The sequence below is a fragment of the Rhodoferax sp. genome, assembly GCF_013297935.1.
Classification (GTDB): domain Bacteria; phylum Pseudomonadota; class Gammaproteobacteria; order Burkholderiales; family Burkholderiaceae_C; genus Allorhodoferax.
This window is the reverse complement of sequence record NZ_JAAFIX010000001.1, coordinates 111,716-168,205: the sequence shown is the minus strand read 5'-3', so window position 1 is coordinate 168,205 and position 56,490 is coordinate 111,716. Positions and strand designations below refer to the sequence as shown.

The 56,490-nt window shown below is 58.6% G+C and carries 54 protein-coding genes and 1 tRNA gene (2 of these 55 only partly in view); 36 read left to right on the top strand and 19 right to left on the bottom strand.

The features are described from left to right. Positions 1-498: the 5' end (the start) of an ABC transporter permease gene (locus QZW03_RS00825; RefSeq protein WP_296507450.1), read on the bottom strand. The gene continues 693 nt to the left of window position 1, outside the view; the window shows 498 of its 1,191 coding nt (coding positions 1-498); its start codon is at positions 496-498; its stop codon lies beyond the left edge, outside the window. Between the two features lie 7 nt (positions 499-505). Continuing rightward, entirely contained in the window at positions 506-1,435 is a 930-nt protein-coding gene (locus tag QZW03_RS00820; RefSeq protein WP_296507448.1) for an ABC transporter substrate-binding protein, read from the bottom strand. 116 nt (positions 1,436-1,551) lie between these two features. Between QZW03_RS00820 and QZW03_RS00815 the strand changes: the two genes are divergently transcribed. Next, positions 1,552-1,833 carry a DUF427 domain-containing protein gene (locus QZW03_RS00815; protein WP_296507446.1) on the top strand — a complete coding sequence of 94 codons (282 nt, stop codon included), beginning with the start codon at positions 1,552-1,554 and terminating at the stop codon, positions 1,831-1,833. 28 nt (positions 1,834-1,861) lie between these two features. Here QZW03_RS00815 and QZW03_RS00810 read toward each other — a convergent pair whose 3' ends face one another. Both QZW03_RS00810 and QZW03_RS00805 read right to left on the bottom strand, forming a co-directional pair. Then, positions 1,862-2,206, bottom strand: a complete 345-nt coding sequence (locus QZW03_RS00810) for a DUF86 domain-containing protein (RefSeq protein WP_296507444.1) — start codon at positions 2,204-2,206, stop codon at positions 1,862-1,864. Continuing rightward, positions 2,196-2,498, bottom strand: a complete 303-nt coding sequence (locus QZW03_RS00805) for a nucleotidyltransferase family protein (RefSeq protein ID WP_296507442.1) — start codon at positions 2,496-2,498, stop codon at positions 2,196-2,198. Before QZW03_RS00805 ends, QZW03_RS00810 begins: the two co-directional genes overlap by 11 nt. 260 nt (positions 2,499-2,758) lie before the next feature. On the opposite strand from QZW03_RS00805, the gene QZW03_RS00800 reads away from it, so the two are divergent. After that, positions 2,759-3,031, top strand: a complete 273-nt coding sequence (locus QZW03_RS00800; protein WP_296507441.1) for a BrnA antitoxin family protein — start codon at positions 2,759-2,761, stop codon at positions 3,029-3,031. A 51-nt stretch (positions 3,032-3,082) separates the two neighbouring features. On the opposite strand, the gene QZW03_RS00795 is transcribed toward QZW03_RS00800, so the two are convergent. Beyond that, positions 3,083-4,045, bottom strand: a complete 963-nt coding sequence (locus QZW03_RS00795) for a DUF2971 domain-containing protein (protein WP_296507439.1) — start codon at positions 4,043-4,045, stop codon at positions 3,083-3,085. Positions 4,046-4,287: 242 nt separating this feature from the next. After that, positions 4,288-5,109, bottom strand: coding sequence for a helix-turn-helix transcriptional regulator (locus QZW03_RS00790; RefSeq protein WP_296507437.1), 822 nt, complete (start codon positions 5,107-5,109; stop codon positions 4,288-4,290). Between the two features lie 95 nt (positions 5,110-5,204). On the opposite strand from QZW03_RS00790, the gene QZW03_RS00785 reads away from it, so the two are divergent. Further along, entirely contained in the window at positions 5,205-6,443 is a 1,239-nt protein-coding gene (locus QZW03_RS00785) for an MFS transporter (RefSeq protein WP_296507436.1), read from the top strand. Positions 6,444-6,480: 37 nt separating this feature from the next. On the opposite strand, the gene QZW03_RS00780 is transcribed toward QZW03_RS00785, so the two are convergent. After that, positions 6,481-6,978 (bottom strand): Lrp/AsnC family transcriptional regulator, encoded by a 498-nt coding sequence (locus QZW03_RS00780; RefSeq protein WP_296507435.1) that lies wholly within the window; start codon positions 6,976-6,978, stop codon positions 6,481-6,483. A 107-nt stretch (positions 6,979-7,085) separates the two neighbouring features. Between QZW03_RS00780 and hppD the strand changes: the two genes are divergently transcribed. From hppD to QZW03_RS00750, 7 genes are all read left to right on the top strand, one after another. Continuing rightward, the gene (gene hppD, locus QZW03_RS00775) at positions 7,086-8,183 is read left to right on the top strand and encodes a 4-hydroxyphenylpyruvate dioxygenase (RefSeq protein ID WP_296507434.1); all 1,098 of its coding nucleotides are present in this window, start codon (positions 7,086-7,088) and stop codon (positions 8,181-8,183) included. 37 nt (positions 8,184-8,220) lie between these two features. Then, complete coding sequence (locus tag QZW03_RS00770; RefSeq protein ID WP_296507432.1) at positions 8,221-8,766, top strand: VOC family protein; 546 nt, start codon at positions 8,221-8,223, stop codon at positions 8,764-8,766. Beyond that, a complete protein-coding gene (gene fahA, locus QZW03_RS00765) occupies positions 8,763-10,049 on the top strand; it encodes a fumarylacetoacetase (RefSeq protein ID WP_296507430.1) in 1,287 nt (428 codons plus the stop codon). The genes QZW03_RS00770 and fahA overlap by 4 nt, the downstream gene beginning before the upstream one ends. A 13-nt stretch (positions 10,050-10,062) precedes the next feature. Further along, entirely contained in the window at positions 10,063-10,920 is an 858-nt protein-coding gene (gene phhA / locus QZW03_RS00760) for a phenylalanine 4-monooxygenase (protein WP_296507428.1), read from the top strand. Between the two features lie 434 nt (positions 10,921-11,354). Continuing rightward, on the top strand, positions 11,355-11,801 hold the full coding sequence (locus QZW03_RS17405; RefSeq protein ID WP_366481297.1) for an HIT domain-containing protein: 447 nt from the start codon (positions 11,355-11,357) through the stop codon (positions 11,799-11,801). 1,120 nt (positions 11,802-12,921) lie between these two features. Next, entirely contained in the window at positions 12,922-13,230 is a 309-nt protein-coding gene (locus QZW03_RS00755) for a helix-turn-helix transcriptional regulator (RefSeq protein WP_296507426.1), read from the top strand. Beyond that, the gene (locus tag QZW03_RS00750; RefSeq protein WP_296507424.1) at positions 13,227-14,657 is read left to right on the top strand and encodes a HipA domain-containing protein; all 1,431 of its coding nucleotides are present in this window, start codon (positions 13,227-13,229) and stop codon (positions 14,655-14,657) included. The genes QZW03_RS00755 and QZW03_RS00750 overlap by 4 nt, the downstream gene beginning before the upstream one ends. Positions 14,658-14,705: 48 nt before the next feature. Here the strand turns inward: QZW03_RS00750 and QZW03_RS00745 are convergent, their stop codons facing one another. Then, positions 14,706-16,178, bottom strand: coding sequence for a PLP-dependent aminotransferase family protein (locus QZW03_RS00745; protein ID WP_296507422.1), 1,473 nt, complete (start codon positions 16,176-16,178; stop codon positions 14,706-14,708). Between the two features lie 73 nt (positions 16,179-16,251). On the opposite strand from QZW03_RS00745, the gene QZW03_RS00740 reads away from it, so the two are divergent. Beyond that, positions 16,252-16,893, top strand: coding sequence for an FMN-binding negative transcriptional regulator (locus tag QZW03_RS00740; RefSeq protein WP_296507420.1), 642 nt, complete (start codon positions 16,252-16,254; stop codon positions 16,891-16,893). A gap of 122 nt (positions 16,894-17,015) precedes the next feature. Here QZW03_RS00740 and QZW03_RS00735 read toward each other — a convergent pair whose 3' ends face one another. Next, a complete protein-coding gene (locus QZW03_RS00735) occupies positions 17,016-17,480 on the bottom strand; it encodes an Lrp/AsnC family transcriptional regulator (protein WP_296507419.1) in 465 nt (154 codons plus the stop codon). A gap of 130 nt (positions 17,481-17,610) precedes the next feature. Here QZW03_RS00735 and QZW03_RS00730 point away from each other — a divergent pair, with 130 nt between their 5' ends. The 3 genes from QZW03_RS00730 to QZW03_RS00720 are packed head-to-tail and all read left to right on the top strand — an operon-like array spanning position 17,611 to position 21,439. After that, a complete protein-coding gene (locus QZW03_RS00730) occupies positions 17,611-19,224 on the top strand; it encodes an aminotransferase class V-fold PLP-dependent enzyme (RefSeq protein ID WP_296507418.1) in 1,614 nt (537 codons plus the stop codon). Positions 19,225-19,268: 44 nt separating this feature from the next. Next, a complete protein-coding gene (locus QZW03_RS00725; RefSeq protein ID WP_296507417.1) occupies positions 19,269-21,044 on the top strand; it encodes a thiamine pyrophosphate-binding protein in 1,776 nt (591 codons plus the stop codon). Beyond that, the gene (locus QZW03_RS00720; protein ID WP_296507415.1) at positions 21,041-21,439 is read left to right on the top strand and encodes a VOC family protein; all 399 of its coding nucleotides are present in this window, start codon (positions 21,041-21,043) and stop codon (positions 21,437-21,439) included. Before QZW03_RS00725 ends, QZW03_RS00720 begins: the two co-directional genes overlap by 4 nt. 17 nt (positions 21,440-21,456) lie before the next feature. Here the strand turns inward: QZW03_RS00720 and QZW03_RS00715 are convergent, their stop codons facing one another. Then, positions 21,457-22,065, bottom strand: coding sequence for a hypothetical protein (locus QZW03_RS00715; protein WP_296507413.1), 609 nt, complete (start codon positions 22,063-22,065; stop codon positions 21,457-21,459). Positions 22,066-22,199: 134 nt separating this feature from the next. On the opposite strand from QZW03_RS00715, the gene QZW03_RS00710 reads away from it, so the two are divergent. Further along, positions 22,200-23,780 (top strand): winged helix-turn-helix domain-containing protein, encoded by a 1,581-nt coding sequence (locus QZW03_RS00710; RefSeq protein ID WP_296507411.1) that lies wholly within the window; start codon positions 22,200-22,202, stop codon positions 23,778-23,780. A 52-nt stretch (positions 23,781-23,832) separates the two neighbouring features. Beyond that, a complete protein-coding gene (locus QZW03_RS00705) occupies positions 23,833-25,980 on the top strand; it encodes an NAD(P)-binding protein (RefSeq protein ID WP_296507409.1) in 2,148 nt (715 codons plus the stop codon). A 100-nt stretch (positions 25,981-26,080) separates the two neighbouring features. On the opposite strand, the gene QZW03_RS00700 is transcribed toward QZW03_RS00705, so the two are convergent. From QZW03_RS00700 to QZW03_RS00675, 6 genes are all read right to left on the bottom strand, one after another. Continuing rightward, complete coding sequence (locus tag QZW03_RS00700; RefSeq protein WP_296507408.1) at positions 26,081-27,085, bottom strand: oligopeptide/dipeptide ABC transporter ATP-binding protein; 1,005 nt, start codon at positions 27,083-27,085, stop codon at positions 26,081-26,083. Continuing rightward, complete coding sequence (locus tag QZW03_RS00695) at positions 27,082-28,053, bottom strand: ABC transporter ATP-binding protein (RefSeq protein WP_296507407.1); 972 nt, start codon at positions 28,051-28,053, stop codon at positions 27,082-27,084. The genes QZW03_RS00700 and QZW03_RS00695 overlap by 4 nt, the downstream gene beginning before the upstream one ends. 6 nt (positions 28,054-28,059) lie before the next feature. Further along, entirely contained in the window at positions 28,060-28,971 is a 912-nt protein-coding gene (locus tag QZW03_RS00690) for an ABC transporter permease (RefSeq protein WP_296507405.1), read from the bottom strand. Positions 28,972-29,013: 42 nt separating this feature from the next. Next, positions 29,014-29,994 (bottom strand): ABC transporter permease, encoded by a 981-nt coding sequence (locus QZW03_RS00685; RefSeq protein WP_296507403.1) that lies wholly within the window; start codon positions 29,992-29,994, stop codon positions 29,014-29,016. A gap of 65 nt (positions 29,995-30,059) precedes the next feature. After that, on the bottom strand, positions 30,060-31,631 hold the full coding sequence (locus QZW03_RS00680) for an ABC transporter substrate-binding protein (RefSeq protein ID WP_296507400.1): 1,572 nt from the start codon (positions 31,629-31,631) through the stop codon (positions 30,060-30,062). Positions 31,632-31,797: 166 nt separating this feature from the next. Beyond that, complete coding sequence (locus tag QZW03_RS00675) at positions 31,798-32,229, bottom strand: SWIB/MDM2 domain-containing protein (RefSeq protein ID WP_296507399.1); 432 nt, start codon at positions 32,227-32,229, stop codon at positions 31,798-31,800. Positions 32,230-32,406: 177 nt separating this feature from the next. Here QZW03_RS00675 and rraA point away from each other — a divergent pair, with 177 nt between their 5' ends. Continuing rightward, on the top strand, positions 32,407-32,940 hold the full coding sequence (gene rraA, locus QZW03_RS00670) for a ribonuclease E activity regulator RraA (RefSeq protein WP_296507397.1): 534 nt from the start codon (positions 32,407-32,409) through the stop codon (positions 32,938-32,940). On the opposite strand, the gene QZW03_RS00665 is transcribed toward rraA, so the two are convergent. Then, positions 32,932-33,879: a DMT family transporter gene (locus QZW03_RS00665; RefSeq protein ID WP_296507395.1), complete on the bottom strand. Its 948-nt coding sequence runs from the start codon at positions 33,877-33,879 to the stop codon at positions 32,932-32,934. The genes rraA and QZW03_RS00665 overlap by 9 nt on opposite strands. Positions 33,880-34,016: 137 nt before the next feature. Here QZW03_RS00665 and speB point away from each other — a divergent pair, with 137 nt between their 5' ends. Both speB and QZW03_RS00655 read left to right on the top strand, forming a co-directional pair. After that, a complete protein-coding gene (speB, locus tag QZW03_RS00660) occupies positions 34,017-34,940 on the top strand; it encodes an agmatinase (protein ID WP_296507393.1) in 924 nt (307 codons plus the stop codon). Between the two features lie 8 nt (positions 34,941-34,948). Then, positions 34,949-36,253: an FAD-binding oxidoreductase gene (locus tag QZW03_RS00655; protein ID WP_296507391.1), complete on the top strand. Its 1,305-nt coding sequence runs from the start codon at positions 34,949-34,951 to the stop codon at positions 36,251-36,253. Here QZW03_RS00655 and QZW03_RS00650 read toward each other — a convergent pair. Continuing rightward, positions 36,237-37,700 (bottom strand): PLP-dependent aminotransferase family protein, encoded by a 1,464-nt coding sequence (locus QZW03_RS00650; RefSeq protein ID WP_296507388.1) that lies wholly within the window; start codon positions 37,698-37,700, stop codon positions 36,237-36,239. The genes QZW03_RS00655 and QZW03_RS00650 overlap by 17 nt on opposite strands. Before the next feature lie 140 nt (positions 37,701-37,840). Between QZW03_RS00650 and QZW03_RS00645 the strand changes: the two genes are divergently transcribed. The 17 genes from QZW03_RS00645 to QZW03_RS00565 all read left to right on the top strand — a co-directional run bounded on the left by QZW03_RS00645 (position 37,841) and on the right by QZW03_RS00565 (position 56,165). Then, entirely contained in the window at positions 37,841-39,208 is a 1,368-nt protein-coding gene (locus QZW03_RS00645; RefSeq protein ID WP_296507386.1) for a glutamine synthetase family protein, read from the top strand. 37 nt (positions 39,209-39,245) lie between these two features. Then, complete coding sequence (locus QZW03_RS00640) at positions 39,246-40,640, top strand: aspartate aminotransferase family protein (protein WP_296507385.1); 1,395 nt, start codon at positions 39,246-39,248, stop codon at positions 40,638-40,640. A 92-nt stretch (positions 40,641-40,732) separates the two neighbouring features. After that, positions 40,733-41,893, top strand: coding sequence for an extracellular solute-binding protein (locus tag QZW03_RS00635; protein WP_296507383.1), 1,161 nt, complete (start codon positions 40,733-40,735; stop codon positions 41,891-41,893). Positions 41,894-41,980: 87 nt separating this feature from the next. Next, positions 41,981-43,081: a polyamine ABC transporter ATP-binding protein gene (gene potA / locus QZW03_RS00630; protein ID WP_296507381.1), complete on the top strand. Its 1,101-nt coding sequence runs from the start codon at positions 41,981-41,983 to the stop codon at positions 43,079-43,081. Positions 43,082-43,089: 8 nt separating this feature from the next. Further along, on the top strand, positions 43,090-44,007 hold the full coding sequence (locus QZW03_RS00625) for an ABC transporter permease (RefSeq protein ID WP_296507379.1): 918 nt from the start codon (positions 43,090-43,092) through the stop codon (positions 44,005-44,007). Positions 44,008-44,015: 8 nt separating this feature from the next. Further along, complete coding sequence (locus tag QZW03_RS00620; protein ID WP_296507377.1) at positions 44,016-44,888, top strand: ABC transporter permease; 873 nt, start codon at positions 44,016-44,018, stop codon at positions 44,886-44,888. A 59-nt stretch (positions 44,889-44,947) separates the two neighbouring features. Further along, positions 44,948-46,276, top strand: coding sequence for a type III glutamate--ammonia ligase (glnT, locus tag QZW03_RS00615; RefSeq protein ID WP_296507376.1), 1,329 nt, complete (start codon positions 44,948-44,950; stop codon positions 46,274-46,276). Positions 46,277-46,539: 263 nt separating this feature from the next. Then, positions 46,540-47,871 carry an isocitrate lyase gene (gene aceA, locus QZW03_RS00610; RefSeq protein WP_296507374.1) on the top strand — a complete coding sequence of 444 codons (1,332 nt, stop codon included), beginning with the start codon at positions 46,540-46,542 and terminating at the stop codon, positions 47,869-47,871. Between the two features lie 270 nt (positions 47,872-48,141). After that, positions 48,142-50,052, top strand: a complete 1,911-nt coding sequence (thrS, locus tag QZW03_RS00605; protein ID WP_296507372.1) for a threonine--tRNA ligase — start codon at positions 48,142-48,144, stop codon at positions 50,050-50,052. A gap of 90 nt (positions 50,053-50,142) precedes the next feature. Then, the gene (gene infC / locus QZW03_RS00600; protein WP_296508292.1) at positions 50,143-50,730 is read left to right on the top strand and encodes a translation initiation factor IF-3; all 588 of its coding nucleotides are present in this window, start codon (positions 50,143-50,145) and stop codon (positions 50,728-50,730) included. A gap of 161 nt (positions 50,731-50,891) precedes the next feature. Continuing rightward, complete coding sequence (gene rpmI, locus QZW03_RS00595; RefSeq protein ID WP_142814204.1) at positions 50,892-51,095, top strand: 50S ribosomal protein L35; 204 nt, start codon at positions 50,892-50,894, stop codon at positions 51,093-51,095. Positions 51,096-51,120: 25 nt separating this feature from the next. Then, positions 51,121-51,480 carry a 50S ribosomal protein L20 gene (gene rplT / locus QZW03_RS00590; RefSeq protein WP_296494992.1) on the top strand — a complete coding sequence of 120 codons (360 nt, stop codon included), beginning with the start codon at positions 51,121-51,123 and terminating at the stop codon, positions 51,478-51,480. Positions 51,481-51,593: 113 nt separating this feature from the next. Continuing rightward, entirely contained in the window at positions 51,594-52,664 is a 1,071-nt protein-coding gene (pheS, locus tag QZW03_RS00585) for a phenylalanine--tRNA ligase subunit alpha (RefSeq protein ID WP_296507370.1), read from the top strand. A gap of 33 nt (positions 52,665-52,697) precedes the next feature. After that, positions 52,698-55,133: a phenylalanine--tRNA ligase subunit beta gene (gene pheT / locus QZW03_RS00580; protein WP_296507368.1), complete on the top strand. Its 2,436-nt coding sequence runs from the start codon at positions 52,698-52,700 to the stop codon at positions 55,131-55,133. A 26-nt stretch (positions 55,134-55,159) separates the two neighbouring features. Beyond that, positions 55,160-55,489: an integration host factor subunit alpha gene (locus QZW03_RS00575; RefSeq protein WP_296507365.1), complete on the top strand. Its 330-nt coding sequence runs from the start codon at positions 55,160-55,162 to the stop codon at positions 55,487-55,489. Positions 55,490-55,598: 109 nt separating this feature from the next. Further along, positions 55,599-56,051, top strand: a complete 453-nt coding sequence (locus tag QZW03_RS00570; protein ID WP_296507364.1) for a MerR family transcriptional regulator — start codon at positions 55,599-55,601, stop codon at positions 56,049-56,051. A gap of 37 nt (positions 56,052-56,088) precedes the next feature. Next, positions 56,089-56,165, top strand: a tRNA-Pro gene (locus QZW03_RS00565). Positions 56,166-56,266: 101 nt separating this feature from the next. Here the strand turns inward: QZW03_RS00565 and QZW03_RS00560 are convergent. Beyond that, positions 56,267-56,490: the 3' portion of a thymidine kinase gene (locus QZW03_RS00560; RefSeq protein WP_296507362.1), read on the bottom strand. It continues 346 nt past the right edge of the window; the window shows 224 of its 570 coding nt (coding positions 347-570); the start codon falls outside the window, past its right edge; the stop codon is at positions 56,267-56,269.

Sequence of the window (56,490 nt, the reverse complement as noted above, 5' to 3'; positions counted from 1 at the left end):
GAGTGCCAGCAGCAGGGGCACAAGCAGTGCCGCTTGCAGCAGCAAGCGCGGCAGGGTGGCGAGCTGCAAGCGGGTGACCGCGTCCAGCGCGGCCATCCAGGCCAGCGCGGCCAGCGTCCAAAAGCCCGCACCCAGCGCGGTGCGGGTCAGCGGGTTGTCGCCTTGGCTGGCCGTGCTGGCATGGTGGCCGGCCAGCAGCCACAGGCCGGCCAGGGCGACCGCCATCACCAGCGCCACGCTGGCTTGGGTGAAGCGCTTGTGAGACTGCGTAATGGCTATGCACAGCCAGGCCACCAACAGCGCCGCACCCCAGCCGCCTTGGGCCTGCAGCACCTGCGTTAAAAAAACCGGCTCGCCAGACAGCAGCCGGTTCGGCGCGACCCGCACGAAGGGCAGGGCCCACGCGGCCCCCAGCGCCAGCACTGCACACAGCGCCAGCACCGGGTTGAAAGCGGGGGGTGTCTGTGCAGGGAGGCTGTGCGGCAAAGGGGCGCTCACCCGGCGCTTATTTCAAAAAGCCTTTGCTGCGCAAATAGGCAGACGCGACTTGCTTGGCATCCACGCCTTCGAGCTGAATGCGGGCATTCAGCTCCTGGAGGGTGGGGCCATCGAGGGTTTTGAAAATGGGCGCCAACACCGTGGCAATGGCGGGGTTGCGCTTGAGCACTTCTTCCCGCACCACGGGGGCGGGGGCATAGACGGGTTGCACGCCCTTGGGGTCTTCCATCACCACCAGGCCGAGTGCGGCCACGGGGCCGTCGGTGCCGTAGGCCATGGCGGCGTTAACGCCCGAGGTTTTTTCGGCTGCCGCTTTGATGGTGGCTGCCGTGTCGCCCCCGGCCAGCACCAGCGCCTGGTCCGCTTTCAGCTTGAAGCCGTAAGCGGCCTGGAAGGCGGGCATGGCGTCGGCGCGCTCCATAAACTCTGCCGAGGCGGCCAGCTTGAACGCACCGCCTTTGGCGATGTATTGGCCCATGTCGTCCAGGGTGCGCAGCTTGTTGGCGGTGGCCACATCTTTGCGCACCGCAATCGCCCAGGTGTTGTTGGCCGGTGCGGGCTCCAGCCAGACGAGGCGGCTTTTCTCCAGATCCATTTTCTTGGCCAGCTCGTAGCCCGCGCGCAGGTCTTTCCAGGCCTTGTTGCTCTCGTCGCCCAGCATGAAAGCGCCGTTGCCGGTGTACTCGGGGTAGAGGTCAATCTCGCCCGCCACCAGTGCTGTGCGCACCACCTTGGTGTTGCCCAGTGCTACTTTGTTTTCGGTTTTGATGCCGTTGGCCTCCAGGGCCAGCACCACGATGTTGCCCAGCAGTTTGCCTTCGGTGTCGATTTTGGAGGCCACGCGCACCGCGGTCTGGGCGTGTGCGCCCCAGCAAGCCAACAGGCCGGCGGCCAAAACCAAGAGATGACGGCGCATGAATCGGGGGGAGTGCAGCATGGTGAAGCCCTTTTAAATGAGGCCACAGGATAAGCCAATCCCCAATGACCCGAAAGCGCAGCCCGCCGGGCGGCTTGTGTTGCAATAGCAAAACCCTATTTGCCCCTGGAGCACCCATGAAAGCTATTTGGAACGGAACCACCATCGCCGAGAGCACCGACACCGTGCTCGTGGAAGGCAACCACTACTTTCCCGCCAGCAGCCTGAACCGCGATTACGTGCAGTTCAGCAACCACAAAACCAGCTGCGCCTGGAAAGGCCAAGCCAGCTACTACTCGCTCATGGTGAACGGTGAGATGAACATCGACGCTGTCTGGTACTACGCCGACCCCAAGCCTGAAGCCGAGATGGTGCGCGACCGGGTGGCGTTTTGGAAGGGTGTGCAGGTAACTGCTTGATGAAATTGTTGGACGTGAATCCGAGTTTCTACGCCTGATCCTTGAGGAGCAGCGCTTGCAGAGCGCCTAGCAGTCCCGGGATTTCGTTCTGAAGCGTCTTCCAGACCATTTCAGTGTCTATGTCAAAGTAGGCATGTACCAAGCGATTGCGCATGCCCACAATAGCGCGCCACGGAATGGAATTGTTGCCAGACTGCAAGTCTTCAGACACCTTGTTTGCGGCTTCGCCCAGGATTTCAATGGCTCGCACCACCGCGAAAAGCAGCATCTGGTCTGATTGAAGGTCTGCCTGCTTTTTGCCGCCGACAAACTTCAATGCGGCCTGGGCCGCCTCCACCATGTGGAGCAAGCGAATGCGATCTTCAGCGTGCATATTGCACTTGGGCGGTGTGCACCACTTCATCCCGGAAGTGCCGGGACAAATCGCTTGGCGTGCGCAAATCGACCTTACGTCCTCCCATGAGCGCTGACAGCTCATCTTCCAGCACGGCCATGCCAAGTAGGCCCGGTACTGCGTCAGGCTCAAAGTCCACCAACAAGTCAATATCGCTATCCGGCCGCGCAGTTCCTTTGGCCTGCGAGCCAAACAGGGCCAAGCTACGAATGTGGTGCGCTTCGCAAAACTGTTGTAGGGCTTGCTGGTTCAGAACGGTTGGTGGAGGCATAGATAAACCTGTTCGTAGATGGTTGCCGCATTGTGCCCTGATCGACGGTGTTTTCAATGGTTCGCGTTCCGCCTTGGTTTGCGAGCAGCTGGCATTTTGGAAGAGTGTGCCGGTGATTTAATGGGGGCACAATAAATAACTGTGCAAATAGAATTTGACAGCCAAAAACTGAAGCAGACGCTGACCGAAAAAGGCTTGGACTTCGCCCGCGCGGCGGAAGTATTCGAGGTAGCGCCGCATTATCAGTATGAGGAAAGCCAATGACCGCGAAAAAACCTACTACGCTCGCCACCTGGACTGACCCTGACGCCGCGCCTGAGCTGCCCGAGGCTTTCTTTCAAACGGCCGACCGCTACGAAGGCGCTGTGCTCAAGCCGCGTGGCAGGCCCCGTGCGGCCAGTACCAAAGAGGCCGTAAAAATTCGCTTGGACCCGGATGTGCCTGCCGCGCTGCGCGCCAGTGGCGATGGCTGGCAGACGCGCATTAACGATGCGCTACGGGCTTCGTTGCAGCTGGCAGGCAAGTTGGGTTGATTTTTTGATTCTGCCCCTCTCTAGCCCGCAACTAGCAATCGCAAGTTGCTACTATTTTGATAGTGCTTCGTTGTCGACACCTTGGTAAGGCTGGTAGCACAGTGCAAAGGTATCAGTCGACACAAAGGACTGGTAGACCTGAATATGGCCTGCGTCTTTGTTTTGTGAAAGTATCTGCACTATCTGTTGGGTAAAGCTGGCTTCAGCTTTACAACCGAAAGTAAGGCTCTTTACTGCCAGTGCTGGTACTTCCAGTAGATAGATGGTTTCCTCTCCAATACTTTTGGAGCAATCTGCAAGGCTCAACGGCCAAATCATCCGATGTTCTTGTTCATACGCCCAGTCAAGTCCTTTGACAAATGCGAGTTGTATGAATGTGTCGTTTCCATCAATTTTCGAAATGCTGGGCCGGGTGTCTGCGTATGAGACTCTGCGTAGGTACCCGAACTCGTCAACGCTACTCCGACGGCGGTGAAATGTCGGGTGATTCTCGTCAAACTCCACGACGACTCCTTCGTGGCTTTTGGCATAGTGCGCCCACATCAAAGGATTATTTGAGCTCCCACTTAGGCACAACATGCCCAACGACTCTGCTGCACTCTGGCGCAATGCATTTTCAGTATCTGAGTTCCAAGTAGGTAGCTGGTCGTAGATAGCCTTTTGAGCTTGAACTCTTATTGCATGAAGTTCTGCGCTTGATGTGATTTGCAAGAGTGTTGCCAAGTCTTCCTCTGTTTCGCAATCAAAAAGGTACCGTGCTAACGCACTCAACGCCGGATTGTTCGTACCTTCACTTTTATGTGGAAGTTTGGCAGCTATCTTCATAGCTACTTCCTTTGATAAATCTTGCGCTCTTGTACTTAGAAATTTTTGAACTGCAGCTTCTGAAAATGCGTCAAAACTTGGGCGCATTTCGAATGGATCATTGACACGGTTCGGTGGTGTGAGACGCATCGCCCAGGTAGTCAAATAACGCTCAGCGTTTTCCGGAGAAAAGTATTTATAAACACTCATGTATCTGGCCTCGGCTTATGCGTTTAGTCGGGAATTTGTAGTTTGTTGAAGCGGTGATCGGCCGCTTAAGAATGTCGTCCGGCTGATGCGTGGACGGCGCCAGACCGAATAATGAAGGCTTGCGCTGCGGCGTGTTTGGTGTTGTGTTCTCCCAAGCGGAAGATGATAGCTAGGCCGCGACACACTCCTTATTTTTAAGCCAAAAGTGCCTCTAGCCCACACAAAACATGCGCAAGCAGCTCCTATTTTGATAGCGTTTTGGCCTGAAAGTGGCTCGGCGCTTTGCCCATGCTGTGCTTGAACATGGCGGAGAACGCGCTGTCGCTGGCGTAGCCCGCAGCAGCCGCCACTTGGGCGATGGGCACGCCGCGGGCCAGCTGGGGCAGGGCGTGGGCCAACACGGCTTGGGTGCGCCACTGCTGGTAGCTGGTGCCCAGCTCGTCGCGGAAGAGGCGGGCCATGGTGCGCTCGCTGGCGCCCACATCGGCCACCCATTCACGCAGCTGGCCTTTTTCGGCCGGGTCGCGCAACACGGCTTCGCACAGGGCGCGCAGGCGCTTGTCGCCATGCTCGGGGTGGGGCATAGGCACGCCCAGGGCCTGGGTGTCGGAGCGGGTCACCTCGTCGGCGGTCAGGGCCATGAGGGCGGTGTCGCGCGGGCCGGGCTCACTGCCTTCGAGCGCGTGCACCAGCTCGCGCAGCAGCCGGCTCACCACTAGCACGCGGCATTCGGTCCAGTTGGCGGGCAGCACGCTGGGGGCAATGTCTACAGTGCGCAGCTCGGCAGTCTCCAGCACCACCACGTTGTGCTGCACGTGGGGCGGAATCCACACCGCGCGGCTGGGCGGCACGATAAAGGTGGTTTGCCGCTCGCCCTGCGTCACGGTGACTTGCATGAGCCCGCTGGCGCAGTAGGTGAACTGCGACCAAGGGTGCTGGTGGGGCTCGATGTGTGCGTCCATAGCCAGCGAGCGGGCCCGGCTGCGCACAGGGCGCTCGGTAGTGGGCGGGCGCTTGGCGGAGGTGTCAAACGACACGGGGGTGAGCGGGGCCTTGCGTTTCATGGGCGTTGATCGTCGGGTCAGGTTTGGCGGGTTTTCGACAATTATTGTCTTTTTGTCGTAATCAAGAAAGCACCTGCGCCCGTACGATGCGTTGCATGACCACTGCCACCCTCTCTTCGCCCGCCGCCGCTGCGGCACCCGCCGTTCCCTTGAAGCAAGACGCCACCGTGATCGGCCTGATCGGGCTGGCCCACGCCAGCTCCCACTTTGGCCACTTGATATTGCCGCTGCTGTTTCCGGTGTTCATGAAAGAGTTTGGCCTGAACTACTCGCAGCTCGGCTTGCTGATGACGGCGTTTTTTGTGGTGTCGGGCGTGGGCCAGGCCTGCGCGGGTTTTGTGGTGGACCGCTTTGGTGCGCGCCCGCTCATGTTCATGGCGCTGAGTTTGTTTGTGGTGGCCTGTGTGACGGCCTCGTTTGTCACGGGCTACGCCGGCCTGATGCTGGTGGCGGTGCTGGCCGGTTTGGGCAACTCGACCTTTCACCCTGTGGACTTCACCATCCTGAACCAACGCGTGTCCACCCCGCGCCTGGGCTATGCGTTTAGCGCGCACGGCCTGAGCGGCAACCTGGGCTGGGCGCTGGCGCCGGTGTTTTTTGCGGGCTTGGGCGCCATCATCGGTTGGCGGCAGACCTATCTGGCCGCTGCGGGCTTGTTTGTGGTGGTGATGGGCGTGCTCTTGACCCAGCGCCAGTACCTGCACACCACGGTGGCCCGCAAAGTGGCGCCCGTGGCAGGCGGCCCGCAGGCCGAGCACGACATGGCCTTTATGAAGCTGCCGGTAGTGTGGTGGTGCTTCGGCTTCTTTTTGCTTTCGACCATGACGCTGGCGGTGGTGCAGAGCTACGCGGTGTCGATTTTGAAAGCCATGCACGGCGTGAGCTTTGAGGCGGCTACCTACACCATTTCTTCTTACATGCTGTGTGGCGCGGTGGGCATGTTCATTGGTGGTTTTGTGGCGGCCAAGTCGCAACACTCCGACCGCGTGGTGGCCTGGGCCATGGCGGTGGGTGCGGCGCTGTTGGCGCTCTGCGGCACCGGCTGGCTGGGTGCAACCGGCACTATGGTGGTGTTGGCGATTACGGGTTTTGCGGTGGGCATTGGCGGGCCGTCGCGCGACATGATGATTAAAAAGGCCACGCCCAAGGGCGCTACCGGCCGGGTCTACGGGCTGGTGTACTCGGGGCTGGATACCGGCTTTGCCATTTCGCCCTTGGTGTTTGGCGTGTTCATGGACCGGGGCTGGTACGGCGCCACGCTGGTGGGCGCAGGTTTTGTGCTGCTGCTCAGCGTGGGCGCGGCACTGGGAGTGGGGCGGCGCACCGTCAAGTAAGCCCCGCTGCGCGGCGCACGAGTTAGCGCCCCACAGCTCAGCGCCGCAAATGCCCCAGCGGCAGCTCGGTGCTGCTCTTGATGCAGCCCAGCACAATATTGGAGCGAATGCTGCCCACACCCTGAATGCGGGTGATGCGGCGCAGCACCTGCTCCGACAGCACGGCCAGGTCCGCACACACGATGTGCAGCATGTAGTCGGACTCACCGGCTACCGAGTAGCACTCCAGCACTTCGGGGATGCTGCCAATCTCGCGCTCAAAGGCTGTGCCCTCGTCGCCGCCATGGCGGGTCAGGGTCACATAGCTCATGGCGCGCACGCCCAGGCCCAGGGCCTGCGGCTCCAGCAGCGCCACATAGCGGCGAATCAGGCCCGCGGCCTGCAGGCGCTGCACCCGCCGGCTCACCTGTGAGGCAGACAAATGAATTTGCTCGCCAATTTGCTGGTGGGTGGCATAGGCATCGCGCTGCAATGCGGCGAGAAGGCTTACATCAAACCCGTCGAGCAGCGAATCTTCGTTAGAGGTGCTTTTCATGCACAAATTATGCGGCATTGAGGGTTTTCCTGTGAAGTTATGCAAACCCATTGCACGCACTTCTGCCCACAATTCACTATCTTTTGCATCACCTAGAGGAGCCCGCTATGACCACCCCCCACACCGATTTGTTTGAGAACCCCATGGGCCTGATGGGCTTTGAGTTTGTGGAGTTTGCGTCGCCTTTGGCGGGCATTATTGAACCCGTGTTTGAGCGCATGGGCTTCACGCTGGTGGCCAAGCACCGCTCTAAAGACGTGGTGCTGTACCGCCAGGGCGGCATCAACTTCATCGTGAACCGCGAGCCCAAAAGCGTGGCCGGCTACTTTGCTGCCGAGCACGGGCCGAGCGCCTGCGGCATGGCGTTTCGGGTGAAAGATTCACACATTGCGTATAAGCGCGCCCTCGAATTGGGTGCCCAGCCGGTAGAGCTGCGCCCCGGCCCCATGGAGCTGAATCTGCCCGCCATCAAGGGCATTGGCGGCGCGCCGCTGTACCTGATTGACCGCTATGAAGATGGCAAGTCCATTTACGACATCGACTTTGAATTCCTGCCCGGCGTGGACCGCCACCCCGTGGGCCACGGCTTCAGCGTGGTCGACCACCTCACGCACAACGTGTACCGGGGCCGCATGGCGTATTGGGCCGACTTCTACAGCAAGCTGTTTAACTTTCAGGAAATCCGCTACTTCGACATTCAGGGCGAGTACACCGGCCTGACCTCCAAGGCCATGACCGCGCCGGACGGCTTGGTGCGCATTCCGCTCAACGAAGAAGCGCGCCAGGGCGGCGGGCAGATTGAAGAGTTTTTGATGCAGTTCAACGGCGAGGGTATTCAACACATCGCCCTGCTGTGCGAAGACCTGCCGGTCGCGATCGACAAGTTGCAAATGGCCGGCATTCCGCTGCTGACTGCGCCCAGCGATCTGTATTACGAGAACCTGGCCAAGCGCCTGCCCGGCCACGGCCAGCCGGTGAGCGATTTGCAAGCGCGCGGTATTCTGCTGGACGGCACCACCGAGGGGGGCCAGCCGCGCCTGCTGCTGCAGATCTTCTCGCAACCATTGTTGGGCCCGGTGTTCTTCGAATTCATCGAGCGCAAAGGCAACTACCGCGAGGGCTTTGGCGAAGGCAATTTCAAAGCGCTGTTTGAATCGCTGGAGCGCGACCAGATCAACCGTGGCGTGCTCGAAGCTGCCAAGTGAACCCAGGCGAATCCAGACGGACCGAGGAGACAACACTATGAAAATCGACCGCATTCACCACGTGGCCTACCGCTGCAAAGACGCCAAAGAAACTGTGCTCTGGTACCAGAAGATGCTGCACATGGACTTTGTGCTGGCCATTGCCGAAGACCTGGTGCCCTCTACCCGCGCGCCAGACCCTTATATGCACATCTTCATGGACGCAGGGCAGGGCAATGTGCTGGCGTTCTTTGAGCTGCCCACGCAGCCGCCCATGGGCCGCGACCCGAACACCCCCGAGTGGGTGCAGCACATCGCCTTTCGCGTGAAAGACCGCGCCGAGCTGCTGGCGTTCAAGGCGCACCTGGAGGCGCAGGGCGTGGACGTGTTGGGCGTGACCGACCACGGCATGTTCCACAGCATCTACTTCTTTGACCCCAACGGCCACCGCCTGGAACTGGCCTGCCCGGACCCGGAAGAGGCCGCAAAAATTGCGATGGCCGACGCTGTGAAATGGCAGATGCTCGAAGAGTGGAGCGTGACCAAGCGCGCACCCAAACACGCCGCCTTTTTGCACGCCAAAGAACTGGGAGCCCAAGCATGAGCGCAGCGCTGACCACTCTGGACGCCACCCACGCGCCCGACACCCAGAGCTGGGTGGAGAGCGCCAACGCGCCCGACACCGACTTCCCCATCCAAAACCTGCCCTTTGGCCGCTTCCGCCACAACGCGATGGAGCCTTGGCAAATTGGCGTGGCCATTGGCGACCGCGTGCTGGACCTGCACGCCGTGGGCCTGGTGGACCACAACGACATGCACCGCCTCATGGCCCTGCCGGTGGCCGAGCGCCGCGCGCTACGCCTAGCCCTCTGGGAGGGCTTGCGCGCAGGCTCGGCTCTGCAAAAAGTGTGGGCCGACGCACTCTTGCGCCAAACCGAAGTGGAGCTGGGTCTGCCTTGCGAGGTGGGCGACTACACCGACTTCTACACCGGCATCCACCACGCCACTACGGTGGGCAAGCTCTTCCGGCCCGACAACCCGCTCTTGCCCAACTACCAGTGGGTGCCCATTGGCTACCACGGGCGCGCCAGCAGCATTGGCGCCAGTGGCCAGCAATTTCACCGCCCTCGCGGCCAGACGCTCAAGCCCGGCGCCAGCGTGCCCGACTTCGGCCCCACTGCGCGGCTGGACTACGAGCTTGAAATGGCCGCCTGGAGCGGCATGGGCAATGTGCTGGGCGCTCCTGTTTCTATAGCGGATGCCGAAGAACACATCTTCGGCCTGACCCTGCTCAATGACTGGAGCGCGCGCGATGTGCAGGCCTGGGAGTACCAGCCGCTGGGCCCGTTTCTCGCCAAAAACTTTGCGAGCACCGTGTCGCCCTGGTTGGTGACGCTGGAGGCGCTGGCCCCGTTTCGCGCGGCGTTTGAGCGGCCAGCGGCCGACCCGCAGCCGCTGCCGTATCTGGACAGCGCGCACAACCGCAGCGCAGGCGCCATCGGCGTGCAGCTCGAAGTCTGGCTGCAAACCCCCGCCATGCGGGCCGCAGGCAGCGCAGGCGTGCGCCTCTCGCAATCCAACCTGCGCGACGCGTATTGGACGCTGGCGCAGTTGGTGGCCCACCACACGGTGAACGGCTGCAACCTGCGCAGCGGCGATGTGCTGGGCACCGGCACCTTGTCCGGCCCACAGCCGGAGCAGGGCGGCTCGCTCTTGGAGCTGACTCTTGGCGGCAAGCAGGCGCTCACGCTGGCCAATGGCGAGACGCGCACCTTTTTGCAAGACGGCGACACCATCATCTTGCGGGGCAGCTGCCAACGCGAAGGTGCGCGCCGTATCGGCTTTGGCGACTGCCGGGGCACGGTGCTGGCGGCACACGCGGCCTGAGGCGAGGGCGGACATGGCACACGACCACACCATCCCCCAGCGCTGGGAGCACTACAGCGCCCAAGACCACGCGGTGTGGAAGACGCTGTTTGAGCGCCAGACCGCGCTGCTGCCGCACCTGGCTTGCCGCGAGTTTGTGGAGGGCATGCAAGCGCTGCCCCTGAGCGCGGAGGCAATCCCCAACTTTGCGGCGCTCAACGAAGTGCTGCAGCCGCGCACCGGCTGGCAGGTGGTGGCCGTGCCGGGCCTCGTGCCTGACGAGGTGTTTTTTGAGCACCTGGCCCACCGCCGCTTCCCCAGCGGCAACTTCATCCGCAGTGCAAACCAGCTGGACTACCTGCAAGAGCCCGATGTGTTTCACGACGTGTTCGGCCACGTGCCCATGCTCATGCACCCGGTCATGGCGGACTTCATCCAGCTCTATGGCGAGGCGGGGCTGCGCGCGCAGCGCATCGGCAAGCTCACCGAGTTGGCGCGCGTGTATTGGTACACGGTGGAGTTTGGGCTGGTGAAAGAGCAGGTGCAGGGCGAGGGCGGTGCGCAAGAGGCGCTGCGCATCTATGGCGCAGGCATTGCGTCCAGCTTTACCGAGAGCGCGTTCTCGGTGCAAAGCGCTTCGCCCCACCGCATCGGTTTTGACCTAGAGCGCGTCATGCGCACCCACTACCGCATCGACGATTTTCAGGAGTGCTACTTTGTGCTCGACAGCTTGGACGACCTGCTGGCCCTTGCTCGCATTGACTTTGACCCGATCTACGAGCGGCTGAACAGCGGCCCTAGCTACGTGCCGGGGGATGTTTTGTTGGATGACAAGGTGTTCCAGCGCGGGGATGGGCGTTACGCGCAGGGGCGGGTGACGGTTGAGGCCTGAGTTTTAAGAGAAATAAGCCTCTAGCCCTCGTAGATATTGCGCAAGAAGCTATCTATTTGGTAGCAATTTGCCCAGCGCGGCGCTATTGCTGACGCTTGGATTGTCCGCCGCATGAGCAATGGTCGCCAAAATCACGATCACAATGAGGAGACCTATTGCGGAGCACTTTGTGCTACCGGAGGGGGGCATTTGTGAGGCTCAACGGGGAATCTGCCTGGCACGCTGGGGGATGTTTGGCAGCGGGCAACGCAATGACACTGAAAGCCAACTGCTGCCGGGTTTGGCAGTTTTTAATCACGATTGAAGGCAATGAAACATGCCGACAATCCAGTGCCCATGGGGCTTTCAAGGGAGATCAGATGTCCAGTTTATGGACCAGTGACCAACTTATAGAGCAGGGTTTGCTCTATGCATTACGTTAGACGCCACGACCCATGCGCCGCGCCATATCAATCGCCATCACGTTTGCTGTCGGAATCGCTCTTGGTGGTTGGCTCTTCTCAAGAACGATCCCGAGGTCATTCCTTGCCGCATCTACATGCGAAAGTAGCTGCTACAAGCCAAATGACCTCGTTGGGTTGCTCGCGTCGGCAGTTATTCAGCAAACGTCGAACCTTATTCCTTCCGTCGGTGAGTCGAACGAGTGCGTCGCGGTCAAGCACCCGAGGCCAGAAGGGCGGGTGCATCTTGTCTTTTTTCCAAAGCGAGACGTTCGAAACATTCTTGAACTGCAACCAGAAGACTCGCCGTACGTACTGGGATGTTTCGCGCTTGCGAGAGAACTTGCCAAACGTGAGGGTGTGCTCAACTACCGCCTCTACACGAATGGCCCGGCCCTGCAGCATGTAACGTATCTGCACTTCCACTTTGTCGCGAAGTAAGGTGTCGTTTAACCCTTCCATCGCGCAGCAAGCGCCGCGAAGCGGTTTTCTGCTGCTGCGTGTCCTAGCCGAGCGAAATGTTAGGCACTTGATCTAGAACCATAATTTGTACCTGCGCTTGTTCTCTTTGTGTAGCTTAATGTCATCTCGAAGCGCAGATCGATCGTTGCCCTGACCAACGAAACCAATGTAGATAAAGAGAACTCCAAGCAAAACGCCAAATAGTCTCACCAGCCAAGATGGTGCATCGCCTGCGACTTCTGAAGGTAGCAGACTGTAGACGCTTCGGTACACTAAAAGGCCACCTATGGGCCAACAAACTGCGCGCCTGAGCCAAACCCAAAGGTGTGCGAGAGTGCGTTCGGAAGTGGATGGCGGCTTACGCTGGTCTCTAGTGCCGAAGTAGTCCGCAATTGCCACCAACACGGCGATGAAACCGATCATGACGAAGGCGCCACGGGTTACTCCGTACACTAGAAAAATTACAGCCGCCCAGAAGGCAAGGGCAATTAGAGAGTCTTTTTTCATTCGTCTAACGCAATGTCCAGAGCAAACCCTGCTCTATAAGTTGATCACTGCTCCATAAATTGGACATCTGATCTCCATTGAACGCCCCATGGGCACTGGATTTTCGGCATGTTCCATTGCCGTCAATCGTGATTTAAAAAACTGCCAAACCCGGCAGCAGTTGGGTTTCAGTGTAATTGCGTTGCCAAGTACCAAACATCCCCCAAGCGGGTGATTCGCGCTCTTTGTTTCTGCAACCGGGGATTTGACGCCACCCGATGCAATCAAGCCGTTTAAGAGACAAATCAGCCTCTGGCGCTTATGGAATATGCGCGAGACGCTATCACAATGGTAGCGCCGTGGTGTTCTTGACCAGGCGTTTGTGCACGTGGTTGTCGCCCGCACAGTCGGTGGCCGCGACTTTGAGCAGGTCACCCACATCACCGCTGATGCGCGGCAGGACTCCATCACTTCGGGCGTGAAGGCCTGTTAAAAATTGTTTCGTCCATCCAAAACAATCGATCCATTCGTCGTGTGAGAATAATTATTTTGATATTCCGTAATTAATTCTCTATCATCGCCATTTCGTTAATTATTCCTGTAAGGCGAAACAATGGCCCGCAAACTCCACGCGCTCGCTGCCGACCCGACTCCACACATTCTCGATCTGGCGGGGCTGGGCATCCATGTGCGTAACCAGCGGGTGCGGCACGGGCTGCGCATTGACGATGCGGCGGCGCTGTGCGGCGTGTCGGCCGACGTGCTCTCTCGGTTAGAAAACGGCAAGGCCATTACCGTGGACCGCTTGTTGCTGGTGCTGCAAGGCCTGGGCTTGCATTTGTTTGCTGTGCCGGCCAGTCTGGCCCATGCCACCGAAGCGTCGATTGCCGCGCTGGCTGCACCTGCGGAGCCCTTGCCATGAACGACGACCTGTTTGCCTTGCCCAACCTGAACTACGCCTTGGACATTTTTTCGGGCAACGAAGCCGTGGCCCGTGTGGCCCTGGACCCGCAGGCGGACCGGTTTGCGCTGCAGTACACCGCCGGGTGGCAGTCTTCGGTGGTGGGTTATGCCTTGTCCCCGCACTTGCCTTTGGGGCGGGCGGCGGATTCGCATTCCATACGCCGCTTTCTAGAAAACCTGTTGCCCGAGGGGCGGGCGCTGGACGTGGCGTCCACGCACACCAGCATCCAAAAGAACAACATCTTCGGCCTGATTCGCTACTTGGGCCAAGAGACGACCGGGGGGCTTAGCTTTTTGCCCGCAGGCCAGCGGCCCGCAGCCTTGCCCGCTGTGGCGCGGGAGTTATCGCCCGACGAGTTGGCGCAGCGCATTGCCGCTCGTGCCCAGGTGCCGTTCAGCGTGTGGGACGGCAAGGTGCGCATGTCAATTGCCGGTTACCAAGACAAGCTGTTGGCCCATTGGCACGACGGGCGCTGGTGGTTGGCGGATGGGGCGGTGCCGTCGACCCACATCCTCAAGCCCGAGCCGCTGAGCGCAAGCCTGCCATGCATGGTGGCCAACGAGCACTTTTGCATGCAGCTGGCAGGGCGCATCAGCCAGCAGCGCTACGGGCAGCGGCATGTGGCCGAAGTGTCTATCGTGCGAGTTCCATCGCCCGTGCTGGTGGTGAAGCGCTTTGACCGCGCACCCACCGGCCAGGTGCAGCACGCGCAGGTGGTAGACGCGAGTGGCCAACCTACGGGGGAAACCTTGGCCTTGGCCGCGCAGCAGCGGCTGCACATCATTGACGGCTGCCAGGTGGCAGATTTGCCGCCAGCCGCTAAATACGAGCGCAACCTGGGGAGCGGGGCAGACGTAGCGCACATCCGCGATGGCGCCAGTTTTGAGAAGATTTTTGCGGCCAGAGCGCATCTGGAAACTCCTGCCCTTGGCATGCAGCGGCTGGTGCTGTGGGCCGCCACCACGCTACTCCTTGGCAATAGCGATGCGCATGGCAAAAACATCTCCTTTCATGTGAGTCGGGCGGGCTTGAATGTGGCGGAGCTGTATGACCTCGTCAGTGTGATGCAGTACCCCGCGAACGCTATTGACCACGAGCTGGCCATGGCGTTTGGCGATGTGTTCGCGCTGGACGGGGTGAAGTCGTTTGCATTGGCCGACCTGTGCGAGCGCTGCGGCATACCCCGAGCCTTTTTTGCCCGTGAGCTGGATAGCCTGTGCAGTGCGGCCCTCGTGCAAGCCCCGCTGCAAGCCGAAGACACCGTCTACACCGAGACCGAGCGCGCGCTGGTCCAGCAGATTGCAAGCGCCGTGGTGCAAAGGGCCACCGCGCTCAAGGCGTGGGTGAAAGAAGTGCCTAAGTTCAAGCGGGATGTGTTGCGGTAGTTTTGGTGCCAAATAGGCTTCTAGCCCTAGCAGATATTGCGCAAGAAGCTATCTATTTAGTAGCAATTTACCCAGCGTGGCGGCAGCCTTGCGCAGCGCCACCCCGTCGTACCCCGCGTAACCCAACAGCCATCCCCTGCGTTGGGACGCGATGGCGTAACGCGACAGCGGCGCCAGCATCAAGCCTGCCTGCTCGGCACGTGCGGACAACGCGAGGTCGTCCTGGCCCCCCGGTAGTTCGTGCAGTAGGTGCAAGCCTTGTTCGCTGGGCTGCAACACCATGCGCCCTTGGCTGGCCTTTGCCAAGGCCTCGATCAAGACTTTCTGGCGCTGCGGATACAGCTCGCGCATGCGGCGCAGGTGCCGTAGCAAATGCCCCTCGGTGATGAAGCGGGCCAGCACGTCTTGCGCGTCGCCGGGCGCGTGGCGGTCGGTCAGCGCACGGGCCATCGCGAAGGCGCCGGCCAGTGCGTGCGGCAGCACGATGAAACCCAGGCGCAAGCCGGGGTGCAGTGTTTTGGAGAAGGTGCCCACATACAGCACGCGCTGCGCATGGGGCAAGCTGCATAGCGCGGGCAGGCGGTGTGTGCCGTACTGGAACTCCCCGTCGTAGTCGTCTTCCACCACCCAAGCCTGCTGCGCGTTGGCCCAGTCCAGCAAGGCCAGGCGGCGGGGCAGGCTCATGCGCACGCTGGTGGGGAATTGCGAGGTGGGTGTCACCACCGCCAGCCGGGCGGCGGGCCACAGGGATGCGGCTTGCTCCACGACCACGCCTTCGCGGTCCACCGGCACCGGGCGCACCGTCACGCCGTGACCGACCAGGCTGGCGCGTATGCCGGGGTAGCCCGGGTCTTCTACCCAGGCTTCATCGCCCACATCCAACAGCAGCCGGCCGACCAAGTCAATAGCTTGTTGCGAGCCCGAGCAGATGACGATTTGGGTGGCTTCGCAGCGTATGCCGCGCGACGCCCACAGCCACTGTGCAACCGCGTCGCGCAGCGCGGGTGAACCGGCAGGGTCCAGGTACTGGGCCTGTGCCATGCGCTGCTCCTTGGAGGCCTGGCGCGCTAACCGGTCCCACACCGCAAAGGGAAACGTGGCGATCTCGGGTGCACCAATGCGAAAGGGTAGCGCGGGCTGCAAGGGAGGGTTCCAACGCAGCACCGTGTCGGCAACCAGGCGCCCACGCTGTGACAGGCCTGCGGTAACGGGGGGACGCAATCCCTGGGCTGCCGCGCCCGAAGACGCCAATGCGCCCAGGTTGTCCGCCACATAACTGCCATCGCCCACACGCGCCACGACATAACCTTCGGACTGCAAGCGCTCCAGCGCCCACAACACGCTGTTACGCGAGACGCCCAGCGTCTTGGCCTGATCGCGTGACGCGGGCAGGCGCGTACCCGGCTTGAAGGTGCCTTGCTCCATGGCGCGGCGCAGCTCCAGATAGACCTGCTGCCGCACACTCCCGCTGCGGGGCTTGTGGGGCGGCATCTGGTCGGGCGCAATGGTTCTTTGAATCACTTTAAATTGGCTCTTTATTTATATAAGAAAGTTTATAAACTGAAGAGCCAATTTACCAGCACGCTTGTTCACCATGACCTACCTGCCCTCCCACTTTGCTGAGACCGACGTCGCTACCTTGCACGCCCTGGTGCGGTCCCATCCGCTGGCCACCTGGGTCGTGCAGCATGAGGGGGAATTGCTGGTCAACCACATCCCCATGTTGCTGGACGTGGAGCGCGGCGAACACGGCACGCTGGTCGGCCATGTTGCCCGCGCCAATCCGGTGTGGCAGGCGCTGGCAGCAGGGGCGCCATCGGTCGCGGTCTTTACGGGTGCGCAGGCCTATGTGTCGCCCAACTGGTACCCCAGCAAACAGGCCAACGGCATGGCCGTGCCGACCTGGAACTACGCCACGGTGCATGCCCATGGTGTCCCGCAGGTGTTTGACGATGAAGCACGCGTGCTGGATATCGTGACGCGGCTGACCCAGACCCATGAGTCGGGTCAGGCCCACCCTTGGCAGGTGTCGGACGCACCCGCCGACTACATCTCCAAAATGCTGCGCGCCATCGTCGGTATCGAGATTCCGGTGCAGCGCTGGGTCGGCAAGTGGAAGGTGAGCCAGAATCGCCCGGCGGCGGACCAGCGGGGCGTAGCCGCAGGATTGGGGGGCCAAGCGGGCGATGCGGCTGCGCACATGGCTGCGCTGGTGCAGCAAAGGATCAAGGGGTAGAGGTCTGTATGACCGTGTGGCCAAGCACCATGGCTTTATCCGATATGACTACGCATTGAGCTGAGACTTGAATTTCACATGAAATAGGCCTCTAGCCCTCATGAAGTATGCGCAAGCCGCTATCACAATGGTAGCGCGGTAGTGCTCTTGATCTCTTCCATGGAGAACGCGCTGGACACTCCGGCCAGCTGCGCGTTCTGAATCAGGCGTTTGTAAAAGCGGTCGTAGCCCGCAATGTCGGCGGCCACGACCTTGAGCAGGTAGTCCACATCGCCGCTCATGCGGTGGAACTCCATGACCTCGGGCATGGCGGCTACGGCGGCGGCGAATTCGCGCAGCCAGGCGTCGTCGTGCCGGTTGGTGCGCAGGCTCACAAACACGGTGACTGGCAGACCGGCCTGCTCGCGGTTGACGATGGCCACGCGCTTGGCAATCAGCCCTGACTCCTCCATGGCCTTCACCCGTTTCCAGCAGGGCGTGGTGGACAGGCCCACCTTTTCGCTGAGCTGCGCCACCGACAGGGTGCCGTCTTGTTGCAGCGCGCTCAGAATAGCGCGGTCGGTGCGGTCCAGCTCTTTAGAGGTCATGGGTTCTGCTCGCTGTTAATTTTGAGAATATTCATTCTACAGAAATAGATAAGTAGATGAAAAGCGAAACGTTTGCACCGCAGGCGCGGCCTACCATCATGGTTTTGCCACCCACCCCGAGCGAACTGCCATGCACGCACCTGCCCACGAGATTTACCTGGACTGCAATGCCACCACCCCCGTGCTGCCTGCCGCGCGCGATGCTGCGGTGTTGGCCCTCATGGGCCAGTTTGGCAACCCCAGCAGCAGCCACAGCACCGGCTTGCGTGCCAAGGCTCTGTTGGATGGCGTGCGTGCGCAGGCGGCCCGTGTGTTGGGCACGGGCAGCGGGCAGTTGTTGTTTGTGAGTGGCGCGACCGAGGGTATTCAGACCGCCGTGTTGTCGGCCCTGTGCGAGGTGCGCGCCCGGCGGGACGCGGGTGAGGCGGCAGACGGCCCCATTTTGCTTGGTGCCACCGAGCACAAGGCCGTGCCCCAGGCGGTGGCCCACTGGAACCATTTGCTCGGCCTGCACTTGCCGGTGCTGACCGTGCCGGTGGATCGCCAAGGCCTGCACGATCTGGAGTTTTTAAAACAACATGTGCCCGGCGCCACTCTGCTGTGCACCATGGCCGCCAATAACGAGACCGGTGTGGTGTCGGACCTGGCGGGCATAGAGGCGGCGCTGGGGGCCAGCGGCTCCCGCGCGCGCTGGCTGGTGGACTGCGTGCAGGCACTGGGCAAGTTGGATATGAACCTCGCCGCCACGCGCGTGGACTACGCGCCTTTTTCGGGTCACAAGCTGTATGCGCCCAAGGGCATCGGCATGCTCTATGTGCGCGAAGGCAGCCCTTACACCGCGCTCATGGCCGGTGGCGGCCAGGAAGGCGGTAGCCGCGCCGGCACTGAAAACATGCCCGGCATTGCTGCGCTGGGTGCCGTGTTGCAGGTGCTGGAGGAGGGCGACACCACCGTATTCCGCCCCCATGGGCAACTGGAGCGCGACCGGGCGCGCCTGGCCGATGCGCTGCGCACCGCCTTCCCCGGCGTGGTGTTCAACATGCCGTTTGCGGGCAGCCTGCCCACCACGCTCAATTTTTCGGTGCCGGGCCTGCGCAGCAGCACGCTAGTCAATGTGTTTGACGCGGCCGGCATGCGGGTGAGCGCGGGCAGTGCGTGCAGCGCCGCCAAGGCCGAGCCCAGCTATGTGTTGCAAGCCATGGGCCTGCCCGTGTGGCAAACCACGGGTGCAGTTCGCCTGTCGATAGGGGCCACGGTGGACGATGCCTTCATTGACGAGGCCTGTGCCCGCATTGCCCTGTGCGGTCAGGTGCTGCGCGCATCGGCCGTGCCCGGCGCTAAGCCTGCAGCAGACACGGCGACTGTGGGAGCCCCAGCAATAGCAGTCGCCGCTGCCGCTAGGGGTGCAGACGCTGGCGCACTGTCCGCCCAGGCCTTGGGTGCCTTTTTTCAGCTCTACCCCGATGCCCGCATGGTGGATGTGCGCGACGCCGCGGAGCACCAGGCCAGCCGCCACCTGCTGCCCTGGGCGCATACCGTGGTTCACCACACGCCCGCGGTGAATGTGCCGCTGGAAACGCTGCGCCACACCATGCCTGCCGACTTTTCTGAGGCACTCGGGCCACTGGTCATGTTTTGCCGCAGTGGTGCGCGCAGCCGGCAGGCCGCGGCCTTGTTGCGCGAGCGTGGCCACCGCCAGGTGTGGCACCTGGAGGGCGGCTTGGCGCTGGCAGAAATGGCATAGGGTCGTGCGCAACACGCATGGCTTGCGGCTGCACAATGGCGGGCATGCAGACACATTCTTCCACCCCTGACGCATCCCCCCAACTCGCCGGCCACCTGCTGGTGCAATGCCTGATCGCCCAAGGCGTGACCCACGCCTTTGGCGTGCCCGGCGAGAGCTATCTGGCCGTGCTGGACGGCTTTCACCGCTACCGGGAGCAGATTCGCTTCATCATCAACCGGCAGGAGGGCGGGGCTGCTTTCATGGCCGAGGCCCAGGGCAAGCTCACCGGGCGGCCGGGTATCTGCTTTGTGACCCGCGGGCCGGGTGCTACGAATGCCAGCATCGGCGTGCACACCGCGTTTCAAGATTCCACGCCCATGGTGCTGTTCGTGGGCGATGTGGCCAGCGAGCAGCGCGACCGCGAGGCCTTTCAGGAGATGGACTACCGCGTGATGTTTGGCCCCAGCACCTTGGGCATGGCCAAGCGGGTGGAGCGCATTGACGATGCGGCGCGCATCCCCGAATACATTGCCCGTGCCTTTGCCACGGCTATGAACGGCCGACCCGGCCCCGTGGTGCTGGTGTTGCCGGAAGACATGTTGACCCAAACCCTGATGCCCGACGCCGCAGGCCAACTGCCACAGCCGTTGGCTCAGGTGGAGCCGGTGGAGGCTTGGAGCGACCCGGGGGCCTTGCGGGACCTGCGCCAGTTGTTATTGAAATCAGAGCGCCCTTTTGTTATCGCCGGTGGCGGTGGCTGGACGCCGCAGGCCGCCCAAGCCCTGCAGCGCTTTGCCGAAAACTGGCGCCTGCCGGTAGGCAATGCCTTTCGCTTTCAGGACACGTTTGACAACCACCACCCGCAGTACGCGGGTGATGTGGGCATCGGCATCAACCCGGCGCTGGCCAAGCGGGTGCGCGAGAGTGACTTGATCATTGCCATCGGCCCGCGCTTGGGTGAAATGACCACGGGCGGCTACACCCTGCTGCAAGCGCCCAAAACCGCGCAAACGCTGGTGCATATCCACAGCAGTGCCGAGGAACTCAACCGCGTGTATCAAGCCGATCTGGCCATTCACGCCAGCATGCGCGCCGCCGCCCGATCGCTGGAGGTGCTGACCGCACCGGTCAATGTGCCGTGGGAAGCGTGGACGCAAGGCTGCAACGCCGATTACCAGGCCAACCTGGTGCCCAGCGTGATCAAAGACTTGCCCGCTGACAACGAGCGCGGCTTAGTGGACATGCCCAGCGTGATTGCCACGCTGCAAAAGCACTTGCCAGCCGACGCCGTGCTGACCAACGGTGCCGGTAACTTTGCTAGCTGGCTGCACCGCTTCTACCGCTACACCGGCTTGGCCGCAGGGCACAAGACCCAGCTGGCGCCTACCAACGGTGCCATGGGCTATGGCGTGCCGGCGGGCATCGGCGCGGCCATTCTGACCGGGCGCACGGCCTTCACCATTGCCGGCGATGGCGACTTTTTGATGAATGGCCAAGAGCTGGCCACCGCCGTGCAACACGGCGCCAAAAGCATCATCCTGCTGCTGAACAACGGCATGTACGGCACCATCCGCATGCACCAGGAGCGCGAGTACCCCGAGCACGTGGCCGGCACCGCGCTGGCCAACCCCGACTTTGCAGCCTTGGCCCGCGCCTATGGCTACGCGGGGGTCACCATCCGCAAGAGTGCTGACTTTGAAACGGAGCTGCTGGCCGCATTGGCGCGACCCAATGGCACCGTGATTGAAGTGGTGCTGGAGCCCGAACTCATTAGCACCCGCGGCACGCTCGCGGCCATGACCCAGGCAGCCTTGGTGCAAACCGCGTTGCAGCGATGAGCCTCGCACTGCTGGGCGTGCACCATGTGGCGGTGATTGCGTCGGACTACGAGCGCTCCAAGCGCTTTTATGTGGAGGTGCTGGGGCTGCAGGTGTTGGCAGAAAACTTCCGTGCCGCCCGCAATTCCTGGAAGCTCGACCTAGCACTGCCTGATGGCACGCAGCTAGAGCTATTTTCGTTTCCTGAGCCGCCGGCCCGTCCGTCAAGACCCGAAGCCTGTGGACTGCGGCATTTGTGCTTTGCTGTGGCCGATGTGGCGGCCGCTCAACAAGCGCTGGAAGCTGCGGGCGTTCCGGTGGAGGACATCCGGGTGGATGAGTACACCGGCCGGCGTTTTACTTTTTTCGCTGACCCTGACGGCCTGCCACTAGAGCTGTACCAAACGGGCGCTTGAGCCGGCGGATAGCCCGGTCAGGCTGACTGCGCTGTGCGGAACAGGCGGTTTCCCGCGGTCGGTGCCGCTGGGGTGGGGCCCACAGGTTTTTTGGCGCCCATGGGGGGTAGGAGTATGAAAGGCCCGGGGCCATTGTCGGTCCACTGCGAGCAGGCCATCACATAGCTTTGGCCGTTCTCCGGGGTCTCCGTGTCAACGATCAAGGCAATCCGCATGCCGCTGAAATCGTTCTGGGTGTAGAGCCGGCGCACGCCGACTGCACCGGGGATGGCGGGTAAGCGGATGGTTTTCGCAGGGGTCCAGCGGTGGCGCAGGCCTTCAGAAACATCCAGTGCTGTCAGGGGTGTTTCGGTGCGGTACTGGAGGTGCAGGCCTTTTGCCGCAATGACCACGATAGCGCCCGCAGCGTTGCGGCTCACGGTGACGAAGTCCGCAGGCAACTCCAGGTTTTCGAGACGTTGGCCCGTAGCGTCAAAGCGGCTGTCGCCACTATCGGCGATGAAGCTCCAGACATTGCCGTCAGGCCCCAAGCTGATAGCTTCTTCTTGGCCCTGCACGTTGCGCAAGACGGTGGTTTGCTTCCAGAGGCTGGAGGTGGCGTCGGCAAGTTGGATTGGTTTGGACATGTGTATGGTTTTGTAACAACGACTGAGGTGTAGTTTGGAGAACTCTGTCCATAAAGTCTTAAAGGAATCCTTAAAATTCCTGAATCTAGGGCGCATTCCTTGTGACTTTCCCTAAACAACGAGAAGGCACTGTTTTGTCTGTAAATACTATTTCTACTGATAAAGAATCAGGAATCAGTGCGTTTGGCAAATTCGTTTTGCAAAGGCACGAGCGTCGGCTGTTGTGCGATGGGCAAGCTGTTTTGGTGGGCGCACGGGCGTTTGATGTGCTGTGTGTGCTTGCAGACTATGCTGGAGAGTTAGTCACAAAGAAGCGCCTATTTGATCTGGTGTGGCCCGGTCTGGTGGTAGAGGAAAACAACCTACAGGTGCACGTGTCCAGCTTGCGGCGAATTTTGGGAGCCGATGCCATTGCGACGGTTCCTGGTCGGGGCTACCGTTTCACCTTGCGTTTGAACGTGGTGCCGGCCGAAGTCGAGCCGCCGCGAGTCCTAAGGGGCAAAGGGCGTGCTTCAGACCAGCAGGCTTACCGCCGGACCATTGCCGTTTTACCCTTTGTGAACCTGAATGCAGATCCTGACCAAGAGTACTTTTCGGATGGCTTGGCCGAAGACATCATCACCCAACTGACGAAATCACCGTGGTTGCTGGTGGTGTCGCGGAATTCCTCGTTTGCCTATCGCAATACCACCGAGAGCAACCAGTCAGTCGGTTCGGCACTCCGTGCCCGGTACCTGGTGCTAGGCAGTGTGCGGCGTGCAGCGACCATGCTGCGTATAACCGCTGAGTTGGTCGATACTTCTACAGGTGAAACACTGTGGGCAGACCGGTTTGATCGGCCTTTGAGCGATATGTTCGCTGTGCAAGTCGAAATTTCCGGGCAGATTGTTAGCGCGATTGAGCCGGTTTATCTGCACAGCGAAGAGCGCGTCGCGGGCGAAGTGCCGCAACAGAACATGGAGCACTGGGATCTGCTGATGCGGGCCCGCTGGCATTTCTGGCGGACCACGCCTGACCATGTGCTGCAGGCCCAGCAGCTGTTGACACGCGCGCTGGAAATCAAACCCGGCGACTCTGCGTGCTTGTCTTTGATGGCGTTCACGCACATGGCGAAGCTTTGGGGCGCATGGGCAGAGGACCCGCGTGCCACCGTTGCCGAGGCCAACCGCCTGGCACTGGTGGCGGTGCGGAACGACGAGCGCGATGCGTTTGCCCACTTCACGCTGGGAACCGCCTTGTCATGCGCGGGGCAGATGCAGGCGGCCATTGCGGAGCTGGAGTGCTCCTTGGGCTTGTACCCGCAGGCGGCGGCAGCGGCGGGGGAGCTTGGCCGGTTGCTGGTGTTTTCCGGCCGCACAGAAGAAGCTGAAGAATTTATTTTGCAGGCTATTGATGCGAGCCCGCATGACCCGCACCTGAGCCTCTGGATCCGCAGTCGCGCCATTGCTTGCTTTGTTGACGGACGTCACGCTGATGCAGTGCGTTATGCCCGCGAAGCGACGGCTAAGAGGGCAGATTGGTATTTCAATCATTTGCTGTTAGCGGCTTGTTTGTCTGTAGCTGGCGAGCAAGATGCGGCAAAAGCCAGCCTGCATCAGGCCATGAGCGGCCGCGGCTACAACATGCAGGCCATCATGTTCGGCCATCCTTTCGTGCGTGAGCAGCATCGCAACAAGTTTTTGGACGCGCTGAAAGCCGCAGGCTGGCAGGCATAAACTTCGCGGTCGTGGACGCGCAGTGCGGCCACTCTCACCTTGAAAGTCTGTCATGTCCGATGTGCTTGAACTCCGGGGCGGTGTGCCTGTCACCCGCAAAAAGGTTGCCATTCTGGGGGGCGGTATTTCGGCCCTCACCACGGCATTCGAGTTGAGCAGCCAGCCGGATTGGCAGCAGTCCATGGATATCACTATCTACCAGATGGGTTGGCGTCTCGGCGGCAAGTGTGCCACGGCACGTGGCGAGCACATGCGCATTGAGGAGCATGGCATCCATGGCTTTCTCGGTAGCTACTACAACGCACTGCCGATCATGCGTCAGTGCTACGAGGCACTGGGCCGCCAACCCGGTCAGCCGCTAGCCACGTTTGAAGAGGCCTTCAAGCCCGAGAGCTTTGTGCTCATGTGGGAGTACATCGACGGCAAGATGTCCCGCTGGCCATTCACCTCGCCCCGCAATGATTTGATTCCCGGTGATCTGGAATCGCTTGCCAAGTTACAAAAGGTGGAGCATTGGGTGGCAGCGACAGCTGATGTGCTGGACGCCCTGCTGGATCATCATGCAAGCAGTCACCACGAACTCAGTGTAGTGCAGGCAGCAGAGTGGGCATTGGGCCGTGGCTTGGTGAAAGCCGTGGTGGCATTGCTGCACGCTGAGTCCGTGGTGCTGCATGGTGTGGACTCTGTGCTGTGGAAGGCGTTGGACGCGGCTTGGGGTTGGGTGCGCATCGCAGCTGAGCGATTGGTGGACGGCAACACCGAGTTGCGGCGCCTGCTGATCGTTGCCGAATTTCTGCTGGCTATTCTGCGTGGTTGTATCAAGGACGAAGTCGCCAGCAAGGGATTTGATCAGCTGGACGACGAGAACTTCAGTGACTGGCTGATCCGGCATGGTGCATCGGTCATGGTGGCTTCCAGCCCGATGGCGCTGAACACGGTCAACCTGTCCTACCAATACCCCAAAGGTGACACGGCACGCACTGCCCTGATGGGTGCCGGCTGCTACTTGCACTGGACTCTGCGCAGCTTTGCCTATGCGGGGGCATTCGCCTGGTTGTTTGAGGCGGGTACGGGGGAGACCGTGATTGCTCCGCTGTACGAAGTGTTGAAAAAGCGCGGTGTGAAGTTCGAGTTCTTCCATAAGGTGGAGAGCCTGCACCTCAGTGCGCAGCGCGATGCAGTGGAGTCGGTACGCTTCGGTGTGCAGGCCCGACTCAAGCACCCGGAGCGAGGCTATGTCCCCCTGATTGACGTCAAAGGGCTGCCGGCCTGGCCCGGTCAACCCAAGTTTGAGCAATTGGAAGAGGGCGAAGCCCTGCGCGCGGGCAAGGTTGATCTGGAGTCTTACTGGAACGGCTGGAAGCCTGTAGCGCAACGCGAGCTCCGGGTAGGGCGTGATTTCGACCATCTGGTGTTCGCCATCTCCATCGGTGCCGTACCGTACCTCTGCAAAGAGTTAATGGAGGCGAATCCGGCGTGGAAGCACATGGTGGAGAAGGTCACGACCGTCCAGACCCAGACGATGCAGCTTTGGATGAATCGAAGTACGACGGATTTGGGTTGGGATATCGAGTTTAAAAACCCGACAGATACCGTGATCGGTGCAACTTATCTGAACCCGCTGGATGGTCAGGTGGACTTCACGCACCTTCTGAAGTGGGAAGACTGGCCAGCCGATTCTGCACCCCAATCCTTGTGGTATTTCAGCGGAGCGATGGCGGAGTACGAGCCTGCGCCGTCCTTTGAAGACACGGGCTACCCGGCCCGTGCCTACGCGCGTGTGCAGGCGCAATGTGTGCAGTATTTACAGGCCAGCATGGGCCCCTTGTTGCCTAAGGCAACGACCAATGTTGTCAACCCGCCGGGCGACCCCATGGGCCTGGATTTCAGCCTGCTACGTACGGACCCCGCTTGGTCCGCCGAGGGAGTGCAGCGATTCAACCAGCAGTTCTGGCGAGCCAACATTGATCCTACCGAGAGTTATGTGACCTCGCCACCCGGCAGCACTGCCGCGCGCCTGAAGGCTTGGGGCAGTGGATTTGCGAACCTGTCGATCGCGGGTGATTGGATTTATACAGGGCTGAACGTGGGCAGTGTGGAAGGTGCCGTCATGGGTGGGCGGCTGGCTTCGTTCGCGGTCAGCGGATATCCGGCATTGAAGAATATTGTTGGTTATCCAGTTTCACAAGGACCTGGTTGAGGCGCATTCTTTGTGCGCAAGTGCCTGATTTGGTAAAAAAACAGGCCGGTAGATGCCGGCCTATTTTCATTGGGCGCTAGCCTTGCCTGCAAGCCGCAACTCAGATGCGGCCTTCCTCTACCGCGTGGCAAGCGACCCGGATTCCATCGCGTTTGATCATCTCCGGCTTCTCGCTTTTACACCGTGCATTGGCATGGGGACAGCGCGGGTGAAACGCACAACCCGATGGCGGATTGAGCGGGTTCGGCACCTCGCCTGCCACCGCCGTACGGGCTCGACCGGTGTCGTGCATTTTGGGAATGGCATCCAGCAGCATGCGGGTATAGGGGTGGCGCGGGCTGTCAAACAGCGTGTGTTTGTCAGCCAACTCCACCAAGCCACCCAAGTACATGACGCCCACCTGGTCGCTGACATGCCGCACTACCGCGAGGTTGTGCGAGATGAACAGGTAAGTCAGGCCCTGCTTGCGCTGCAGGTCTTTCATGATGTTGAGCACTTGCGCCTGCACACTTACATCCAGAGCGGAGGTGGGTTCATCGCACACCAGAAACTCTGGCTGGGTCGCCAAAGCCCGTGCGATGGAGATGCGCTGACGCTGGCCCCCTGAAAACTGGTGCGGAAACTTGATGCGGTCTTGTGCCGAGAGACCGACGGACTCCAGCAATTCGCCCACGCGCTGGTCCAAGGCGGCTTTCTCACTCAAGATCTCATGTTCGATGAGTGGCTCTGCAATGATGTCGCCCACCGTCCAGCGTGGATTCAGGCTGGCATAGGGGTCTTGAAACACCATTTGCACGCGTCTGCGTAGCTTGCGTCCCTCTGGCGTTTTGAATGCAGCATGGGCATCCTGGCCGTCGAACTCGAAGCCACCACGGGTTGGCTCATACAAGCCGACCAGCAAACGCGCGACCGTGCTCTTGCCGCATCCGGACTCTCCCACCAGAGCGAGGGTGGTCCCCCGTTCAATATCAAAGCTCACGCCGTTTACTGCCTTGAGCAGCATCTTGGGTTTGCGTTCAATCACCCGGTTCAGCCAAGGGGCAGAGACGTCGAAGGTCTTGGCGAGGTCCGTCGCCCTTACCAGCGGTTTGGTATCTTGACTCATGCGGCACCCCCTGCCTCATGCAGCCAGCAGGCTGCCTGGGTGTTGCCTGCCTGCATCAGGTCTGGGCGTTGCTGTGTGCATTTGGCAATTGTGCGGGTGCAGCGCGGGTTGAATGCGCAGCCTTGTGGGATGGCATTCAGTCGTGGCATGGCACCATCAATCTGGTGAAGGTTTTCGCGATCTTGGCTCATGTCGGGGATACAGGCCATCAGGCCCGCTGTGTAGGGGTGTGACGGACGGTTGATCACATCGTGCACGGGGCCGATTTCGGCTACCCGGCCCGCATACATCACAGCCACGCGGTCGCAAGTCTCGGCAATCACGCCCATGTCGTGGGTAATCAGCATGACCGCAGCACCACGCTCTTTGCAGATGGTTTTGAGCAGGGTGATGATCTGCGCCTGGATGGAAACGTCCAGTGCCGTGGTGGGCTCGTCAGCGACGATGAGCTTCGGTTCCGCTGCCAAAGCCAAGGCAATCACGACGCGCTGGCGCATGCCGCCAGAGAATTGGTGCGGGTAGTGGTCTATGCGCTGCTCGGCTGCCGGAATACCGGTGTCTTTCAACAGCTGAATGGCCCGTTCACGCGCCTGTGCCTGGTTCAGTGGCAGGTGGGTGGTGATCGTTTCAATCAGTTGCCTACCGACCGAGTAGAGCGGGTTTAAGGAGGTTAATGGGTCCTGAAAAATCGCACCGATCTTGCGGCCCCGTATCGCACGCATGCGGTCTTGTGGCAGGTTGTCGATGCGCTGGCCTTCCAGCAGAATTTCACCGCCGCCGATACGACCCGGTGGCTCCAGCAGGCCGATGATTGCAGCGCCGGTCAGCGACTTGCCTGCGCCGGATTCACCCACGACGCCCAGAATTTCTCCGGGTGCGATATCGAACGATATTTGGTCGAGCGCACGGAGCGTGCCTTTGCGTGATGGGAACTCCACCACCAGATTTTTAACTTGTAACAAACTCATAGGTGGTTATCTCAAGCGGGGGTTCAGGGCATCGCGCAACCAATCACCCAGCAAATTAACACTCAGGGCAATCAGGACCAGCATGGCGCCCGGGAAAATGGTGATCCACCATTCGCCGGAGAACAGGTAGTCGTTGCCGACCCGGATCAGGGTGCCTAACGACGGTGAGGTGGGCGGAGCGCCGACTCCGAGGAAGGAGAGGGTGGCTTCGGTGATGATGGCCGTGGCTACCTGGATGGTGGCGAGCACCAATACGGGGCCAAGCACATTGGGCAGCACATGCTTGCGCATGATGCGAAGCGGTGCCACACCAGTGACCCGTGCAGCTTGCACATATTCCTTGTTGCGCTCAACCAAGGTACTGCCGCGCACGGTACGGGCGTATTGCACCCAACCCGTCAAAGAGATCGAGATGATTAGTACCCCAAAAGCGAGTGACTCGTGGGCGTTGGGGAAGAGCGCGCGCCCCACACCCGCAATCAGCAAGGCGACCAGGATCGCGGGGAAGGAGAGCATTACGTCGCACAAGCGCATCAGCAATGCGTCTACCCAACCACCCAGGAAGCCTGCCAGCAGGCCAAAACTGACCCCGACCAATAGAGACAACACCACGGAGGCGAGCCCCACGGCCAGCGAGATACGGGCACCGTACATCAAGGCGGACAAAATGTCGCGACCTTGATCGTCGGTACCCAGCAGGTAGCTGGCCTTGCCGCCTTCACTCCAGGCGGGAGGTAGGCGGGCGTTGTCCAGCTGCAATGTGGACAGGTCAAAAGGGTTGTGGGGTGCAATCCAGGGCGCAAAGAGGGCACACACCAGACAGGTGAGAGCAATCAGCGCAGCGAAGATGGCAGTGGGGGAGGTGCGGAAGCTATAGCCCACATCACCATCCCACCACCGGTGAAATAGAGAGTTCAATTGGTGTTCCTCATTGAGGGAAAAAAGGTTGTGTTCTTTGGCTCAATGCCCGCCTGACTTGCCAGCACGCAGACGCGGGTCCACCGCGAAATACAGCAAGTCCACGATCAGATTGATGACCACAAAGATGAGCGCAATCAAGCACAAATACGCGGCCATGACCGGAATGTCTGCAAACGTCACTGCCTGAATGAACAAGAGGCCCATGCCCGGCCACTGGAACACAGTTTCCGTGATGATGGCGAAGGCAATCAAACCGCCCAGCTGTAAGCCGGTGATCGTCATCACAGGTACCAGCGTGTTTTTCAGCGCATGCCCGAAGTGAACAGCTCGCGTTGTCAGGCCCCGGGCACGGGCGAACTTGATGTAGTCGGTTCGCAAGACTTCCAACATCTCGGCCCGTACCAGTCGCATGATCAGGGTGAGCTGAAAAATAGCCAAAGTGACTGCCGGCAACACGATGTGATGCCATCCCTTTGCCGTCAATAAACCACTGGTCCACCAGCCTACCTTGACCACTTCTCCGCGGCCGAAGCTCGGGAACCAGCCCAGCGTTACGGCGAACACCAGAATCAACAAGATGCCGATCAAGAAGGTGGGAAGCGAGACGCCCAGAAGCGACAGGGTCATGAACACTTGGCTCAAGAACGAACCGCGTTTGAGCGCGGCGTAAACGCCCATGGGAATTCCGACCGCAAGTGCCAGAAAACCAGCGACCAAAGCGAGCTCAAGGGTGGCAGGGAAGCGTTCGGCAATTAGCGCGGAGACCTGGGTCCCCTGGCGCAAACTGAAGCCGAACTCGCCCTGGGCAGCATTCCTGAGGAAATGCCAGAACTGAACAATAAAAGGTTGGTCAAGGCCCAGGGCCTGACGCAGTTCCTTGATTTGCTCTTGCGTTGCATCCTGCCCCAACAGGAAGACGACAGGGTCGCCAACATATTGAAACAGCATGAACGATATGAGGGCAACGGTGACCATCACCAATGCCGCTTGCGCTAAGCGCCGCACTATGAATGCAAACATAGATTCAAAAAAATGGGGGCCGCGGCAGATACTGCCGCGACCCCGTTTACGAAAGAAGTGCGGTCTTACTTAACTTTGACCAGGCGCCAATCGAGGCGGTTGTCCGCACGATGAACCACGTCAATGTTCTTCTTCATGGCCCAAGGAATCACTTGGTTATGCAAAGGAATATTGGCGACATCGTCATTGTGCAGTTGGAGTGCTTTTGTGAGCAATTCGGTGCGCAGCTTCAGATCGGTTTCTTTTTTGGTGCGCTCGATCAAAGCGTCCATCTGCGGGTTGCTGTAACGGCCGACGTTGTAGTTGCCGTCACCGCCAGCGCCCACGGAGCGAACCAGGGATTGCAGGCTGTACAAGGCATCAAATGTCGGTACGCCCCAGCCCAGCATGTAAATACTGGCTTCATTGCGCTGGATCATGGGGAAGTAGGTCACCAATGGCAGGGTGCGCAGCTTCGCCTTCACGCCTATACGCGACCACATGGCCGTCACAGCCTGGCAGATTTGTTCGTCGTTGATGTAGCGGTTGTTCGGGCACGCCAGATCCACTTCAAAACCGTCTTTGTAGCCCGCATCGGCTAACAGTTTTTGAGCAGCTGCCACGTCGAACGGGTAGCGCTTGTGCACAGCCTCTGTCCAGCCAGTGACCTGAGGTGCCACGATGGCACCTGTGGCTTGGCCCAGACCACGCATGGTGACGCGGGTGATCGCGTCTGCGTCGATCGCTTGGTAGAGCGCTTTGCGGACGCGCACATCTTTCAGAGGGTTTTTGCCCTTGATGTTGCTGCCCACGAGCTCGTCGCGGAACTGGTCCATGCCGAAGAAAATGGTGCGGTTTTCAATGCCGTCCATCACCTTCAACTCGGGGTTGGAGCGAACGCGTGGCAAGTCTTGCGGGCTGGGGTCCAGCACCAGATCCACTTCGCCGGAGAGCAAAGCAGCCATGCGGGTGGCCACTGCCTTAACGGGGGTGTAGACGATTTCAGTTACGTTCGAATCACTCTTGCCCCACCAGCCTGTGTTTTGGGTGAGAACCAGCTTTTGGTCCGGCAACCACTCTTTGAGCATGTAGGGACCCGTACCGTTGGCGTTACGGTGTGCGAAGTTTTCTTCCTGTGTCTTGATGTCCTTCGGAGCGACAGACTTGTTCTTCTCAGCCCAAGCTTTGCTCATGACACGCAACTCTGTCATTTGATTCAACAGCACAGGGTTCGGAGCCTTGCTGTAAACGTCGAATGTCGTTTCGTTGACCTTCACAACCTTGTCCACACCCTGAATGTAGGGCGTGAAGTTCGACGTTGGCATCATGGCGCGTTGGATGGAGAACACAGCGTCATCGACAGTCAGTGGGCTGCCATCATGAAACTTGACACCGCTGCGCAAAGTGAAGCGCATTTGCGTGGGTGTGACGTCCTTCCAGGCCGTGGCCAGTACGGGTTCGATTTTGAATGTCTTGCTGTTGTAGTAGACAAAGCTTTCATAGACCGCGGCGTGAATGCCGTTTTGAAGGGCATTGTTTTGGGAGTGGATGTCCCAAGTTGCGATGTCACTTGCGCTAGACCATTTGAATGTCTTGGCCTGCAATGCAGTTGCTCCGAATGCCATGGTTGCGGCGAGAGCGAGTACCTGGAGTTTCATGGGTAAAAATCCCTTGGTTTAAAGGTGGCGATTATGCATAAACCATACCAATAAGAATCGGCGGAAAACCCTAGGTGTTTTGGGGTCCAGTTCGCAGCTTGTTCCGGCCATATCACGAAAAAAAAGGCCGGAGAGTCCGGCCTTTTTTGATAGTCACTCAGGTGACTTACTTCAGGTGCTTGCCGATCAGGCCAGCCAGTTCAAACATGGTGACTTGGGCTTTGCCGAAGATTTCTTTGAGCTTGGCATCGGCGTTGATGTTGCGCTTGTTGGCGGCATCTTGCAGGCCGTGCTTCTTGATGTATGTCCAGAGCTTGCTCACCACTTCAGTGCGTGGCAGTGCAGCAGCGCCCACCACGGCGGCCAATGCTGCGCTCGGTGTCAGGGCCTTCATGAACGCGGCGTTGACGGTTCGCTTCTTGGCAGGGGCTTTTTTAGCAGGAGCGGCTGCCTTCTTGGCGGGAGCAGCGGCTTTCTTTGCTGGAGCTGCAGCCTTGGCGGCTACTTTCTTCGCGGGAGCTGCAGCCTTGGTTGCAGGAGCAGCTTTCTTTGCTGGAGCAGCGGCTTTCTTTGCCGGCGCTTTTTTCGCAGTTGCCATGGTGAATTGTCCTTTTAGAAGTTGGTTTTACGCCAGCAAAAAAAAGCTTCTTCACTGGTAGCGCACATGCTAATGGCAAAAAAGGCCCATTCCAAGGGAGCAAGACCAATTTTCCGTGAGGAATGTTGTTTTTTTCATTGGAGAATCGGTGGAAATCAGTCCCCAAGGAGTCCCCCGATGTCCGGTACCGTTTTTCCCCCGTTTTCCACCTGCGACTTTTGCGATGCGCACAAGGGTGACCAGAGTGGGGATTTCAGGGTGTTGCCCCCCGTGTTTCGCGAGTTTGGAGGGCGGGCGAGTTTCTGTGGCCCGGTCTACACGGTGCAGTGTTTTGAGGACAACAGCTTTGTGAAGCAGGCCGTGGAATCGCAGGGGTGGCTTGACACCCCTGCGGGCAGGGTCGGGCAAGTACTGATCGTGGATGGGGGGAGCTCGTTGCGGCGAGCTTTGGTCGGGGGCAACTTGGCTGCGGCTGCCGCGCGCAACGGTTGGGCCGGACTGGTGGTGGACGGTTGCGTACGGGACCTCGCTGAGCTGGAGCTGCAGGAGGTGGGCATCCGCGCACTTGCGCCTATGCCTTTGCCCACAGAGAGGCGTCAACAGGGCTTGACCCAGCTGCCTGTGCGCATTCAGGGCGTGTGGGTGCGACCCGGAGATTGGTTGTATGCCGACCGCGACGGCATCGTCATTGCGCCCCGCCCACTAGTGTGATGGGCTGGCCTCCCGCCCCGGCAGGGTGGCGAGCACCACGCTCAGGAGTGCGATGCTAAAAGCTAGCAGTTGAAGCCCGCCCAAGGGCTCGCCCAAAACGAGGACGCCCACCAACGCTGCTGATATGGGCAGCATGACCGTAAACACACCTGCGCGTGAGGCGGGCACATTCTTGAGCCCACTCATCCAGAGCCACACGGTCCACACGCTAGCTGCCAGAGCGTAAAACACCAGCAACAACCAGGAACCCGCCGGCACCGCGCCGAAGTCAAAGGACCAGGCCACATACGCCCCAAAGGGCGTTACCAGAGCAAAACCCCAGAGGTTGATCAGCGAGGTAATCCGCCGTGGCGTCAGCGCGCCGGTGAGCTTTTTGGCAATCACGGCGTAAGCGGCTTCACACAACACGGCGGCGAAAACCAAAGCGTTGCCCAGAAGATGGCTGTTAGGACTCAAATCGCTTGCTGGCCCTGATGAAGCGTGCGCGGCGTGCTCACTTTTTGATAGTGCGAGTAGACCAATACCCAGGGCGCTGCAGGCGACTGCCATCCAGGTTCGGGCGTTGATTTTTTCCTTCAGAAAAACCCAGCTCATGATGGCGACTACCGCGGGAATGGAGGCCATGATCACTCCCGCTGAGACAGCGGTGGTCATGCTGACCCCGTACAACATGCAGATAGAAAACAGAAAGTTTCCGAAGAAGGACTCGAGGAACAAAAATTTCCGCGTGGCCGGTGTCATGGGCGGCTCGTCGGCAGGGCGCTTGAGCCAGTGCAGAGTAGCCAGACCACCGATTCCGAAACGCAGCCACGCGAGTAAGAAAACCGGCAGCACCATGACCAATGGCTTCGACAGGGCGACGTAGCTGCCGACCAGCGCCATGCTGGAAGCCAGCAGAGCATAGGAGAGGAGCCGGGGTGTCGTGTTCGTGGTACTCATGGCGTATGGGGTCAATCAGCAAAGCGCTCAAGCCTACACCAAGCGGTGGCCCTCAAGTGGCTCCAAACAGGCGCAATCGCGCGGTTAAGGTTGACATGAATTCCATTCAAACCAGTTTTGCGACAGAAGGACATTTCATGGGAACCGGTACTTTTGCCTATGCCAGCAACAGCAATCGCTTTCTGGCCTGCGGCCCTCTCCACGATCAGGCATTTGCGCTGACAGGCATTCCGTTTGATGGTGCGGTGACGAATCGTCCGGGCGCGCGGTTTGGTCCGCAAGAAATCCGGCGCGCATCCTTGATGTTGTGTGACGGCTTGCACCCGGTCTTTGGCGTCAGCCCGATCGATAGGCTTGGCGATGCCGGTGAGTTCACCTTGCCCAATGCTTCGCCCTTGGTGGAGGTGCGGGCTGCGATTGAGGCCCAGGCGGACGCTTTGTTGAACAACCACCATTGCGTGTTTTTAGGGGGCGATCATTCGGTCACTCTGCCACTGCTGCGTGCGATCAAGCGGCGCTATGGTGCGGTGGCCTTGATTCACTTTGATGCGCACTGCGATACGTGGGAAGACCATTTCGGAGAACCCTCCGGCCATGGCACCTGGACCTATGAAGCTTTGCAAGAAGGCCTGGTGCAGGCGGATAAAACCATCCAAATCGGTCTGCGATCCAGTGGCACCCGTGCTGCGCGGGAGTACGTCCGTGACCAGGGTGGAATGATCTTCACAGCCCGTGCTCTGCGGGGGCGTGATGGTGCCGGGCTGGCGGAGGTGGTGGATGCCATTCGCCAGCGCATCGGTGACACGCCGGTCTACCTCACACTGGATATCGACTGCCTGGACCCCGCGTTTGCCCCCGGAACGGGCACTCCCGAGCCGGGCGGGCTGAGTAGCTCACAGGTCTTGACCTTGCTGGAAGAGTTGGCGCCACTGTCTTTCATCGGGATGGATTGCGTGGAGGTGGCTCCCGCGTACGACCACGCTGAACTCACCAGTAATGCGGCAGCTACGCTGGTGTGGACTTATCTCAGCGGTCAAGCGGCCAAATTGGCCGCGGGGTAGCGCTTGCCATGTCTTTGCTGCAGTCAGACACCCAGCTCAATCGCCATAGCTATTACGAGGCCAGCGCACAGCGCGCTGCTGCCTTGCCTGCGTTGGCTGGTTCTCACCATGCCGATGTCGTCGTGATAGGTGGGGGTTTTGCCGGTTTGTGTTGCGCGCTGGATTTGCGCAAGGCCGGTTACTCCGTGGCGCTGTTGGAGGCGGACCGCGTCGGTAGTGGAGCTTCCGGGCGCAACGGCGGTCAATTTATCGTGGGCGTGGCCAGCGGTCAGGCGCCATTTGAAGCCCAAGGTGGTCATGCCATGTCCCGAAGGGTGTGGGACATGTCGCTGGAGGCAGTCGCTTTGCTCAAGGAGCGGGTGTTCGAGCACCGCATTGTTTGCGATCTGGCCACAGGCTATCTCACGGTGGCGGACAGTCCCCGCAAGGTGAGGGCACTGCAGGCCGACGCCGAAGCCTTAGAGCGGGACTACGGGTTCTCTACCCGTTGGCTGCAAGGCGCGGATTTGCAAACCCAGATTCAAAGTGCGCACTATCTCGGCGCGACCTGGGAGCCGGTTTCCGGGCATTTGCACCCTTTGAAATACGTGCTTGGCCTATTGGCTGCTGCGCAGGCGGCTGGGGTGCAGGTGTTTGAGCACTCCGCGGTGACCGGGTTGCAGCGCGGGGCTACCGTCACGGCACAGACTGCCAACGGTACTGTGCGAGCGAACTTTGCGGTGCTGGCCGGCAACTGTGCTTTGCCTGAGTGGGGGCCGCAAGTAGCCCCCGAGCTCAGTAGTCGCATCATGCCGGTCGGGACCTATGTGGTGGGGACTGAGCCCTTGGGGGATGCCTTTGCCGCCAGCTTGCTTCCGGGCAATTCTGCGGTGTGTGATAACAATTTTGCGGTGGACTATTTCCGCAGGAGTGCCGACCAAAGGTTGTTGTTTGGGGGCGGCGTGAGCTATTCCACGGCAACGCCCCGTCATCTGTCAGACACCATGCACCGTCGCATGTGCAGGGTGTTTCCGCAGCTGGCGAAAACCCGACTGGAGTATGTGTGGGGTGGTTTTGTCGACATCACCATGAACCGCGCACCCGACTTCGGCCGGATCGGTGGCAACGTGTACTACCTGCAGGGATTTAGTGGCCACGGGGTTGCATTGACGGGTTTAGCCGGTCGATTGGTAGCGCAAGCCATTGCAGGGCAGGCCGAGCGCCTGGATGTGTTTGCGCGCATGCAGCACCGGAGCTTTCCCGGAGGGCGGTGGTTGCGCACCCCCAGCCTTGTGCTTGGCATGGCTTACCACCAGCTCAAAGATCTTTTATAGCCGCCGCCACCAGTCTGGCGAGTTCGGGTCCCCAGCGAGCGATGTCTTGGAGCGTGGCATACCCGTAGCCGATCACCAGACCTTTCGCGTCGCGTCTTGCGAGGCAGTAGGCCGAGAGCGGGCGCACCACCATGCCTGCGTGGCCGATACGCCTTGCAAGCGCGGCATCGTCCAGCACGGTGGGCAATTGCAGACACAGGTGCAGGCCTTGTTCTGCGCCACTGATGCTGGCCTTGGGTCCGAGGATGGGTTGCAACGCGTCGAGCAGGCACCTGCGGCGTTGCGCGTAGCTTTGGCGGGCTTTTCGGAGCGCGGCGGCAAAGTGCCCCAACTCGATGAATTCGGCCAACGCTGCTTGGAGTGGAAGTTGCCCGGGGCGATTCAGGTCATAGTGCGCCTGCTTGAAGGCAGCGGCCACCGTTTTGGGAACCACCAAGTAGCCCAGCTTCAGTCCCGGGTACAGGACTTTGGAGAACGACCCCAGATAGATCACCCGGCCACTGCTATCGAGCCCCGCCAGAGACGAAAGCGGCGGGCCACTGAAGCGGAATTCGCTGTCGTAGTCGTCTTCGAGTATCCAGGCGTTGTGTTGCCGGCCCAGTGCCAGCAGCTGTTGTCTGCGCGCAAGAGACATGACGGCCCCTGTCGGGTACTGGTGGGAGGGGGTGGTGTAAATCAGGCGTGGTGTCTTTTGGTTGTCGGCAAGAGAAGGCGCCATGCCGTGCGGGTCTACGGCAACCGGATGGAGCGTAAGACCTGAAGCGGTGAATGCTTTCACCGCGCCCCAGTAGGCGGGGTCTTCCATCCAGACACATTGCCCGTGGTCCGCGAGCATGTGGGCGCACAAGTCCAGAGATTGCTGGGTGCCGTTGGTGATGAGCACCTGGTCCATATCGACGGGCACACTGCGCGACACCCGCAGATAGTCCGCGACCGCACGCCGCAACGGGGTGTGGCCACCGCCGTAGGAGTAGTCCAGCATGTCGGGGTAAGTCATGCGCCAGTGCTTGTTTTGCAGGCGCTGCCACAGTGCGACCGGGAAGGCGCTGAAGTCCGCCACCCCAGGGGTGAAGGGTTGTATTTCGAGTTGGGCTGAGGTGTATTGGGTCGACACCGCAATGCCCCGAACGGAAAGGCCTGAGCCTTGGTCGGTGCTGGTGGTCAGAGATCGCTGCGCAGGTCGCGATTGCTCGTTGACATAGGTCCCGCTACCCACCCGGCTGATTAGGTAACCCTCGGTGACCAACTGGTTGATGGCGGCGACCACCGTGTTGCGGGATAGGTTCAGATCTTGCGTGAGTTCACGGCTGGAGGGGAGTTTGTCTCCGGCATGGAGCTTGCCTTGGAGTACCGCCCTGCGCAGGGCCTCATACAGCTGCCGGTGCAGTGGCATCTGCCCCTTGCTGCTGAGCTGGTGCATTTCACTGAGGATGAGTTCGGACAGCATGGGATGGCAGTGGAGTAAAAGTGGCACCATAGAAGCCTTTTAAATGGCTCCGGATTTCAGCCAATTCTGCACCAGAATGATTTTGTTCAAAGCGTTGTGCTGCAGGCATGATGTCGATGCTGCACACCAAGGAGAAAACAATGACCGAAAACAAAAACATGAATTTCAACGATCTGGAGCAATGGCTCAATGAGCGCCGGGTCACCGAGGTAGAGTGTTTGGTACCTGACTTGACCGGGGTCGCCCGCGGCAAAATTTTGCCCCGGGCAAAGTTCACCGAAGACCGTGGCATGCGACTGCCCCAGGCGATTGTGGCCATGGGGGTTACCGGCGAGTTTCCTGAAAGCGGGCCGTACTACGATGTCATTGACCCTACCGACAAAGACATGCAGTTGCGCCCGGATCCTTCTTCGGTGCGTATCGTTCCCTGGGCTACCGACCCTACTGCGCAGGTCATTCACGACTGTTTCGACCACGAGGGCAAGCTGGTTCCATTTGCGCCCCGCAGTGTGTTGCGCAGGGTCTGCGATTTGTTTGCAGCAGAGGGCTTGCAACCCATCGTGGCGCCCGAGTTGGAGTTTTACCTCACGGCCCGCAATACTGATCCCAACACCTTGCTCAGAGCGCCGGTGGGGCGGAGCGGGCGGGCGGAGACCTCGCGTCAGGCCTACAGTATTGACGCGGTGAACGAGTTTGACCCCTTGTTTGAAGAGATTTACGACTACTCCGACAAGATGGAGCTCAACGTAGATACCTTGATCCACGAAGTGGGTGCGGGCCAGATGGAGATTAATTTCTTCCACAACAAGCCCTTGGGCCTGGCCGATGAAGTGTTCTTCTTCAAGCGCACGGTGCGGGAAGCTGCGTTGCGCCACGACATGTACGCCACTTTTATGGCCAAGCCGATTGCCGGTGAGCCGGGCAGTGCCATGCACGTACACCAGAGTCTGGTGCATATGGAGTCCGGCAAAAACGTGTTCAGCAACGAGGATGGAACCCCCTCCGAGGCTTTTATGCACTACATCGGGGGGCTGCAGCGCTACATTCCGGCGGCCATGGTTCTGGTGGCCCCCTATGTGAATAGCTACCGGCGCCTCTCACGCAATACGGCAGCGCCCATCAATATTGAGTGGGGTTATGACAACCGCACCGTGGGAATACGTTCGCCAATTTCTTCCCCTGCAGCCCGTCGCGTAGAGAACCGGGTGATCGGGGCGGATGCCAACCCCTATGTGGCCATGGCCATGACCTTGGCCTGCGGCTACTTGGGTTTGAAAAACAAAATCAAGCCCAAGCCCGAAATGCGGGGGGATGCCTACCTCTCGCCCTATGCGCTCCCGCGCAGTCTGGGCGAGGCCTTGGACTGGTTGCGCAAAGAGAGCGATCTGCACGAGGTGCTGGGCAAAGAGTTTGTCACCGTGTACTCCGAAATCAAGGAGTTGGAGTTCGATGAGTTCATGAAGGTGATCTCACCCTGGGAGCGAGAGCACTTGTTGCTCCATGTGTAAGCCCCGCTGAGATTGCGTATTCATTTTTTGACTTGCCATGACTATTTCTATCGACACTGCACAGATCCAGTCTCTGGACAGCGCGCACTTTCTGCACCCATTTACGGACTTTAAAGACCTGCAGAGCCGCGGTGCCCGGGTAATCAGCCATGCTGAGGGCATTTATGTGTGGGATTCGGAGGGCAACCGAATCCTGGATGGGATGAGTGGCTTATGGTGTGTCAACGCGGGGTACGGTAGGCGGGAGCTGGCCGATGCTGCTCATCAGCAAATGATGACACTGCCCTACTACAACAGCTTCTTCCAAACGACCAATGTGCCGGCGGTGCAACTGGCGGCCAAGTTGGCTTCACTGGCACCGGATGTCGGTGACCGTAGTTTTCAGCATGTGTTCTATTCGTCCAGTGGCAGCGAGAGCAATGACTCCAACGTGCGCATGGTCCGCCGCTACTGGGATTTGTTGGGTCAGCCCGAGCGTAAAGTCATCATCAGCCGACTCAATGCCTACCACGGCAGCACCATGGCAGGGGCCTCGCTGGGGGGAATGAGTGGCATGCACGCCCAGGGTGATTTGCCCATTCCGAACATCACGCATATCGGGCAACCGTATTTTTTTGAGAACGGCTTGCCCGGAGAGTCTGCGCTGGAGTTCGGGGTGCGGGCCGCGGGTTGGCTGGAGGAGAAAATTCTTTCGGTCGGACCTGACAAGGTGGCGGCATTCATTGCTGAACCGGTGCAGGGGGCAGGCGGGGTCATCATTCCGCCCGACAGTTATTGGCCGGAGATTCAGCGCATCGTCGACAAATACGGCATCTTGCTGATCAGTGATGAAGTCATTTGTGCCTTCGGCCGCCTCGGGCATTGGTTCGGCTACGAGAAGTTCGGCTACAAGCCAGATTTGGTGACCTTTGCCAAGGCGATCACCAGTGGTTACATCCCTTTGGGGGGAGTAATGGTGGGTAACCGTGTGGCCAAGGTCTTGATAGAGCAGGGCGGGGAATTCAACCATGGATACACCTACAGCGGGCACCCGGTGGCCTGTGCTGTTGGACTCGCCAACATTGCCCTGATGGAGCAAGAACAGTTGCCGCAAAAAATTCGTGGCGACATCGGAGCGTATTTCGCCCAACGTTTTACCGAGCTCAACGAGCATCCCTTGGTCACCGCGGCAGAAACATGTGGGTTTGTAGCCGGCTTGGTGCTGGTCAAAGATAAGCAGCGCCGGACGCGTTTTGCAGAGGCCGACGCCGTGGGCATGGTGTGCCGCGCCCACTGTTTCCGCAGCGGGTTGGTGATGCGGGCGGTGGGCGACCGCATGATCATTGCCCCACCTCTGACGATGACCCGCGCTGATATTGATGAATTGATGCGTCTGATTTATTTATCGCTGGATTTGACACATGCGGAGTTGAATGCCAAAGCATTGATTTAGCACTTCTATAATCTTTTTTGGTCTGAATATTGCTAGTGTCAGGCTTGTAGTTTGTAGTCCAATATTTTCATTTCTACGGGGATACGCTCACCATGAAAAAGTACCTTTGCACCTTCGCGCTGTCGGCGCTGGTTCTGGCCGGTTGCGGTAAAAAAGAAGAGGCACCTGCGGCCGCCGCGGCACCTGCTGCTGTAGCGAGCGCGCCGGCGGCGCCCGTCAATACTGAAGAGAAGGTACTCAATATTTACAACTGGCCTGATTACATTCCTGAGGGGATGATTGCGGCCTTTGAAAAGGAAACCGGTATCAAGGTGAACTACGACACCTTCGAAACCAACGAAGCCCTGCATGCCAAATTGGTGGCTGGCAATACCGGCTATGACCTCGTGGTCCCCGGCACTGTGTTTGCCAAGCCGCAAATTGAGGGTGGTTTGTTGCAGCCCCTGGACAAGTCCAAGATCAAAAACCTTGCAAACCTGGACCCCGCGCTGATGGCTACCATGACCAAGGCTGACCCTGAGAACAAGCACCTCGTGCCTTGGGCTTGGAGCTTCACCACCGTCGGTATCAACAAAACAAAAGTAGAAAAAGCCCTGGGCGGCATGCCCATGCCGGAAAACGCGTGGGATCTGGTGTTCAACCCCAAATACACCGCTAAGCTGAAATCCTGCGGTATCGCCTACCTGGATTCCCCGACTGAAATTTTGCCTGTGGCGCTGCATTACATCGGTAAAGATGCGTATTCCAACAGTGCAGACGACTACAAGGAAGCCGGCGCCATGTTGGCAAAGGTGCGTAAAGATGTCCGTTTGTTCAGCTCCACCATGATTGACGACATTGCAGGCGGTAAGGCTTGTGTGTCTATCGGCTGGGCCGGCGACATCAACATTGCAGCGGGTCGTGCGAAAGAAAACGGGTCCAAAGAAGTCATCGAAGCTTTGTTGCCAAGTACCGGTGCATTGATCTTCATCGATGCTATTGGCCTTACCAAGGACGCCAAGCATCCTAACAATGCACACGCGTTCATTGACTTTTACCTCCGTGCCGAAAGTGGTGCATCCATGACCAATGAGATGAACTACAACACCGGCAACAAGGCATCGGTCGAGAAGATCAATCCCGAGATGACCGCCAACAAGAGCATCTTCGTGGACGCCGAATACTTCGCCAAAATGATCCCTCCAAGCAGCTTCACCAATGAAGCGCGTGAATCCATGGCGAATGCTTACAACGCGTTCAAAAAAGGCAAGTAAGCCCTGAACCCAGCGCATCAAGGGCTGTTTGTACCCCGGTATGAACAGCCCTTTTTGTATTCAGCGACATCATTCAAGGTCAATCACATGGCAGTGCAACCCGACAAAGTGGGATATCTGGTCACCGAAAAATTGGTGAAGCGTTTTGATGAAGCCGTAGCGGTCGACGAGGTCTCACTCTCGATCGCGCAAGGCGAGATATTCGCGCTTTTGGGCAGTTCCGGTTGTGGCAAATCTACGTTGCTGCGTATGCTGGCCGGTTTTGAGTCACCGACATCGGGACGCATATTGCTCGGTGGGCAAGACGTTGCCAAACTGGCGCCTTATGACCGCCCGATCAACATGATGTTCCAGAGCTATGCGCTGTTTCCGCATCTTGATATTTGGGAGAACGTCGCGTTTGGTCTGAAGCGGGAGGGGTTGCCCAAAGACGAAATCAAGCAGCGCGTGGGTGAAATGTTGGATCTGGTTCAGCTCGGTGCCTATGCCAAACGCAAACCCCATCAGCTCTCCGGCGGTCAACAGCAACGGGTTGCACTGGCGCGCAGTCTGGCCAAGCGTCCTAAGCTCTTGCTTCTGGATGAGCCATTGGGTGCGCTTGATAAGAAGCTACGGGAGCAGACCCAGTTTGAGTTGGTGAATATTATTGAGAAGGTAGGTGTCACTTGCGTGATGGTGACCCACGATCAGGAAGAGGCGATGACCATGGCCAACCGGATTGCGGTCATGAGCAAAGGCCGGGTCCTGCAGGTGGGAAGCCCTGAAGAGGTGTACGAGCATCCTGCCAATCGCTTCGTGGCGGGCTTCATCGGAAACGTCAACGTGTTTGAAGGGCGACTGAGCGTTGACGAGGTGGATCGTTGTGCCGCCGTGACCGGTATTGGCGAAATCCAGGTAGGCCACGGCGTGAGCGGCACGCTCAACATGCCTGTGGGTATCGCGGTGCGCCCTGAGAAGATCGAGATCAGTAAAACCAAGCCGGCGGTGGGCGTCAACGTATTCACCGGCAAGGTCAAAGAAATTGCCTATTTCGGCTCCTACAACACCTTCATCGTGGTGGCAACTGATGGCACCCGGGTCAAGATCACAGAAGCCAATACTTCGCGCCAGGATCTGAGTGACATCACTTGGGAAGACGATGTGTACTTCTGGTGGGGCGATCGTTCTGGAATCGTGCTGCGGGATTGAGGTTCGCTATGTCCACCAACACTGTGCCTACCCCGGGTCGCCGCTTTGTGATCGGTGTGCCATTCAGTTGGCTGCTGATTTTCTTTTTGTTGCCATTTCTCATTCTGGTCTACATCAGTTTCGTGGACATGGGCAACGACATCAACCCCTTCAAGCCGATTTGGGATTCCGGCACCGGGCTGCTGAAGCTGAAGTACGAGAACTACTGGTCCATCTTCCGCACCGGGGAAGGTGGGGCGCTCTTTCAGACGCTGTACATCGAGGCGTATTTGCGCTCGATTTGGTATGCGCTGTGCACCGCGGTGTTGTGTTTGCTGATCGGCTATCCGTTTGCCTATTTCATTGCGCGAGCCAAGCCCAGCGTGCGCCCGGCGCTGCTCATGATGGTGATGCTGCCGTTTTGGACATCGTTTCTTTTGCGTGTCTATGCGTGGAAAGGAATCTTGGCGGATCAAGGGGTCATCAACCAGTTGATGATGGCCGTCGGGCTGACTTCAGAGCCTGTGCAGTTGCTGTACACGAATGTGTCGATGCTGGTCGGCATGACCTATGTGTATCTGCCCTTCATGATCCTGCCGCTGTACGCAAATCTGGTGAAGATGGATTTCCGCTTGCTGGAAGCCGCCTACGACTTGGGGACCTCACCCTTCAAGGCATTCTGGCTGGTCACTGTGCCACTGTCTAAGGCCGGCATTGTGGCGGGATTCATGCTGGTGTTTATTCCTTCGGTGGGCGAGTTCGTGATTCCATCGCTGCTCGGGGGGCCTGAAAACATCATGATCGGGCGCGTAGTGTGGGATGAAATGTTTACCAGCAACAACTGGCCCCGCGCCAGTGCATTGGCGGTCGTGATGATTGGTCTCATTGTGGTGCCGTTGGCCCTGTACTACCGGTACACCGGCGAAGCCGCTGAACCCAAGCAATAAGGATTCTCATGAAAGCCTGGATTGAAAAACACTTTGGCAAAGCCTGGTTGGCGCTGGTCTATGCGTTCCTCTACATGCCTTTACTGTTCATGGTGGTGTTTTCATTCAACAGCACCAGGCAAGATGCCAACTTTACGGGCTTCTCACTCCGGTGGTACGAGGCTCTGACCCGGGACACCAAAATCGTTGAAGGATTCTGGTTGTCGGTTCAGGTGGCTTTGGTGACAGGGGTGTTATCCGCCGTCTTGGGTACTTTTGCTGCCTTTGTATTGGTTCGCTACCGCCGTTTTCTGGGCCGTACTGCCTTCTCAGGCATGGTGAATGCTCCTCTGGTCATGCCAGAGGTGGTCATTGGTCTCTCGTTGTTGTTGCTTATGGTCGGGGCTCAGAATGTGTTTGGTTGGCCCGAGCGTGGCATGTTCACCATCATTCTCGGCCACACTTTGTTAGGCATGGCCTACGGCATGGTGGTGATCCAGTCGCGCTTGCTAGAGGTCAATCGATCATTGGAAGAGGCCGCTATGGACCTCGGGGCACGGCCGCATGAAGTGTTTTTTCTGGTCACGCTACCCAATATTGCCCAAGGTATCTTGGCAGCGTTTCTGTTGAGCTTCACCCTGTCATTTGACGACGTGGTGATTTCCGAGTTTCTGTCCGGACCCGGAGTAAACACACTGCCCCAAGTCATATTCGGCTACGCCCGGCGGGGCATCAATCCCACCATTTATGCGGCGGCTACCTTGTTGATCGTGACCGTGACCACGGTGATCGTCGGATACAGCATTTGGGTGGCACGCCAGACCCGCAAGCGTGAGCGTGAAATTGCGGCAGCCAGCCGTGCGGTTACTACATCTCTGCAGGTTCCTGCGACACCGGTTTGAGAATGCTATGGTATTCATAGCGTGTTGCGCTTGATAGATGAGCGCTAGAGGTCTTTTTTATGCATGATTATCCAGCGCTCATTTCTTCGTTACAGGCAAAAGGTGTCCACTCGCTTCTGCCCCAGTTCACCGATATTCATGGAGTGGCTAAGGGCAAGCTTGTTCCGGTAGAGAACCTGAAGGAATGGGTGGAGGTGGGCGCCGGGTTTGCCGGCCCCAGCATTTGGGGGACTGGGTTACCCCGCTTCGGCGCCCGGAGCGAGTATTACGGCCGGATTCTTCCGGAAACTATCCAGCCTCTGCCCTTCATGCCGGGGGTGGCGCATGCCGTTTGCGAGGGCTTCGCTGGTGGTCAGCCGCTTGAAACCTGTTCCCGCCAGGTTTTAAAAGCAGCTCTGGCGCGATTACGCGAGCGCGGCTGGACGATGTGGGTTGGCATAGAGCCGGAGTATTTTTTGCTCAAGCGAAGTGAAGGGCGGTGGCGTGTCGCTGACGCTGAAGACCACTTAGCCAAACCTTCCTACGACCTGAAATCGATTTGCCGGAATTCGGCATACCTCGATGACATGCGCCAGACGCTGGTGGCACTGGGTTTCGATTTGCAGCAAATCGATCACGAGGATGCCAGTGGTCAGTATGAGGTGAATTACCGGTTTGACGAAGCGCTTGCTGCCGCGGACCGCTTTATGCTTTTCAAACTTGCCGCCCACGCCGTGGCCGAGCGACATGGCATGGTGTTCAGTGGAATGCCCAAGCCACTGGCTGGCTCGCCGGGCAGTGGTTTGCATTTCCATATCAGCATCACCAATTCGCAGGGCGAAGCCGTGTTTAGCCATGGACAGGACTCCTTAGGCTTGAGCGCAAACGGGCACCAGTTTGCGGCAGGTCTTTTGGCTCATGCCGACGCGCTCGCAGCCATATGCGCGCCCACGGTGAATAGCTACAAGCGCCTTGCAAGTACTTCGAGTGCATCTGGCACCACGTGGGCCCCTGTGTGGAAGGCCTATGGTGATAACAACCGCACTTGCCTTGTTCGGACGGTTGCGGGGCGCCTTGAATGGCGATTGCCGGACCCGTCTTGCAATGTGTATGCGGCGTTGGCGGCCACCTTGCTTGCAGGGTTAGACGGGGTGGATAAGCGCATGCAGCCCTCGGCTCCCTGCGATCAAGATTTATATGCAGTGGCGGCTGCTGGTGGGGCTCTTCCACCAGCGCTACCGCGCAACTTGTTGGAAGCGTTGGACGCCTTGGAGGGCAACCAGTTTCTTTCTGCGGCAGTCGGTACCGCATTCGTTGATCAATTTTTGAAGGTCAAGCATGCGGAGTGGTGCGACTTTCATCAGCATGTCAGCGAATGGGAGTTGAATCGCTACGCAGATGCCTACTGATGGTCGGGTGTCAATTATTTTGCTGCTTGCATTTTAATGTCGCAATGCGGAATCACTCGCATCAACGGGTGAGGTCATAATTTCGGATCGCATTGGTTCATTTTGCATTGCAGGATGGCGGTTCTAACTTGTTGATTCTAAACAAGAAAATTTATGTCTTATATAAGACATAAGATTAGACTTCTGTCTTATATAAGACTTAGAATTAAGTCATCGGCAGGGCTAAAGCTGCCGAAACCATCAACCAACCTAGGAGTGTTCACATGCCGCAATCCATCAAAGAGCAACTGAGCCGCGAACAGCAAATCGCAGCCTTGGAAAAAGACTGGGCGACCAACCCGCGCTGGAAAGGCGTGAAGCGTGGTTACTCCGCTGCAGACGTGGTTCGCTTGCGTGGAAGCGTGCAGCCTGAGTACACCCTGGCTCAGCGTGGTGCTGAAAAGCTGTGGGATAAAGTGAACGGCGGCGCCAAAAAAGGCTACGTCAATGCCTTCGGTGCGATCTCTGCAGGTCAGGCTATGCAACAAGCCAAGGCTGGCTTGGAGGCCGTTTACCTGTCGGGTTGGCAAGTTGCTGCTGACGGCAACACGTCGGAAACCATGTACCCCGACCAGTCTTTGTACGCCTACGACTCGGTGCCTACCATGGTTCGCCGCATCAACAACACGTTCAAGCGCGCCGACGAAATTCAGTGGGGTCGCGGAATCAACCCAGGTGACAAAGAGTTCATTGACTTCTTCTTGCCTATCGTGGCCGACGCAGAAGCCGGTTTCGGCGGCGTGTTGAACGCTTTTGAGCTGATGAAGAACATGATTGCATCCGGCGCTGCTGGTGTGCACTTCGAAGACCAATTGGCTGCTGTGAAGAAGTGCGGTCACATGGGTGGCAAGGTGTTGGTGCCAACCCGCGAAGCGATTGAGAAGCTCATTGCTGCGCGTTTCGCGGCCGACACCATGGGCGTGCCTACCATCATTCTGGCTCGTACCGATGCGGAAGCTGCGAACCTGATCACCAGCGACTACGACGAGAACGACAAACCTTTCATCACCGGTGAGCGCACCCAGGAAGGTTTCTACCGGGTGAAGAATGGCTTGGAGCAATCCATCAGCCGTGGCGTTGCCTACGCACCCTATGCCGACTTGGTGTGGTGCGAGACAGGTGTGCCCGACATCGGCTTTGCCCGCGAATTTGCACAAGCTGTGCACGCTGCTTGCCCGGGCAAACTGTTGTCTTACAACTGCTCCCCATCGTTCAACTGGAAGAAGAACCTCAGCGACAGCCAGATTGCATCTTTCCAGGAAGACCTGTCGGCTTTGGGCTACAAGTACCAGTTCATCACCTTGGCTGGCATTCACATCAACTGGTTCAACACCTTCCAGTTCGCACACGCTTACGCCCAAGGCGAAGGCATGAAGCATTACACCGAAATGGTGCAAGAGCCTGAGTTCGCGGCGCGTGACAAGGGTTACACCTTTGTGTCGCACCAGCAAGAAGTGGGTGTGGGTTATTTCGACGACGTGACCACAGTCATTCAGGGCGGTTCCTCCTCTGTGAAGGCGCTGACCGGTTCTACTGAAGAAGAGCAATTCCACTAAGCCAACCGCTGTGGAGTCAAGGCCGGGTCGCTCACAAGGCGCCCGGCCTTTTTTCATTCATGCAGACTGCGGTTAAAATGCACTAATCAACTTTGTATAAGAGCGAGAAAGGCAGTTTGGTTATGACACCGCGAACTACACCGGTAACATTCATCAGCGAATAAGGCCGTAGTCCGCGCGCCTTGTGCGCAGTCAGCTATCAAATTCATAGTAAAGCGCGGACCCCTCCGCGCTTTTTGCTTTTCAAGTCCCTCTTTCCTCGAAACCACCATGATCCACATCACACTCCCTGACGGTTCCAAACGTGAATTCCCCGGCCCGGTTACCGTGGCCGAAGTGGCTGCCTCCATCGGCACCGGCTTGGCAAAAGCCGCATTGGCCGGCAAGGTAGATGGCAAAGTGGTGGATACCAGTTTCCAGATGACAGCCGACAGTGCGTTGTCCATCATTACGGCCAAGGACGCCGATGGCCTGGAGGTCATTCGCCATTCCACCGCCCACTTGTTGGCCTATGCGGTGAAAGAGCTGTTTCCTGAAGCACAGGTCACGATCGGGCCGGTGATTGAGCACGGCTTCTTTTACGATTTTTCGTACTCGCGCCCGTTCACACCCGAAGACCTCGTCGCCATCGAGAAGAAGATGACCGCATTGGCGGCATTGGATGAGCCTGTCAGCCGCCGTGTCTTACCGCGGGATGATGCGGTGGCTTACTTCAAAAGCCTGGGTGAGAACTACAAGGCAGAAATCATTGCCAGCATCCCTGCAAATGAAGACGTTTCTTTGTACCGCGAAGGTAAGTTTGAAGACCTTTGCCGTGGCCCCCATGTGCCCAGCACCGGCAAGCTGAAGCATTTCAAGCTTATGAAAGTGGCCGGTGCCTATTGGCGCGGGGACCATCGCAACGAAATGTTGCAGCGCATTTACGGCACCGCTTGGGCCACCAAAGATGAGCTCCAGCAGCATTTGACGATGTTGGAAGAAGCTGAAAAGCGCGACCACCGCAAACTGGGGCGTGAGCTGGACTTGTTCCACATTGATGAGCACTCCCCCGGAACCGTGTTCTGGCATCCCAAGGGCTGGACCCTCTGGCAAGGTGTGGAGCAGTACATGCGCAAGGTGTACCAAGACAACGGTTACTTAGAGGTTAAGGGCCCGCAAATCATCGATAAGAGTTTGTGGGAGAAAACCGGCCACTGGGACAAGTACCGTGAAAACATGTTCATCACCGAGTCGGAAAAGCGTGATTACGCACTCAAGCCGATGAACTGCCCGGGGCACATCCTTATCTACAAACATGGCATCAAGAGCTATCGCGATCTGCCATTGCGCTTCGGTGAGTTTGGCGCCTGCCACCGCAATGAGCCGTCCGGCGGCTTGCACGGCATCATGCGGGTGCGCGCTTTCACGCAGGACGATGGTCACATCTTTTGTACCGAGGCCCAGATTCAATCTGAAGTCATTGCGTTCACGACACTTTTGCAGAAGGTCTACAAAGATTTTGGATTTACCAACATCATTTATAAGTTGTCGACACGCCCTGAAAAACGCATCGGCAGCGAGGAGAGTTGGGATCGTGCAGAAAACGCGCTGGCTGAAGGCTTGCGTGCATCGGGTTGCGAGTTTGAGTATTTGCCGGGTGAGGGTGCTTTCTATGGCCCCAAAATCGAGTACACCTTGAAAGATGCCCTCGGGCGTCCGTGGCAGTGCGGCACCATTCAGGTAGATCCCAATTTGCCGGAGCGTCTGGATGCTGAGTTCGTCGGCGAAGATGGCGCTCGCCATCGCCCTATCATGCTGCACCGCGCGATTGTCGGAAGCTTGGAGCGCTTTATTGGAATCTTGATCGAAGAGAGCGCGGGAGCGTTGCCGGCGTGGCTTGCACCTATCCAGATTGCGGTGCTCAACATCACCGATGCGCAGGCCGAATACGCCCGGAACGTCGCGAAAACGCTGCAGGATCAAGGGCTTAGGGTCAATTTAGACCTGCGCAACGAGAAAATAACCTATAAAATACGGGAGCATTCGATGCAGAAGCTGCCGTATCTGGTCGTTATTGGCGACAAAGAGATGGCAGCAGGCGCTGTCGCAGTGCGTGCCCGGGGTGGTCAAGACCTCGGTGCAATGCCTCTTGGGGCGTTCATTGAACGCATTACCTCGGACATTGCCAACAAAACTTCCTGAAGAGTTTTTCCAAGGAATCAAGAGATTGTTGGTGCGCGTTGTGCGGCAACCGCTACAGTTTTTGTAGCAGATATTGTGAAGGATTGAGTCATCGCTACTGAATTTCGTGACCGCCGCCAGCGCGAAGAACGTAAACACCGTTTGAATCGTGAAATCATGGCCCCTGAGGTTCGCCTCTCCGGCCCTGAGAATGAGCCCTTGGGTGTTGTCAGCCTGATGGAAGCCCTGCGCATGGCAGGTGAGCTGGATGTTGACCTCGTTGAAATTGCTGCAACTGCCAACCCGCCCGTGTGCCGGTTGATGGACTATGGCAAGTTCAAGTACCAAGAGCAAAAGAAGGCTGCGGAAGCGAAAGCCAAGCAAACGGTTATCGAGATCAAGGAAATTAAATTCCGCCCCGGTACCGATGATGGTGACTACAACATCAAGATGCGCAATATCAAGCGCTTCTTGGCGGATGGCGACAAGTGCAAGATCACTTTGCGCTTCCGCGGTCGGGAAATCACCCACCAGGAAATCGGTTTGGCCATGCTCCAGCGCATGCGCGATGAGTTGGGTGACACCATCATCGTGGAGCAGTTCCCTAAGTTGGAAGGCCGCCAGATGATCATGATGATTGCACCGGGCCGCAAGAAGCCGGGTGGCTCTCCAAAGCCTGCAGCAGAAGCTGCAGCTTAAATTTTGTAGGCGGGTCTGGTCACCCGTTTACAAGCCGCAAAGCTGTGAAAGCAGCTTTGCAAAGCAGAGCCTGAAAAGGTGATGCACAAGTGGCTCGGGGCCAACAAGGCTGGAAAAGTTTTCCAGACGCCTCACGAGCACAAAAGAAAAGGAGCATGAACATGCCCAAAATGAAGACCAAGAGCGCGGCGAAGAAACGCTTCCGCGTCCGTCCAGGTGGTACCGTTAAGCGCGGTCAAGCCTTCAAACGTCACATCTTGACCAAGAAGACCACTAAAAATAAACGCCACTTGCGCGGTTCTACAGCTGTTCATGAGACCAATATGGGTCACATGGCACAGATGTTGCCCGGTCGTGGTATTTGATTAACGACGTACAAGGAGTAATCACATGCCTCGCGTCAAACGTGGTGTAACGGCTCGCGCCCGCCATAAAAAAGTTCTGGCCCTTGCTAAGGGTTTCCGTGGTCGCCGCGGTAATGTTTTCCGTATCGCTAAAGAAGCGGTAATGAAGGCTGGGCAATATGCCTACCGTGACCGCCGCACCAAGAAACGTGTGTTCCGTCAGTTGTGGATTGCCCGTATCAACGCGGCAGCCCGTCAATGCGGCATGACATACAGCCAGTTTGCCAATGGTCTGAAGAAAGCCAATATCGAGATCGACCGTAAGGTTCTGTCTGATATCGCGATCCACGACATGGCTGCTTTTGCTGGCATTGTGGAACAAGTGAAAGCCAAACTGGCTGCTTGAGTCCGCAGTAGGGTGCTATTGATTCAGTAGCACTCTGCGCACCAGAAACAAGGGCTAGCGCTTGAAAAAGCACTAGCCCTTTTTCATTGATTTGAATCGCAACAACTGAATTTATGACCGAGTTGAACGACATCGTAGAAGCTGCCAAAGCTGCATTTGTGCAAGCCGTTACTCCTGCCGACCTTGAGAATGCGAAAGCCTTATTTTTAGGTAAGTCTGGCAAGATCACTGAACTCATGAAGGGCATGGCGGCTCTCAGTGTCGAGGAGAAAAAATCTCGCGGTGCTGCGATCAACTTGGCCAAACAAGCTATCGAGGCGGCGCTTACGGAGCGTCGTCAAGCGTTGGCGGACGAAGAGTTGCAAGCGCAACTCCAAGCGGAGGCGTTGGACGTTACTCTGCCGGGCCGTCAGCGGGGACAGGGCGGTTTACATCCTGTGTCGCTCACCCTTGAACGCATTGAAGCCATCTTCGGCTCCATGGGATTCGATGTGGCACAAGGTCCTGAGATTGAATCCGATTGGTTCAACTTCACCGCACTCAACACGCCGGAAGATCACCCCGCGCGTTCGATGCACGACACCTTTTACGTGGAGGGTGGTTCTGAGGCCGCGCCTAACTTGCTGCGTACCCACACAAGCCCGATGCAGATTCGCTATGCAGTGCAGCATGTCAAGGCGCACCGGGCTGCAGCAGGGGCTGTGTCTGAAGGTCTTTACTCTGGCGACATGCCAGAGATTCGCGTCATCGCGCCGGGCCGTACTTACCGTGTAGACAGTGACGCAACCCACTCGCCCATGTTCCACCAATGCGAGGGACTGTGGGTGGGTGAAAACGTGAGCTTTAAAGACCTGAAATTCGTCTTCACGGATTTCTGCCGTACTTTCTTTGAATCGGATGATCTGGTGCTGCGGTTCCGCCCCAGCTTTTTCCCCTTTACGGAGCCCAGCGCAGAGATCGACATTCAATTCCAAACGGGCCCTCTCGCGGGTCGCTGGTTGGAAGTCGCCGGTTCCGGCCAGGTTCACCCCAACGTCATCCGCAATATGGGATTGGACCCCGAAAAATTTATCGGCTTTGCTTTTGGCATGGGCCCCGATCGATTGACGATGTTGCGATATGGCGTGAACGACTTGCGCCTGTTCTTTGACGGCGATGTCCGTTTCCTGTCGCAATTCCAGTAATCCACACGTACAAGTCAAACGCCGGTCCCGAACATGCAATTTTCAGAATCCTGGTTGCGCACTTTTTGCAACCCCGCCATTTCTACCGCCCAGCTTGCAGATACCTTGACCATGGCTGGTCTGGAGGTCGAGGAACTCAAGCCTGTAGCACCTCCATTCACCCAGATCGTAGTGGGCGAGATCAAGGAGGCCGAGCAACACCCCAATGCCGATCGTTTGCGCGTTTGCAAGGTCGATGTAGGTCAAGCCGAGTTGCTGAACATTGTCTGTGGCGCACCCAATGCGCGTGTTGGTATCCGTATTCCCTGTGCCTTGGTGGGCGCAGAGTTGCCCCCCGGAGAAGATGGCAAGCCCTTCCTGATTAAGGTCGGCAAGCTACGTGGTGTCGAAAGCCAAGGCATGTTGTGCTCCGCGCGCGAGCTCAAACTGTATGAAGACCATGGGGGCTTGATGGAGCTACCCTTGGATGCGCCTTTGGGCACAAACATCCGCGACTATCTGGACCTGGACGACACCCTGTTCACCCTCAAGTTGACGCCCAACCTCGCGCATTGCCTGAGTGTGTATGGTGTAGCGCGCGAGGTATCTGCTCTGACAGGTGCGCCTCTATTGGCTCCGGAGTTTCCGGCAGCTGCGGTCGCTATCCAAGACAAAGTTGCGGTCAAGATCAGCGCGCCTGACCTGTGCGGCCGTTTTTCCGGGCGCGTCATCCGCAACGTCAATACCAAGGCCAGCACTCCACAGTGGATGGTGGATCGACTCTCCCGGTGCGGTCAACGCAGCGTCAGCCCTTTGGTGGATATCTCGAACTATGTGATGGTCGAACTGGGGCGCCCGAGCCACATTTTTGACCTTGAGAAAATTCAAGGTGGGCTTGATGTGCGCTGGGGTCGTGAGGGCGAGCAACTGAAGCTGCTGAATGGCACCACCGTCACCCTCGATGAAAAAGTTGGCGTGATCGCTGATGGGCAGCATGTTGAGTCGCTCGCGGGCATTATGGGTGGGGACGCCACCGCTGTATCCGATGACACACGTCACATTTACCTCGAGGCTGCGTTCTGGTGGCCCAAGTCGATTGCAGGGCGGTCGCGACGTTTCAATTTTTCGACGGATGCCGGCCACCGCTTTGAGCGCGGAGTAGACCCCCAAGGCACCGTGGAACATATTGAGCGGATTACACAGCTGATCATTGAGATTTGCGGTACCGCTGAAACCCAGTGTGGCCCTGTGGAGGATGTGGTCAGCACATTGCCTGCGGCGCCGCCAGTGAGCTTGCGTGTCGCGCGCGCGGTCAAGGTCATCGGCATGCCCTTGACGCAAGAACAGTGCGCAACGGCACTACGGCGCCTGGGCCTCTCAGTCCACGAGGCCGAAGGTGTTGTTACGGTCACACCGCCATCCTTCCGCTTCGATCTGCAAATCGAAGAGGACCTCATTGAAGAGGTGGCGCGCATGGTGGGTTACAACAACCTGCCCCACACACCGCCGCAAGCGCCTATCACTGCCAAGATTCGGCTTGAGAGCGAGCGCAGCCCGTTCGCGGTACGTCGTTCACTCGCTGCGCTGGGTTACCAAGAAACCATTAACTTCAGCTTTGTTGAAGAGCGCTGGGAGCATGAGCTGGCGGGTAACTCCAACCCCATCAAGCTTTTGAACCCGATTGCTAGCCAGATGAGTGTGATGCGAAGCAGCTTGGTGGGTTCGCTTCTGCAAGTGCTGCGATTCAATCTCGCACGCAAAGCGCCCCGCGTGCGGGTGTTCGAGATAGGTCGGGTATTTTTGCGTGATGCGTCGGTCAAGAGTACCGATAGCACCGTAGAGGGCTTCGATCAACCCATGCGTGTTGCGGGTCTGGCGAGCGGCGGTGCAGATGCGTTGCAGTGGGGCCGCAAGGATCAGACGGTTGACTTTTTCGATGTCAAAGGCGATGTGGAGGCTTTGTTGGCTCCGCTGAAGCCCGAGTTTGTGCCGGCTCAACACCCAGCATTGCACCCCGGTCGTACCACTGCGGTGATGTTGGATGGCAAAACTATCGGCTTTGTGGGCGAATTGCACCCCAAATGGCGCCAGTCTTACGAGCTGGCGCATGCGCCAGTGATCTTTGAATTGGAGCTCGATGCCGTGCTGGCCCGGAAGGTCCCGGTGTTCCAGAGCGTTGCCAAGTTCCAAGCCGTGCAGCGGGATGTGGCAGTCGTGGTGGGTGACCAGGTTTCCCATGCGGATATCGTGTCTGCAGTGCGTGCCGCGCCAACGGATGGCCTCTTGCGGGATGTGCAGTTGTTCGATGTCTATCGACCCAAGGTCGGAAAAGATCAAGCCACTGAAGCCGGTAGCACCGACCGCAGCCTCGCCTTGCGCCTGACGCTCAACAGTGACGATGCCACTTTGACCGAAGAGCAGATCGACGCGGCCATGAAAGCTGTTGTCGCCCAATTGGTGAGCTCGGTTGGCGCGCGCCAGCGCGTGTGATTCAGATTACGGAAAAGGATCGATCTATGGAGTTTTCTGTTGAAAGTCTGGAGACCCCTGCGCTGACCAAGGCGCAGCTCTCTGATTTGCTTTTTGAACAGATCGGGCTGAACAAGCGCGAATCCAAAGACATGATCGATGCCTTTTTCGATCTCATCGCAACCAGTCTCGTTGACGGCACGGACGTCAAGATTTCCGGATTCGGTAACTTTCAAATCCGAACCAAAGCCCCGCGGCCCGGGCGCAATCCGCGAACCGGAGAGGCGATCCCGATCCAAGCCCGGCGCGTGGTGACTTTTCACGCAAGTCACAAGCTCAAAGAGCAAATCCAGGACGAAGGCAAGCCGGTCGCGTGAAGTAAAGCACATCGGCTGATTTATTTGTAGCCTTTGGGTAAAGGAAATTTTGCAGACAGACAAAACTTAGAGTAACCTCTACGCTTTGTCTCGTACAGCATTGATTTCAATGGAGAAAACGCTCCCACCTATTCCCGCCAAACGCTATTTCACCATCGGTGAAGTGGGCGATCTGTGCGGTGTAAAGCCGCATGTGCTACGTTATTGGGAGCAGGAATTCACGCAGCTGCGCCCGATGAAGCGGCGCGGGAACCGCCGCTACTACCAACACCATGAAGTGCTGATGATCCGGAAGATCCGAGATCTGCTCTACGACCAGGGTTTTACGATCAGCGGTGCGCGAAACAAAATGCAGGAAATCCTGCAAACCGAACGGGACAAAAAACGCAGTGGCGAGGTCCAGTTGGAGGGAATGGAAGTCTTGGAGCTCGGTGATGCTGAGTTGGAGGATTTTGAGGACGTTGCGGAAGAAGTGGCGCTAGACGCTAGCAGCTCAGTGGAGTGGCTCCATATCAAGAAGGAATTGCTGGATATTCGAGAACTTCTTATGGCTGATGCCTGAATGGCTCTAAAACACGAGTTATAATTTGAGGCTCGATCGGTGTGTGGCGCAGCCTGGTAGCGCACTTGCATGGGGTGCAAGGGGTCGAAGGTTCGAATCCTTTCACACCGACCAAAAAACTGAAAAAGCCGTTAAACAGAAATGTTTAACGGCTTTTTTCATGTGCGGTAGCCTCAAGCGAGGCACCCCTTGCAGGGGCCGAGACTCAGGGCGCTTCAGCGGTTGATGCCTTCATAGAAGCAGCGTGCACAGGTTTGCTGGTAACGGTCGTTGCCGCCGATCACGACCTGTTCGCCCTCGCGAATCCTTTGGCCCTGTTCGTCCACCCGCACGTTCATGGTCGCTTTGCGGCCGCAGGCGCAGATGGTTTTGATCTCTTCGATATCGTCCGCCAGGGTGAGTAAATAAGCGGCTCCAGGGAAGGGCTTGCCTTGAAAGT

Bases quoted from the DNA above. Each gene is read 5' to 3' on its own strand.
- QZW03_RS00820 (WP_296507448.1), bottom strand. From the start codon at position 1,435: ATGCTGCACTCCCCCCGATTCATGCGCCGTCATCTCTTGGTTTTGGCC.
- QZW03_RS00815 (WP_296507446.1), top strand. From the start codon at position 1,552: ATGAAAGCTATTTGGAACGGAACCACCATCGCCGAGAGCACCGACACC.
- QZW03_RS00810 (WP_296507444.1), bottom strand. From the start codon at position 2,206: ATGCACGCTGAAGATCGCATTCGCTTGCTCCACATGGTGGAGGCGGCC.
- QZW03_RS00805 (WP_296507442.1), bottom strand. From the start codon at position 2,498: ATGCCTCCACCAACCGTTCTGAACCAGCAAGCCCTACAACAGTTTTGC.
- QZW03_RS00800 (WP_296507441.1), top strand. From the start codon at position 2,759: ATGACCGCGAAAAAACCTACTACGCTCGCCACCTGGACTGACCCTGAC.
- QZW03_RS00795 (WP_296507439.1), bottom strand. From the start codon at position 4,045: ATGAGTGTTTATAAATACTTTTCTCCGGAAAACGCTGAGCGTTATTTG.
- QZW03_RS00790 (WP_296507437.1), bottom strand. From the start codon at position 5,109: ATGAAACGCAAGGCCCCGCTCACCCCCGTGTCGTTTGACACCTCCGCC.
- QZW03_RS00785 (WP_296507436.1), top strand. From the start codon at position 5,205: ATGACCACTGCCACCCTCTCTTCGCCCGCCGCCGCTGCGGCACCCGCC.
- QZW03_RS00780 (WP_296507435.1), bottom strand. From the start codon at position 6,978: ATGAAAAGCACCTCTAACGAAGATTCGCTGCTCGACGGGTTTGATGTA.
- hppD (WP_296507434.1), top strand. From the start codon at position 7,086: ATGACCACCCCCCACACCGATTTGTTTGAGAACCCCATGGGCCTGATG.
- QZW03_RS00770 (WP_296507432.1), top strand. From the start codon at position 8,221: ATGAAAATCGACCGCATTCACCACGTGGCCTACCGCTGCAAAGACGCC.
- fahA (WP_296507430.1), top strand. From the start codon at position 8,763: ATGAGCGCAGCGCTGACCACTCTGGACGCCACCCACGCGCCCGACACC.
- phhA (WP_296507428.1), top strand. From the start codon at position 10,063: ATGGCACACGACCACACCATCCCCCAGCGCTGGGAGCACTACAGCGCC.
- QZW03_RS17405 (WP_366481297.1), top strand. From the start codon at position 11,355: ATGCGCCGCGCCATATCAATCGCCATCACGTTTGCTGTCGGAATCGCT.
- QZW03_RS00755 (WP_296507426.1), top strand. From the start codon at position 12,922: ATGGCCCGCAAACTCCACGCGCTCGCTGCCGACCCGACTCCACACATT.
- QZW03_RS00750 (WP_296507424.1), top strand. From the start codon at position 13,227: ATGAACGACGACCTGTTTGCCTTGCCCAACCTGAACTACGCCTTGGAC.
- QZW03_RS00740 (WP_296507420.1), top strand. From the start codon at position 16,252: ATGACCTACCTGCCCTCCCACTTTGCTGAGACCGACGTCGCTACCTTG.
- QZW03_RS00735 (WP_296507419.1), bottom strand. From the start codon at position 17,480: ATGACCTCTAAAGAGCTGGACCGCACCGACCGCGCTATTCTGAGCGCG.
- QZW03_RS00730 (WP_296507418.1), top strand. From the start codon at position 17,611: ATGCACGCACCTGCCCACGAGATTTACCTGGACTGCAATGCCACCACC.
- QZW03_RS00725 (WP_296507417.1), top strand. From the start codon at position 19,269: ATGCAGACACATTCTTCCACCCCTGACGCATCCCCCCAACTCGCCGGC.
- QZW03_RS00720 (WP_296507415.1), top strand. From the start codon at position 21,041: ATGAGCCTCGCACTGCTGGGCGTGCACCATGTGGCGGTGATTGCGTCG.
- QZW03_RS00715 (WP_296507413.1), bottom strand. From the start codon at position 22,065: ATGTCCAAACCAATCCAACTTGCCGACGCCACCTCCAGCCTCTGGAAG.
- QZW03_RS00705 (WP_296507409.1), top strand. From the start codon at position 23,833: ATGTCCGATGTGCTTGAACTCCGGGGCGGTGTGCCTGTCACCCGCAAA.
- QZW03_RS00700 (WP_296507408.1), bottom strand. From the start codon at position 27,085: ATGAGTCAAGATACCAAACCGCTGGTAAGGGCGACGGACCTCGCCAAG.
- QZW03_RS00695 (WP_296507407.1), bottom strand. From the start codon at position 28,053: ATGAGTTTGTTACAAGTTAAAAATCTGGTGGTGGAGTTCCCATCACGC.
- QZW03_RS00685 (WP_296507403.1), bottom strand. From the start codon at position 29,994: ATGTTTGCATTCATAGTGCGGCGCTTAGCGCAAGCGGCATTGGTGATG.
- QZW03_RS00680 (WP_296507400.1), bottom strand. From the start codon at position 31,631: ATGAAACTCCAGGTACTCGCTCTCGCCGCAACCATGGCATTCGGAGCA.
- QZW03_RS00675 (WP_296507399.1), bottom strand. From the start codon at position 32,229: ATGGCAACTGCGAAAAAAGCGCCGGCAAAGAAAGCCGCTGCTCCAGCA.
- rraA (WP_296507397.1), top strand. From the start codon at position 32,407: ATGTCCGGTACCGTTTTTCCCCCGTTTTCCACCTGCGACTTTTGCGAT.
- QZW03_RS00665 (WP_296507395.1), bottom strand. From the start codon at position 33,879: ATGAGTACCACGAACACGACACCCCGGCTCCTCTCCTATGCTCTGCTG.
- speB (WP_296507393.1), top strand. From the start codon at position 34,017: ATGGGAACCGGTACTTTTGCCTATGCCAGCAACAGCAATCGCTTTCTG.
- QZW03_RS00655 (WP_296507391.1), top strand. From the start codon at position 34,949: ATGTCTTTGCTGCAGTCAGACACCCAGCTCAATCGCCATAGCTATTAC.
- QZW03_RS00650 (WP_296507388.1), bottom strand. From the start codon at position 37,700: ATGCTGTCCGAACTCATCCTCAGTGAAATGCACCAGCTCAGCAGCAAG.
- QZW03_RS00645 (WP_296507386.1), top strand. From the start codon at position 37,841: ATGACCGAAAACAAAAACATGAATTTCAACGATCTGGAGCAATGGCTC.
- QZW03_RS00640 (WP_296507385.1), top strand. From the start codon at position 39,246: ATGACTATTTCTATCGACACTGCACAGATCCAGTCTCTGGACAGCGCG.
- QZW03_RS00635 (WP_296507383.1), top strand. From the start codon at position 40,733: ATGAAAAAGTACCTTTGCACCTTCGCGCTGTCGGCGCTGGTTCTGGCC.
- potA (WP_296507381.1), top strand. From the start codon at position 41,981: ATGGCAGTGCAACCCGACAAAGTGGGATATCTGGTCACCGAAAAATTG.
- QZW03_RS00625 (WP_296507379.1), top strand. From the start codon at position 43,090: ATGTCCACCAACACTGTGCCTACCCCGGGTCGCCGCTTTGTGATCGGT.
- QZW03_RS00620 (WP_296507377.1), top strand. From the start codon at position 44,016: ATGAAAGCCTGGATTGAAAAACACTTTGGCAAAGCCTGGTTGGCGCTG.
- glnT (WP_296507376.1), top strand. From the start codon at position 44,948: ATGCATGATTATCCAGCGCTCATTTCTTCGTTACAGGCAAAAGGTGTC.
- aceA (WP_296507374.1), top strand. From the start codon at position 46,540: ATGCCGCAATCCATCAAAGAGCAACTGAGCCGCGAACAGCAAATCGCA.
- thrS (WP_296507372.1), top strand. From the start codon at position 48,142: ATGATCCACATCACACTCCCTGACGGTTCCAAACGTGAATTCCCCGGC.
- rpmI (WP_142814204.1), top strand. From the start codon at position 50,892: ATGCCCAAAATGAAGACCAAGAGCGCGGCGAAGAAACGCTTCCGCGTC.
- rplT (WP_296494992.1), top strand. From the start codon at position 51,121: ATGCCTCGCGTCAAACGTGGTGTAACGGCTCGCGCCCGCCATAAAAAA.
- pheS (WP_296507370.1), top strand. From the start codon at position 51,594: ATGACCGAGTTGAACGACATCGTAGAAGCTGCCAAAGCTGCATTTGTG.
- pheT (WP_296507368.1), top strand. From the start codon at position 52,698: ATGCAATTTTCAGAATCCTGGTTGCGCACTTTTTGCAACCCCGCCATT.
- QZW03_RS00575 (WP_296507365.1), top strand. From the start codon at position 55,160: ATGGAGTTTTCTGTTGAAAGTCTGGAGACCCCTGCGCTGACCAAGGCG.
- QZW03_RS00570 (WP_296507364.1), top strand. From the start codon at position 55,599: ATGGAGAAAACGCTCCCACCTATTCCCGCCAAACGCTATTTCACCATC.